At 71.5% G+C, this 57,235-nt stretch carries 50 protein-coding genes and 1 tRNA gene (1 of these 51 cut by a window edge); 15 read left to right on the top strand and 36 right to left on the bottom strand.

Features of this window, described 5'->3' with window-relative positions; all coding sequences use genetic code 11:
* The 3 genes in view from ACFQ7C_RS17660 to ACFQ7C_RS17650 are tightly spaced (at most 41 nt apart) and all read right to left on the bottom strand, a layout consistent with a single transcriptional unit that may run on beyond the window.
* Positions 1-1,150: the 5' portion of a thiamine pyrophosphate-binding protein gene (locus ACFQ7C_RS17660; RefSeq protein WP_378904228.1), read on the bottom strand. It extends 515 nt beyond the left edge of the window; the window shows 1,150 of its 1,665 coding nt (coding positions 1-1,150); it begins with the start codon at positions 1,148-1,150; its stop codon lies off the left edge, out of view.
* Complete coding sequence (locus ACFQ7C_RS17655; RefSeq protein WP_378904225.1) at positions 1,147-2,838, bottom strand: amidohydrolase; 1,692 nt, start codon at positions 2,836-2,838, stop codon at positions 1,147-1,149. The genes ACFQ7C_RS17660 and ACFQ7C_RS17655 overlap by 4 nt, the downstream gene beginning before the upstream one ends.
* A gap of 41 nt (positions 2,839-2,879) precedes the next feature.
* Positions 2,880-4,202 (bottom strand): MFS transporter, encoded by a 1,323-nt coding sequence (locus ACFQ7C_RS17650; RefSeq protein ID WP_378904222.1) that lies wholly within the window; start codon positions 4,200-4,202, stop codon positions 2,880-2,882.
* A gap of 218 nt (positions 4,203-4,420) precedes the next feature.
* Between ACFQ7C_RS17650 and ACFQ7C_RS17645 the strand changes: the two genes are divergently transcribed.
* Positions 4,421-5,347, top strand: a complete 927-nt coding sequence (locus ACFQ7C_RS17645) for an Lrp/AsnC family transcriptional regulator (RefSeq protein WP_378904219.1) — start codon at positions 4,421-4,423, stop codon at positions 5,345-5,347.
* Here the strand turns inward: ACFQ7C_RS17645 and ACFQ7C_RS17640 are convergent.
* The gene (locus tag ACFQ7C_RS17640) at positions 5,337-6,314 is read right to left on the bottom strand and encodes a helix-turn-helix transcriptional regulator (protein WP_378904216.1); all 978 of its coding nucleotides are present in this window, start codon (positions 6,312-6,314) and stop codon (positions 5,337-5,339) included. The two genes, ACFQ7C_RS17645 and ACFQ7C_RS17640, sit on opposite strands and share 11 nt — an antisense overlap.
* Before the next feature lie 102 nt (positions 6,315-6,416).
* On the opposite strand from ACFQ7C_RS17640, the gene ACFQ7C_RS17635 reads away from it, so the two are divergent.
* Complete coding sequence (locus tag ACFQ7C_RS17635) at positions 6,417-7,538, top strand: epoxide hydrolase family protein (protein ID WP_378904213.1); 1,122 nt, start codon at positions 6,417-6,419, stop codon at positions 7,536-7,538.
* On the opposite strand, the gene ACFQ7C_RS17630 is transcribed toward ACFQ7C_RS17635, so the two are convergent.
* From ACFQ7C_RS17630 to ACFQ7C_RS17615, 4 genes are all read right to left on the bottom strand, one after another.
* Complete coding sequence (locus tag ACFQ7C_RS17630) at positions 7,539-8,243, bottom strand: biotin/lipoate A/B protein ligase family protein (protein WP_378904210.1); 705 nt, start codon at positions 8,241-8,243, stop codon at positions 7,539-7,541.
* A gap of 38 nt (positions 8,244-8,281) precedes the next feature.
* Complete coding sequence (locus ACFQ7C_RS17625; protein ID WP_378904207.1) at positions 8,282-9,790, bottom strand: multicopper oxidase family protein; 1,509 nt, start codon at positions 9,788-9,790, stop codon at positions 8,282-8,284.
* Between the two features lie 52 nt (positions 9,791-9,842).
* On the bottom strand, positions 9,843-10,316 hold the full coding sequence (locus ACFQ7C_RS17620) for a hypothetical protein (protein WP_378904204.1): 474 nt from the start codon (positions 10,314-10,316) through the stop codon (positions 9,843-9,845).
* Positions 10,317-10,689: 373 nt separating this feature from the next.
* Positions 10,690-11,910 (bottom strand): globin domain-containing protein, encoded by a 1,221-nt coding sequence (locus tag ACFQ7C_RS17615; protein WP_378904202.1) that lies wholly within the window; start codon positions 11,908-11,910, stop codon positions 10,690-10,692.
* Between the two features lie 133 nt (positions 11,911-12,043).
* On the opposite strand from ACFQ7C_RS17615, the gene ACFQ7C_RS17610 reads away from it, so the two are divergent.
* The 9 genes from ACFQ7C_RS17610 (at position 12,044) to ACFQ7C_RS17570 (ending at position 24,588) form a co-directional block, all read left to right on the top strand.
* On the top strand, positions 12,044-12,655 hold the full coding sequence (locus ACFQ7C_RS17610) for a helix-turn-helix domain-containing protein (protein ID WP_378904200.1): 612 nt from the start codon (positions 12,044-12,046) through the stop codon (positions 12,653-12,655).
* 9 nt (positions 12,656-12,664) lie between these two features.
* On the top strand, positions 12,665-13,993 hold the full coding sequence (locus ACFQ7C_RS17605) for a flavin monoamine oxidase family protein (RefSeq protein WP_378904198.1): 1,329 nt from the start codon (positions 12,665-12,667) through the stop codon (positions 13,991-13,993).
* A gap of 1 nt (position 13,994) precedes the next feature.
* A complete protein-coding gene (locus tag ACFQ7C_RS17600; protein ID WP_378904196.1) occupies positions 13,995-16,601 on the top strand; it encodes a PEP/pyruvate-binding domain-containing protein in 2,607 nt (868 codons plus the stop codon).
* Between the two features lie 127 nt (positions 16,602-16,728).
* A complete protein-coding gene (locus ACFQ7C_RS17595; protein WP_378904193.1) occupies positions 16,729-18,201 on the top strand; it encodes a pyridoxal phosphate-dependent decarboxylase family protein in 1,473 nt (490 codons plus the stop codon).
* Complete coding sequence (locus ACFQ7C_RS17590) at positions 18,198-19,511, top strand: lysine N(6)-hydroxylase/L-ornithine N(5)-oxygenase family protein (protein ID WP_378904190.1); 1,314 nt, start codon at positions 18,198-18,200, stop codon at positions 19,509-19,511. Before ACFQ7C_RS17595 ends, ACFQ7C_RS17590 begins: the two co-directional genes overlap by 4 nt.
* On the top strand, positions 19,508-20,095 hold the full coding sequence (locus tag ACFQ7C_RS17585) for a GNAT family N-acetyltransferase (protein ID WP_378904187.1): 588 nt from the start codon (positions 19,508-19,510) through the stop codon (positions 20,093-20,095). The genes ACFQ7C_RS17590 and ACFQ7C_RS17585 overlap by 4 nt, the downstream gene beginning before the upstream one ends.
* Positions 20,092-21,879 (top strand): IucA/IucC family protein, encoded by a 1,788-nt coding sequence (locus ACFQ7C_RS17580; protein ID WP_378904184.1) that lies wholly within the window; start codon positions 20,092-20,094, stop codon positions 21,877-21,879. The genes ACFQ7C_RS17585 and ACFQ7C_RS17580 overlap by 4 nt, the downstream gene beginning before the upstream one ends.
* A 4-nt stretch (positions 21,880-21,883) precedes the next feature.
* Complete coding sequence (locus ACFQ7C_RS17575; RefSeq protein ID WP_378904181.1) at positions 21,884-23,986, top strand: penicillin acylase family protein; 2,103 nt, start codon at positions 21,884-21,886, stop codon at positions 23,984-23,986.
* Entirely contained in the window at positions 23,983-24,588 is a 606-nt protein-coding gene (locus tag ACFQ7C_RS17570) for a GNAT family N-acetyltransferase (RefSeq protein ID WP_378904178.1), read from the top strand. The genes ACFQ7C_RS17575 and ACFQ7C_RS17570 overlap by 4 nt, the downstream gene beginning before the upstream one ends.
* Before the next feature lie 3 nt (positions 24,589-24,591).
* On the opposite strand, the gene ACFQ7C_RS17565 is transcribed toward ACFQ7C_RS17570, so the two are convergent.
* The 3 genes from ACFQ7C_RS17565 to ACFQ7C_RS17555 are packed head-to-tail and all read right to left on the bottom strand — an operon-like array spanning position 24,592 to position 30,180.
* The gene (locus tag ACFQ7C_RS17565; protein WP_378904175.1) at positions 24,592-27,942 is read right to left on the bottom strand and encodes an ATP-binding protein; all 3,351 of its coding nucleotides are present in this window, start codon (positions 27,940-27,942) and stop codon (positions 24,592-24,594) included.
* On the bottom strand, positions 27,939-28,715 hold the full coding sequence (locus tag ACFQ7C_RS17560; protein ID WP_378904172.1) for a DUF4194 domain-containing protein: 777 nt from the start codon (positions 28,713-28,715) through the stop codon (positions 27,939-27,941). Before ACFQ7C_RS17560 ends, ACFQ7C_RS17565 begins: the two co-directional genes overlap by 4 nt.
* Positions 28,708-30,180 (bottom strand): DUF3375 domain-containing protein, encoded by a 1,473-nt coding sequence (locus ACFQ7C_RS17555; protein WP_378904168.1) that lies wholly within the window; start codon positions 30,178-30,180, stop codon positions 28,708-28,710. The genes ACFQ7C_RS17560 and ACFQ7C_RS17555 overlap by 8 nt, the downstream gene beginning before the upstream one ends.
* Positions 30,181-30,276: 96 nt before the next feature.
* On the opposite strand from ACFQ7C_RS17555, the gene panD reads away from it, so the two are divergent.
* Positions 30,277-30,663: an aspartate 1-decarboxylase gene (gene panD / locus ACFQ7C_RS17550; RefSeq protein ID WP_378904165.1), complete on the top strand. Its 387-nt coding sequence runs from the start codon at positions 30,277-30,279 to the stop codon at positions 30,661-30,663.
* A 2-nt stretch (positions 30,664-30,665) separates the two neighbouring features.
* Here the strand turns inward: panD and ACFQ7C_RS17545 are convergent, their stop codons facing one another.
* From ACFQ7C_RS17545 to ACFQ7C_RS17530, 4 genes are all read right to left on the bottom strand, one after another.
* Positions 30,666-31,523, bottom strand: a complete 858-nt coding sequence (locus ACFQ7C_RS17545) for an ABC transporter permease (RefSeq protein WP_378904162.1) — start codon at positions 31,521-31,523, stop codon at positions 30,666-30,668.
* Entirely contained in the window at positions 31,510-32,493 is a 984-nt protein-coding gene (locus tag ACFQ7C_RS17540) for an ABC transporter ATP-binding protein (protein WP_378904159.1), read from the bottom strand. The genes ACFQ7C_RS17545 and ACFQ7C_RS17540 overlap by 14 nt, the downstream gene beginning before the upstream one ends.
* 10 nt (positions 32,494-32,503) lie before the next feature.
* Positions 32,504-33,652, bottom strand: coding sequence for an outer membrane lipoprotein carrier protein LolA (locus tag ACFQ7C_RS17535; RefSeq protein WP_378904156.1), 1,149 nt, complete (start codon positions 33,650-33,652; stop codon positions 32,504-32,506).
* 147 nt (positions 33,653-33,799) lie between these two features.
* A tRNA-Pro gene (locus tag ACFQ7C_RS17530) sits at positions 33,800-33,873 on the bottom strand.
* Between the two features lie 131 nt (positions 33,874-34,004).
* On the opposite strand from ACFQ7C_RS17530, the gene ACFQ7C_RS17525 reads away from it, so the two are divergent.
* Positions 34,005-34,592 carry a GNAT family N-acetyltransferase gene (locus ACFQ7C_RS17525; RefSeq protein WP_378904153.1) on the top strand — a complete coding sequence of 196 codons (588 nt, stop codon included), beginning with the start codon at positions 34,005-34,007 and terminating at the stop codon, positions 34,590-34,592.
* Between the two features lie 43 nt (positions 34,593-34,635).
* On the opposite strand, the gene ACFQ7C_RS17520 is transcribed toward ACFQ7C_RS17525, so the two are convergent.
* Positions 34,636-35,814, bottom strand: a complete 1,179-nt coding sequence (locus tag ACFQ7C_RS17520) for a low temperature requirement protein A (protein WP_378904150.1) — start codon at positions 35,812-35,814, stop codon at positions 34,636-34,638.
* A 37-nt stretch (positions 35,815-35,851) separates the two neighbouring features.
* Here ACFQ7C_RS17520 and ACFQ7C_RS17515 point away from each other — a divergent pair, with 37 nt between their 5' ends.
* Positions 35,852-36,529: a lysoplasmalogenase gene (locus tag ACFQ7C_RS17515; protein WP_378904147.1), complete on the top strand. Its 678-nt coding sequence runs from the start codon at positions 35,852-35,854 to the stop codon at positions 36,527-36,529.
* Positions 36,526-36,909 (top strand): RNA-binding S4 domain-containing protein, encoded by a 384-nt coding sequence (locus ACFQ7C_RS17510; protein WP_378904144.1) that lies wholly within the window; start codon positions 36,526-36,528, stop codon positions 36,907-36,909. Before ACFQ7C_RS17515 ends, ACFQ7C_RS17510 begins: the two co-directional genes overlap by 4 nt.
* Here the strand turns inward: ACFQ7C_RS17510 and ACFQ7C_RS17505 are convergent.
* The 20 genes from ACFQ7C_RS17505 to ACFQ7C_RS17410 all read right to left on the bottom strand — a co-directional run bounded on the left by ACFQ7C_RS17505 (position 36,821) and on the right by ACFQ7C_RS17410 (position 57,097).
* Positions 36,821-37,216: a hypothetical protein gene (locus ACFQ7C_RS17505; RefSeq protein WP_378904141.1), complete on the bottom strand. Its 396-nt coding sequence runs from the start codon at positions 37,214-37,216 to the stop codon at positions 36,821-36,823. The two genes, ACFQ7C_RS17510 and ACFQ7C_RS17505, sit on opposite strands and share 89 nt — an antisense overlap.
* 107 nt (positions 37,217-37,323) lie before the next feature.
* Positions 37,324-38,946 (bottom strand): LuxR C-terminal-related transcriptional regulator, encoded by a 1,623-nt coding sequence (locus ACFQ7C_RS17500; RefSeq protein ID WP_378904138.1) that lies wholly within the window; start codon positions 38,944-38,946, stop codon positions 37,324-37,326.
* A gap of 121 nt (positions 38,947-39,067) precedes the next feature.
* Entirely contained in the window at positions 39,068-39,970 is a 903-nt protein-coding gene (locus ACFQ7C_RS17495) for an NUDIX domain-containing protein (RefSeq protein WP_378904135.1), read from the bottom strand.
* An 80-nt stretch (positions 39,971-40,050) separates the two neighbouring features.
* Positions 40,051-41,589 carry a ribosome biogenesis GTPase Der gene (gene der, locus ACFQ7C_RS17490; protein WP_378904132.1) on the bottom strand — a complete coding sequence of 513 codons (1,539 nt, stop codon included), beginning with the start codon at positions 41,587-41,589 and terminating at the stop codon, positions 40,051-40,053.
* 1 nt (position 41,590) lies between these two features.
* Positions 41,591-42,310, bottom strand: coding sequence for a (d)CMP kinase (gene cmk / locus ACFQ7C_RS17485; RefSeq protein ID WP_378904129.1), 720 nt, complete (start codon positions 42,308-42,310; stop codon positions 41,591-41,593).
* Positions 42,303-43,409 (bottom strand): prephenate dehydrogenase, encoded by a 1,107-nt coding sequence (locus ACFQ7C_RS17480; protein WP_378904126.1) that lies wholly within the window; start codon positions 43,407-43,409, stop codon positions 42,303-42,305. Before ACFQ7C_RS17480 ends, cmk begins: the two co-directional genes overlap by 8 nt.
* Positions 43,410-44,183 carry a pseudouridine synthase gene (locus tag ACFQ7C_RS17475; RefSeq protein WP_378904123.1) on the bottom strand — a complete coding sequence of 258 codons (774 nt, stop codon included), beginning with the start codon at positions 44,181-44,183 and terminating at the stop codon, positions 43,410-43,412.
* Positions 44,180-44,785, bottom strand: coding sequence for an SMC-Scp complex subunit ScpB (gene scpB, locus ACFQ7C_RS17470; protein WP_378904120.1), 606 nt, complete (start codon positions 44,783-44,785; stop codon positions 44,180-44,182). Before scpB ends, ACFQ7C_RS17475 begins: the two co-directional genes overlap by 4 nt.
* Positions 44,775-45,614 (bottom strand): segregation and condensation protein A, encoded by an 840-nt coding sequence (locus tag ACFQ7C_RS17465; protein WP_378904117.1) that lies wholly within the window; start codon positions 45,612-45,614, stop codon positions 44,775-44,777. The genes scpB and ACFQ7C_RS17465 overlap by 11 nt, the downstream gene beginning before the upstream one ends.
* Positions 45,598-46,482, bottom strand: a complete 885-nt coding sequence (locus tag ACFQ7C_RS17460) for a ParA family protein (RefSeq protein WP_378904114.1) — start codon at positions 46,480-46,482, stop codon at positions 45,598-45,600. Before ACFQ7C_RS17460 ends, ACFQ7C_RS17465 begins: the two co-directional genes overlap by 17 nt.
* A gap of 110 nt (positions 46,483-46,592) precedes the next feature.
* Entirely contained in the window at positions 46,593-47,234 is a 642-nt protein-coding gene (locus tag ACFQ7C_RS17455) for a vitamin K epoxide reductase family protein (protein WP_378904112.1), read from the bottom strand.
* A gap of 96 nt (positions 47,235-47,330) precedes the next feature.
* Positions 47,331-48,284, bottom strand: a complete 954-nt coding sequence (gene xerD, locus ACFQ7C_RS17450; RefSeq protein ID WP_378904110.1) for a site-specific tyrosine recombinase XerD — start codon at positions 48,282-48,284, stop codon at positions 47,331-47,333.
* Positions 48,285-48,350: 66 nt separating this feature from the next.
* The gene (locus tag ACFQ7C_RS17445; RefSeq protein WP_378904107.1) at positions 48,351-48,974 is read right to left on the bottom strand and encodes an NUDIX domain-containing protein; all 624 of its coding nucleotides are present in this window, start codon (positions 48,972-48,974) and stop codon (positions 48,351-48,353) included.
* Between the two features lies 1 nt (position 48,975).
* A complete protein-coding gene (locus tag ACFQ7C_RS17440) occupies positions 48,976-50,673 on the bottom strand; it encodes a CTP synthase (RefSeq protein ID WP_378904338.1) in 1,698 nt (565 codons plus the stop codon).
* Positions 50,674-50,750: 77 nt separating this feature from the next.
* Positions 50,751-52,442, bottom strand: coding sequence for a DNA repair protein RecN (gene recN / locus ACFQ7C_RS17435; RefSeq protein ID WP_378904104.1), 1,692 nt, complete (start codon positions 52,440-52,442; stop codon positions 50,751-50,753).
* Positions 52,439-53,461, bottom strand: coding sequence for an NAD kinase (locus tag ACFQ7C_RS17430; protein ID WP_378904101.1), 1,023 nt, complete (start codon positions 53,459-53,461; stop codon positions 52,439-52,441). The genes recN and ACFQ7C_RS17430 overlap by 4 nt, the downstream gene beginning before the upstream one ends.
* Positions 53,458-54,258: a TlyA family RNA methyltransferase gene (locus ACFQ7C_RS17425; RefSeq protein WP_378904099.1), complete on the bottom strand. Its 801-nt coding sequence runs from the start codon at positions 54,256-54,258 to the stop codon at positions 53,458-53,460. Before ACFQ7C_RS17425 ends, ACFQ7C_RS17430 begins: the two co-directional genes overlap by 4 nt.
* Positions 54,255-54,413, bottom strand: coding sequence for a hypothetical protein (locus ACFQ7C_RS17420; RefSeq protein ID WP_378904096.1), 159 nt, complete (start codon positions 54,411-54,413; stop codon positions 54,255-54,257). Before ACFQ7C_RS17420 ends, ACFQ7C_RS17425 begins: the two co-directional genes overlap by 4 nt.
* 51 nt (positions 54,414-54,464) lie before the next feature.
* Complete coding sequence (locus ACFQ7C_RS17415; RefSeq protein WP_378904093.1) at positions 54,465-55,502, bottom strand: HAD-IIA family hydrolase; 1,038 nt, start codon at positions 55,500-55,502, stop codon at positions 54,465-54,467.
* Positions 55,502-57,097, bottom strand: coding sequence for a primosomal protein (locus ACFQ7C_RS17410; protein WP_378904091.1), 1,596 nt, complete (start codon positions 57,095-57,097; stop codon positions 55,502-55,504). The genes ACFQ7C_RS17415 and ACFQ7C_RS17410 overlap by 1 nt, the downstream gene beginning before the upstream one ends.
* Between the last annotated feature and the right edge of the window lie 138 nt (positions 57,098-57,235).

Below are 57,235 nucleotides of genomic sequence, written 5' to 3'. Positions count from 1 at the left end.
CGCCGGCGACGATCGCATCGTGCGGCAGCGCGGCGGCGATGGTCTCGGCGAGCCCGACGGTCTCGGGAAGGATCCCGGCGGTCTCGGCGGCGATCGCGGCGCGCTCGACCGCGAGATCGCGGGACGGCCGCGGGTCGTCGGGCAGCGCGGCGAGCAGGCCCTCCACGGTCGCCGTGCAGTCCCCCACGATTCCGACGGCGGCGTCGAGGTTCTTGTGCAGCTGCGCGGCAGAGATGTCGACGCGGATCACCGCGCCGCGTGCCTCGAGCCTGGGTGCCCACAGCTCCGCCTCGCCGAGCTTCGAACCCAGCACGAGCAGCACGTCGGCGTCCTCGGCGACCCGCCGAGCGGCTTCGAGGCGCAGGTTCGAGCCGAGCGACAGCGGGTGGTGCTCGTCGACGGTGGCCTTGCCGTTGAGCGTCGTGACGACCGGCGCACCGAGACGCTCCGCGAGCGCCGTGACCGCGCGGCCGGCGCGCGTGGCGCCGCCGCCGGCGACGATGACCGGGCGCGCAGCATCCGTCAGCAGTGCGACGGCTTCGCGGACGGCGCCGGCGTCACCGCGAACCGGCGCGGGAACGGGCCGCGCCGCGCGCGCGGCCGCGGGAACGTCGGCCGGAGCCTCCAGCACGTCCAGCGGGATCTCGATGTGCACCGGGCGTGGGCGCCCGGTGCGGAAGAGCGCGAACGCGTCGTGCACCGCGTCGACGGCATCCGTCGCGCTCGTCACGCGGCGCGACCACTCGGCGATGGCGCCGACCATCGCGGTGGCGTCCTTCGTCTCGTGGAGCGTGCCGACGTCGCGGAACTCGGCCCCGAGTGCCACCCCGGGCGAGATCACCAGGAGCGGTCGCGACTCGCAGAACGCCGTGCCGATGGCGCTCATGGCGTTCTGAAGCCCCGGCCCCGACGTCGTGATCACGACACCCGGCAGCCCGGTCTGCTGCGCCCAGCCGTCGGCGCCGTAGCCCGAGCCCTGCTCGTGGCGGTTGGTGACCGCCCGCATGCCGAGGTCGGCGAGCGGTCGATACAGCTCGAGGTTGTGCGTGCCGGGGATGCCGAACACCGCCGTCACCCCGTAGTTGCGCACGGTCTCGAGCACGGCGCGGCCGGTCGTGTCGGCATACTGCGCCTCGATGTCGGAGCTCATGTCGCCAGCGCCTCCACCCGGACCGCCGCGTACCGGCGCTCGCCCCCGACCCACGTCTCGAGCACCGGGATCTGCGAGATCTCACTCGCGTCGACCGCGAGCGGATCGGCGCCGAGCACCGCGAAGTCGGCGTACTTGCCGGCCTCGAGCGAGCCCAGGTCGTCTTCGCGGCCGAGCGAAACGGCCCCCTCGTACGTGTGGGCGCGCAGCGCCGCGTCCGCCGACACCCGCAGGTCGTCGGGTCCGAGCTTGTGCCCCCGGCGCGTGACCCGCGTCACCGCGGTCTGGATCGCCTCGAGCGGGATCGGCTCGGCCACCGGCGCGTCCGACGAGATCGTGAACGGCACGCCCGCCGCCGCGAACTCGCCGAGCGGGTTGAACCGCTCCCCCGGCGTGCCGATGGCCTGCTCGACGCCCTCGCCCCAGTTGAAGTAGTGCTGGGTCTGGTTGACGGGACGGATGCCGGCTGCCGCCATGCGCCGGATCTGCTCCGGTGTCGGCAGCCCGCAGTGCTCGATGCGGTGGCGGGCGTCGTCGTCGGGGTTCTCGGCGAGCGCCGCCTCGATCGCCGACACGACCATCTCGATCGCCGTCGGCGACTGCGCGTGGGTCGCGGTCTGGAGCCCGGCGGCGTGCGCCTTGCGGATGAGCTCGGTGTACTCGGCCGGCTCGTGGTACAGCTGGCCCGTGCGGCACGGGTCGCCGACGTAGCCGTCGGGGAAGTACGCCGTCCAGCCGCCGAGCGTGCCATCGGCGTAGAGCTTGATGCCCGCGAAGCTCAGGTGCGCGTTGCCGAACTGACCGACGAGCCCCATCTCGAGGGCGTCGTCGAGCAGGTGCGACAGCAGGTACATCGACACCCGCAGCTCCAGGCGCCCGGCCTCGGCGAGCCGCAGGTACATGTCGAACTCGCGGCGCGACACCTGGCAGTCGCCGATCGTCGTCACTCCTCCGGCGAGGAAGCGCTGCGTCGCAGCATCCAACTGCCGCAGATGCTCCTCCGGCTCGTCGGCGAGGTGGAAGTTCGGACCGTGGTGACCGATCTTCACGCCGTGCACGCCCGTCAGCATGTTGCACGCGGCATCCGAGATCTCGCCGGTCAGCTCGCCGTCGGCATCGCGGAAGATCTCGCCACCGTCGGGGTTCGGGGTGTCGCGGTCGACGCCGTTGAGCTCGAACGTGTACGAGTTCACGACCCCGCCGTGCCCCGACGCGTTCATCAGGTACACCTCGCGGTCACGGGCGACCTCGTCGAGCTCGAATCGGGACGGATGCCGCTGCTCGGCGAGGTTGCGGTGCTCGTAGCCGTAGCCCCGCACGGGGCGCCCTGCCGGCAGCTCGGCGGCCGCGGCCTTCAGGAGCGCCACGATCTGGGGGATGCTGCCGGCCTTCTCGGGACCGCAGTCCACCCACGTCATGAGCTGGCCGTACATGAGCGGGTGGGCGTGCGCGTCGACGAACCCGGGGACGATCACCGCGTCCCCGAGGTCGACGACCTCGGGGTAGAGGCGCAGGGAGGCGGCAGCATCCCGGCACTCGTCTGCCGTGCCGATCGCGACGATTCGTCCGCGATCGGTCAGCATCGCGGTGGCGGTGCTGCCGTGCGCGTCGACGGTGCGGATCGCGGCCGCGAGCACCAGGCGCGGCGTCTGCTGCGCGGGGCGGTCGAAGGGGGCGAGCTTTCTCATGGTGTCCTCGGTTCGAGTTCGAGAGCAGGCGTTGCCGCGGCTCAGCGCGTGCGGGCCGTCGTGGTGTCGGTGCGCGGCGTGTACGAGTCCGTGACCGGCGCCTCGTCGGAGTGCTGCGGCGCGAGCCAGGTGCACAGGCCCGCGAGGAGCGCCATGCCGATGAACATGAAGATGACCGACCAGACGCTGCCCGTCCAGGCGATGAGCATGGTCGCGAACCAGGGCGAGAAGCCTGCCCAGATCGCCGCTCCCACGCCGTACGACAGGGCGATCGACGTGTAACGGGCCTGCGGCCGGAACATCTGCGCGAGGATCGCGGCGATCGGCGCGTAGGTGGCGCTCATCGCGATGCGCACGAGCGATGCCAGCAGGAAGATGACCGGCTCGATCTTGCCCGGCAGCACCAGCATGAACGGCACGAACGTCAGCACCGAGGTCACGAGACCGATGTACATGATGTTCTTGCGGCCCCACTTGTCGCCGAGCCATGCCACCGGCAGGGTCACGACGAACTCGACGAACGAGGCGATCGTCATCGCGTCGAGGATGAGCTGGGGGCTCATGCTGATCGGCTCGCCCGTCGCGTAGGCGGTCGCGAACGTGGTCGCGAGGTAGTACCCGCCGGTCGAGATGGGCAGCAGGCCGATGCCGAGGAGGATCGGCTTCCAGTTGACGCGCAGCGCGAACGCGAGCGGCATGCTCTGCTTGCGGCCCTCGACCTTCTGCTCGAAGACCGGTGACTCCTCGACGCGGTAGCGCACCCAGAAGCCGACGCCGACGAGCACGATCGACAGCAGGAACGGGATGCGCCATCCGCCGTTCATGATGAAGTCCTCGCCGAAGCGCGACATGATCGCGAAGATGCCCGAGGCCAGCAGCGCACCGGCGGGGTTGCCGAGCTGCGTGAAGCCGCCGTAGAACGTCTTCTTGCCGGCCGGAGCGTGCTCGACGCTCATCAGCACCGCGCCGCCCCACTCGCCGCCGACCGCGAGGCCCTGGAGCGCCCGCAGCAGGATCAGCAGGATCGGCGCCACGATGCCGATCGCCTCATAGGTGGGGAGGCAGCCCACCAGCACCGTCGAGACGCCCATCAGCAGCAGCGTGATGACGAGGGACACGCGGCGGCCGAGCTTGTCGCCGATGTGGCCGAAGATGATGCCGCCGAGCGGGCGCACCAGGAACGCCACCGCGAACGTCGCGAATGCTGCGGCGGTCTCGGCGAACGGGTCGCCGCTCGGGAAGAAGAGCGGCCCGAACACGAGCGCGGCGGCGGTCGCGTAGACATAGAAGTCGTACCACTCGATGGTGGTCCCCACGAAGGCGGCGATGCCAGCGCGCCGCGCCCTGCTGGTGGTGGAAGTCATGACCGCTCCTTTGCGGATATATCGGGATGCGATGAAGGTTAAGGACGAACGGATGCTGCTGGCAAGGGCAGAACTCCAGCACCAGGCTTGTTCCACTGGTGTTCTGGCGAACCTATTGCACAGAATCACGTGTCGCGTCCTGTGTGCGTGGTTCTAGACTCGGATTCTGCACGGGACGGCGTGCGTTGTCCGGGAAATCGACGAATTCGGGGATCGCTATGGATTTCGACGCCGAGCTCATCCGCGAGCTGCAGGTCGACGGCCGCGCCAGCATCCACACGCTGGCCGGCCGGCTCGGGCAGTCGCGCGCCGCCGTCTCCACGCGCCTGAACGCGATGCTCGCCGACGGCACCGTGCGAGTCGTCGCCGCGGTCGACCCGGTGTTCCTCGGCCAGCACGTGCTCGCGCACGTCTCCATCCGCACGCAGGGCGGTGTCGAGCCGGTCGCGCAGCACCTGCGCGGCCTCAGCGAGACGGTGCTCGTCTCCGCCGTCGGCGGCGCCTACGACCTCGTCACCGAGGTGCGTCTCGGATCGATGCCGGCGCTGCACGACCTGCTCGCGCAGATCCGCGCACTGCCGGGCGTCGCCGACATCAACACGCTCATCTACACCGACGTGGTCAAGGGGTTCTTCGTGTCGGAATACCACGGCGACGTCACCATCGACGCGATCGACACCGCGCTCATCGAGCAGCTGCAGCGCGACGGCCGCAAGAGCTACCGCGCGCTCGGCGAGGCCGTGCGCCTCTCCCCCTCGGCGGTGACGACGCGGGTGCAGCGGCTCGTCGACGGCGGCGTGATCAAGATCAGCGCCGTGGAGGCGCGCGGCCTCGTGCACCGTCAACTGTCGATGGGCGTCGGCCTGAACCTCGCCGATGCCGACGACCGCGTGACCGAGGCGCTGCGCACGTGGCGCGGCGTGGACTTCGCCGCGCGCACCCTCGGCAGATTCGACGTGGTCACGACGCTCGTCGAGCCGTCGGCGGGCGCACTGTACGCGAGCCTCGAGCGGATCCGCGCGATCCCGGGAGTCTCGGGCGTCGAGGCGTGGTTCCACCTCGCGGTGCTCAAAGAGGACTACGCCCGCACCCTGCGGCCCGCCGGCGGCGGCATCCCACAGCCGGTGGGCTCGATCACGGGATGACGGGTCCGCCGCCGGCGGACGCTGCCCTGTCGAACCGTGCGGCCAGCTCGCGCAGCGCCACGCGCAGGTCGGGCGCGTCCACCACATCGAACTCGGCGTCGAGCATGCCGAGATAGAGCGCCAGCATCCGCGGGTCGTCGGAGCCGACGACGATCTCGCACCGGGAATCGCCCTGCTCGATGATCGACAGCCGGACGGGGATCCGCGAGCGAACGTGATCGGCGGACGCGTGCACGACGACCCGCGCGCGGTAGTGCCACGTCGCCGTGGCGACGCCGCGCGCCACGTGCTCGACGATCTGCTCATCGGGCGGCAGCGGCTTCGGCGCGAACCGTGGGCCGACGGGCACGACAAGGTCGATGCGATCGGCGCGGAAGGTGCGCCACGCGTCGCGTGCCGGCTCCCATGCGAACAGATACCAGCGCGAGCTCGCCGCGACGAGCCGGTACGGCTCGACGTCGCGTCGGCTGCGACTTCCGTCGTGAGACACGTAATCGAACCGCACGCGCTCGGTGTTGCGGCACGCGGCAGCGATGGCCACCAGCACGTCGGGCGACACGGTCGCCTGCGGCGACGGCACCGCGAGCGCCGAGACGCGCAGCGACTCGACGCGTTCCCGCAGTCGTGATGGGAGCAGCCGTTGCAGCTTCAGCAGAGCGCGGACGGATGCCTCGGCCGCACCCTCCACCGCGCCGGAGGTCGCCGTTCTCAGCGCGAGGGCGACGGCGACCGCCTCATCGTCGTCGAGGAGCATCGGCGGCATCGTCGCGCTCTCGCCGAGGCGGTAGCCACCCGCGACACCAGGACTCGCCTCGATGGGGTAGCCGAGCCGACGCAGGCGATCCACGTCGTTGCGCACGGTGCGGGTGGTGACGTCGAGCCGCTCCGCCAGCTCCGGGCCGGTCCAGTCTCGCCGCACCTGGAGGAGGGAGAGGAGGCGGAGCAGCCTCGCCGAGGTTTCCAGCATCCGCCGACGATCCCATCGATTGCGGAACGAATCGTTCCGCATCGGACGATAGCTTCGGCACAGTGGACGCGCAAGGCTCCATGACGATTCGAAGGAGAGACGATGGACGGGATCACGCCCTACACGATCGCGATCGGCGACGAGGAGCTCGCAGACCTCCGGCGCCGGCTCGACACGATCCGCTGGTCCGACGAGTCGCCTGCCGACGGCCGGGAACGCGGCATCCGTGCGGCCGAACTGCGGATGCTCGCAGAGCGCTGGCGCGACGAGTTCGACTGGCGCGCGGTCGAGGCGCGACTGAACCGCATCCCGCAGTCGATCACGGAGATCGACGGCCAGCGGATCCACTTCTTCCACGCGCGCACCGCGCAGGAGGACGCCCCCGTGCTGCTCCTCACGCACGGATTCCCGAGCTCCAATGCCGAGTTCGAACGGCTGATCGGGCTGCTCACCACGGCACGTGACGGCCAGGCGTTCCATGTCGTCGCGCCGTCCCTGCCGGGATATGGGTTCTCGACGCCGTTGAGCGGCGCCGGCTGGGCGATGGGCCGCACCGCGCGCGCCTGGGTCGAGCTGATGGACCGTCTCGGCTACGACCGCTACGGCGTGCACGGCGGCGACGTCGGGGCCGGGGTGTCGGGCATGGTCGCGGGACTGGATCCCGAGCACGTCACCGGCGTGCACTTCGTGACGGATCCGATGACGGCCGCCAACACCGCGACCTTCCTCCCCGGTCTCGCGGAGAGCCTCGACCCCGACGACGCGATCGACCGCACCATCCTCGAGCGCATGGCCGCCTTCCGCGACGACGGGTCGGGATACCTCGCGATCCAGAACACGCGCCCGCAGACGATCGGCTACGGTCTGACGGACTCGCCGGTCTTCCTGCTCGCCTGGATCGCCGAGAAGCTGCAGGACTGGACCGACGTCGAGCTCGACCCCGATCAGATCCTGACGCTGGTGTCGATCGCGTGGTTCGCGCGGGCGGGTGCGTCGGCGGCGCATACGCTCTACGACCAGGCTCACTCGCACGACTGGGGCAGCCCCGCGGGCGTGCCGCAGGCGGCGGCCGTGTTCGGCGCCGACCCGACGGTCCGCCGGGTCATGCCCTTCCCCGAGGACGGTCGCTGGACCGAGTTCGAGGGCGGACTGCACTTCCCGGCAATGGAGCTGCCCGAGGTGCTGGCCGACGACCTCCGCGCGTTCTTCGGACCGCTGCGCTGATCACGGGCCGGCGAGCGCGGCGATCAGGGCGCGCTCGACCATCGCGCGCGGCATGCGCGGCACCTCTGTGGCCAGCGTGCCGAACGTCGCCGGGTCCCAGTCGAGTTCGAGCGCGTCGTTCACCGCGATGAGCACGTCGGCGAACCGGTCGACCCCGCTGAGCGGCAGCATCCCGCTCAGCAGTCGTGCTCCCCGCACCGCGCGCTGCGAGGTGCCTATCAGCTTGACGGCGCCGCGCGCATTGATGCTGAACTCGCCGGGGCAGTACTCTCCCGGGACATCGCCGACCCGGGCGTCGACGCCGAGCCCGCGCATCGCCGCGGCGAGCGCGTCGCCGATCTCGCGGAAGAACCTCTCCTGCGCGACCGAGCCCTCGGCTTCACGCGTGATCACGTCGAAGACGATGCAGCTCTCGTCGTACGCGACCGCACGGCCACCCGTGGGCCGGATGGCCGGGGCGAAGCCGTGCTCGGATGCCGCGCGCCGCGCGGTCTCGAACCCCGGCATGCGGCTCTCCCGCCGGCTCATCGCGACGGTCGCCATCGGGCTGTAGAGCCGCACGACGCGCGGCTGCGCGATAGTGCCGTCGGCGACGGCGCGCAGGAGCTCGACGGAGCGCTCGAGGTCGGCCGCAGCATCCGCTCGCTCCTCCTGCCGGATGACAAGCGCCGGGCCGTTGAGCGGGAGCGGTTCGCGCAGGGTCACGGGCCCCACACTCTCACGCGAACGGGCCGGCCGGGCCTTCACTCCGGGTCATTGCCGGTGTCACGTCCGAGGCGGAACGGAGTCGTGACGCCGTTGTAGGCGACGTGGGTCATGAGGCCCTCCGCAGCGTGAGGCAGGTTGTGGCAGTGGTCCATCCAGACGCCGGGGTTGTCGGCGACGAATGCGACCTCGAACGACTCGCCATGCGCGACATCGAGGGAGTCCACCCACCACGGGCTGCCGGACGACGGCACCCCGTCACGGGCGAGGACGAGCAGGTGGTGCCCGTGGAGATGCATCGGATGACCCTCGCCGCTGCTGTTGGAGATCGTCATCACGACGACGTCGCCCTCGTCGACCATGTACATCGGCACCCCGGCACCCATGCCGCCGTTGATCGTCCACCAGTAGCCGGGGCGGCCGTCGAGGAAGCCGGGAAGACGGCCGATGTCGTAGGCGAAGCGGCGATCGGCCGCGGCGGGGTCGAATCCGATCGGGGCCGGCTCGCCGTAGGAGAGCAGATCGAGCTGGTCCCTCGGCGCCGACGTCTGGTCGGCGTGAGCACCGTCCGGACCGATGACGATCGAGGCACCGGGCACCTGCACGCGGACCGCACCGCTCTCGGGGACGCGCACCTCGAGGTCGGCACGACCACCCGCCGTGATCTGCACGCTGTGATCGGCGACGGCGGTGGGGCCCTCGAGATCGTGACCGTCGACGGCGAGCAGACGGAAGGACGAACCGGTCACCCAGGCGCTCGTCGGCGTCGAGTCGGTGTTGATGAGTCGCACACGGACGGTGTCGCCCGGGCCGGCCTCCTGATGCACATCGCCGAGCGCGCCGTCGATCGTCCGCTGCCCTCCTGGATAGGTGTGGATCGCTGCGACGAGGTCGACGGTGCGAGGGTTCGCGCCCACGGCGGCCGCAGCATCCGTCTCCGGTGCGGGATCGAGGATCAGCGCCCCGAAGAGGCCGCCGACGACCTGCGGGTGCGAAGTTTGATGCGCGTGGTACCAGAACGTGCCCACCTGCTCGGCGACGAAGCGGTAGGTGAAGGTCTGCCCGGGCATGACGGCGTCCTGCGTGACGCCGGCCACCCCGTCCATCGCGTTGGGGACGTCGACGCCGTGCCAGTGCGCCGTGACGCCGGCGGGCACGTCCTCGTTGCGCAGCACCACCTCGACGAGCTGCCCCTCGGTCGCCCGGATGGTCGGGCCCGGTGTGCTGCCGTTGAGCGTGAAGCCGTCGAACGGCTCGCCGCCGGGGAGGGTCACGCTCTCCGCCCGTGCGGTGAGCTCGACGCGGACGTCGGCGGGGCGGCCGGGGTCGGCGATGAGGTCGGGAACGCCTGTCTCACCGGCGACCGGAGCGGCCGCGGTGCCGCCGGCGCCGGCGGCGTTCGCATGCGCGTGGGAGTCGGCGTGGGCTTCAGAGCCCGGCCCGCCCCCGAAGTCCGGAACACCCATGTCGAGCGCCGAGTACGCGCCGGGGAGCACGCTGGCCCACCACATCCAGCCGACGAGCCCGACCGCGACCACACCCAGCACAGCGCCGAGCCGGCGGGCGAACCACGCCCACCGGCTCTTCGCGGACGCGGTCCTAGGCGGAAGCACTGGCTGCGGTGGGCGCGGCGACCGCGTCGGCCTGCGTCGCGACGCCGCGCTTGGCGTTCGACCCCGCGAGCAGCGCCGCCGTGAACAGCAGCAGGGCGTTCACGCCGTGGGCGAACCCGAGGAGCGGGATGCCGTGCCCGAACAGCCCCAGAGTCACCTGCAGGATGACGAGCGCGAACACGACAGCGGCGAACGCGACCCCGTGCCGGATCTTCGCGAAGAACGAGATGATCAGCAGGATCAGGGCGAGCGCGGGGATCACGAACATGCCGTTCATCCCGTGGATCATGAAGCCCAGGACCTCCGGGAACGGAGGTGGGCCCTCCTGCGCGGACGCGTCGACGACGCCGCCCTCGGCGATGTACAGACCGAGACCGGCCGAGGCCCACGCGTGTGACGCGGCCTGCAGCGCGACGAGCACGCAGATGGCGAAGGACAGGATGCGGTAGGTGACGCGCATAGTTGCTCCTTGTGTCGGGTTCAACGACACTCCAGAGCGCACGCGAGGTGATCTGATACATCGGCGAAGTGGAGCCGGTGCCCCTCGGTGACCTTCGCGGCCGAGTCAGCGGTGTCGCCAGTGGGGCGGCGGCCCTCCCCAGTACTCGGTCGCGAGGATCTGCAGCCGGCGCGCCAGCGCGGCATCCGTCTCGGCCTCGTCCCCACCGGCCTCCGTCGCCATGGTTCATGGTCCCACCGGGGTCGGAGACGCGGTAGGTCGAACCGGTTGCCGCGCCGGTGCACAGAATCGGAGGTTGTGCGCGACGCGCCGGGTCGCAGCATCCGCTCCCGGCGTGTCGGTGGAAGCCTCCGATTCTGTGCGCGACGCGAAGTCAGGCGGCCGCGTTCTCCGGGTTCTGCGCCCACAGGTCGGGGCCGAAGACCTCATAGTGGATGCGCTCGCTCGGGATGCCTCGGGCCATCAGCGTCGCGCGCGAGATGCGCATGAACGGCAGCGGGCCGCACATGAACACGGTGGCGTCGTCGGGCAGCTCGACGTCGGCGAGGTCCATGAACCCGGCGCGCGCCGGGTGGAGGGTGGGGGCGGTGGCAGCATCCGTCTCGTACCAGTTCTGCGCCTTCGCGTCGTCCATCGCGAGCACCTGGCGGCGCAGCGACGAGTAGAGCGCATGCGTGTCGTGAGCGCGGTCGGCGTGGAACAGACGCACCGTGCGCTGCGGCTGGCGGCGCGAGAGGTCCTCGAGGATCGCGGCGACCGGCGTGATGCCGATGCCGGCCGACACCAGCACCAGCGGCTGCTCGGAGTCGTCGAGCACGACGTCACCGGCGGGCTGCGACACGTCGAGCACCGTTCCGGGCTTCGCGTTCTCGTAGAGCCACGTCGAGACCTGTCCGTCGGGCGTGCCGGCGACACCGCGCACCCGCTTGATCGTCACGCGGAGCGAGTCGCCGCGCGGCCCCGACGAGATCGTGTACTGCCGGGGCTGGCGCGAGCCGTCGGGCAGGTCGACCGCGATCGCGACGTACTGTCCGGTGTGGTGCGACGGAACCTCGCCCGCGACCGGCGCGAGAAGGAGCGAGAAGACGTCGTCGGACTCCTCGAACCGCTCGACGACGCGGTAGCCGCGCCACGGGTGCTCGGGGTCGGTGCCGCCCTGCGCGTAGAGCTTCGCCTCCTCGGCGATGAGCGAGACGCCGAACAGCCAGTAGACCTCGTCCCACGCGGCGCGCACCTCGGGCGTGACCGCGTCGCCGAGCACGGTGCCGACCGCGTCGAGCAGGTGGTGGCCGACGATCGTGTACTGGCGCGCCTGGATGCCGAGCGAGACGTGCTTGTGGGCGATCCGGCGCATCACCGGGGTGAAGTCGGGGGCGTCCGGGTCGATGAGCTGCACCGCGAAGGCGACGACCGATGCGGCGAGCGCCTTCGGCTGCTCCCCGACCGCCTGGTTGGCGCGGTTGAAGACGCGGAGCAGTTCCGGATGGGCGGCGAACATCGCCGGGTAGAAGACCTTCGTGATCTCCTCGGCGTGCTCGGCGACGACTCCCGCGGTGGCGCGGACGATGGCTTCGGACTCCGGTGAGAGCTGCATGTGGTTCCCTTTCTCGCTCCGATCGCGATGCCTTCGAGCCTCCCCGGCCGGCGCCGTGGCCGCTCGGCGTTCCACCGGTTTTAAACGGCCGTCCTCCCCGCGGAGCCGGAGCCGCCCGGGTTAGCGTCGGGGTATGCCCCGCCGCGCGCACGACTTCCGAGGGCTCACCCAGCCCCGCCGCCTGCAGCTGCTGCAGGCCATCCAGCGCGTCCCCGGACGCCGTGCCGGCGAACTCGCGTCGGAGTGCGGCATCCCGCTCAACACCGTCCGCGATCATCTGCGCGTCCTCGAGGACGAAGGGCTCATCCGCAGCGAGACGATCCAGGTCGGGGTTCGCGGGCGTCCGCCGGTCGTGTTCCACCCCGTGCGCGAGTCCGCGTCGAGCGATGCGGCGAGCGCGCGCGTCGACGGCGCGGACAAGCGGGGACGGATGCTGCGTGCCGTGACGCGCACCGAGACCCCGGCGCTCGCCGCCGACGCGGCACGCCAGCTCGACGTGCTGTACGAGCACCTCGACGACGCGGGACTCGAACCCGACGTCGATGAGAAGACGCTGTCGTTCGACCTCGCCCCGTGCCGCTACCACGACATGATCGACGAGGATCGGGCGCTCGTGTGCGGCGTGCACGCGCGGCTGGTGCAGGACGTGCTGCTGCACACGGAGGGCCCGCTGGAGATGCAGCGGCTCGAGCCGTTCGTGACGGCGCACCGGTGCCGGCTGCTGCTCTCGCTCTCGCCGGTATAGCGTCGGAGCGTGGATCACTTCGACACGATCGTCGTCGGTGCGGGGGTCGCGGGCCTGACCGCCGCCCGGCTGCTGACCCGGGCCGGCCGCCGCGTCGTCGTCCTCGAGGCCCGTGACCGCGTGGGCGGCCGCGTCTCGACCGACCGCCACTTCCACGGCCTCGTCACCGACATGGGCGCCTCCTGGATCCATGGCATCACCGGCTCCCCCGTCGCCGCCGCGGCGGAGGCGTTCGGCATGCGCACCGTCGAGTTCACTGTCGGCGGGTACCAGCCCGACAGCCGTCCGATCGCCTACTACGGTCCCGACGGAAGGCGATTGACGGATGCTGCCGCCCGGGCGCACATCGCCGACATCCACGACGTCGACGCCACGCTGCGAGAGGTGGTCGCAGCATCCGCTCCCGACGCGTCGTACCGCGACGTGACCGAGGCCGCGCTCGCCGCCCAGGGCTGGGACGCCGACCGCACGCAGCGCGTTCGCGAGTACCTCGAGCACCGGTCGGAGGAGCAGTACGGCGCGTGGATCGAGGACCTCGCCGCCCACGGGCTGGACGACGACTCCATCGACGGCGACGAGGTCGTCTTCCCCGACGGGTACGACCGCCTGCCGCGGCGGCTCGCGGAGGGACTCGACATCCGTCTCATCCATGTCGTGACCGACGTGCAGTGGTCGCCCGAGGGCGTCCTGATCACGACCGATCACGGCCTGTTCGCGGCCGACACCGCGATCGTCACGGTGCCGGTCGGCGTGCTGCAGTCGGAGGGGTTCGTGATCGAGCCGCCGCTGCCCGAGCCGGTCGCGGGGGCGCTCAGCCGGCTGACGATGAACGCGTTCGAGAAGGTGTTCCTGCGGTTCCCGGCGAAGTTCTGGGACGACGGCGTCTACGCGATCCGCCAGCAGGGGCCCCAGAGCCGCTGGTGGCACTCCTGGTACGACCTCACCGCGCTGGACGGCGCCCCGACTTTGCTGACCTTCGCCGCCGGCCCCGCGGCCGTCGCGACGCGCGACTGGGCCGAGGAGGAGATCGTCGAGTCGGTCCTCGTGCAGCTGCGGCGCCTGTACGGCGACGCCGTCGAACCGCCGACCCATGTGCACGTCACGGACTGGCAGGACGACCCGTGGTCGCACGGCTCCTACGCGTACATGACGGTCGGATCGACGACGGCCGACCACGACGACCTCGCGACACCGATCGGCGGCGTGCTCCACCTCGCGGGCGAGGCGACGTGGACCGACGACCCCGCGACGGTGCCTGCGGCGATGTACTCGGGCCACCGGGCGGCGTCTCGGGTGCTGGGCCGCGACATCCCCATCGAAGAGGCCTGGGCGGACTGAGATGGCCACCGCGACCCGGGAACCGCACCGCGCGCTCGTGGTCGATCTCGCGGAGCTGTCGGCCGACGACATCGCTGCCGTCGGCGGCAAGGCGGCGAACCTCGGCGAGCTGATCCGCGCGGGCTTCGACGTTCCGCCGGGCTTCTGCGTCACGACCGAGGCGTACCGGCGGGCGGTTCGGGGATCTTCGGTCGAATCCGGAGAGATCACGGATGCTGCGGCCGCCCGCGCGGCGGTGCTCGCCGCTGCGCTCCCCGAGGAGGTCGCCGCCGCGGTGCGCGAGGCGTACGGGCGGCTCGAGCCCGGCTCGGGTCCCGTCGCGGTGCGGTCGTCGGCCACCGCGGAGGACCTGCCGGGCGCGAGCTTCGCCGGACAGCAGGACACATACCTCGACGTCGCGGGCATCGACGATGTGCTCGACGCCGTCCACCGGTGCTGGGCGTCGCTCTGGACCGACCGGGCCGTCGCCTACCGCACCGCCCAGGGCATCGACGGCGCCGGGGTCGCGCTGGCGGTGGTCGTGCAGCGGATGGTCGACGCGCGATCCGCAGGTGTGCTGTTCACGGCCGACCCGGTGACGGGCCGTCGCCGGCAGGCGGTGCTGGACGCGGCACGCGGCCTCGGCGAGGCCGTCGTGTCGGGCTCGGTCGACCCGGATCACTTCGTCGTCGACACCGCGACGGGGCGGATCCTCGATCGGCGACGCGGCGGCTCGGCCGAAGAGGCCGCGAGCGTGTCCGACGTCCAGGTGCGCACGCTGGCCGCGCTCGGCGACCGGGTCGAGCGGTCGTTCGGCCGTCCGCAGGACATCGAGTGGGCGATCGGCGCGGACGGGCACGCCTGGCTCACCCAGTCACGGCCGATCACCACGCTGTTCCCCGTGCCGGTGCGCGACGCACCCCTTCCCGCGGCCCACACCCGCGTCTACTTCTGCGTCAGCCTCGCGCAAGGGCTCCATCGGCCGATCACCCCGATGGGTGTCGCCGCCTTCCGGGTGATCGGGTCGGGGTTCCTCGACCTCATCGGCCGCCGACCGGCGCGGATCGTCGACGGGCCCGGGGCGTTCGCGATCGGCGGCGACCGCATCTTCGTCGATGCCACGCCCATCGTGCGATCTGCCGTCGGCCGCGAGATCATGCCGCGGGCGCTCGACGTGATGGAGGCGCGATCGGCCGTCGTGCTGCGGCGGCTGTTCGCTGATCCGCGCTTGTCCGTGCTCCCCCGCTCGCGGCGGCGCTTCGCGCGCGGCTTCCTCCACCTCGCCGTCCGCATCCGGCTGCCGCTCATCGTCGGGCAGGCGATCTTCAGCCCGGCGGCCGCGCAGCGGCGGGTGCGCCGGTTGGCGCGGGAGGTCCGGGCGCGGGACATCCCCGGCGGCGACATCCCGACGCGGGTCGACGGTGTGGTCGATCTGCTGTTCCGCGCGATGCCTCTCGCGCCCCGCAGCCTTCCCGGTGCGGTCGCCGGGTTCGCCATGCTCGGGCTCGCCGGGCGTCTGCTGCGGGGCTCGACACAGCCCGGCGACCTGCAGGCCGTGCTCCGCAGTGTGCCCGACAACGTCACGACCGAGATGGATCTCGAACTCTGGGACGTCGCCGTGAGGGCGCGGCGCGACGCCGAGTCGGCAGTGGCGCTTCGCACCCGCGGTGCCCGGGATCTGGCCGACGCCTACAGCGCCGGCGCCCTGCCCGCCGTGCTGCAGCGCGCGATGGCGAACTTTCTCGCCCGCTACGGGCACCGAGCCGTCGCCGAGATCGACCTCGGCATGCCCCGCTGGGGCGAAGACCCTGCGCATCTGTTCGGCGTGCTGTCGGGGTACCTTCGCCTCGATACGGATGCTGCCACCCCTGCGCAGCACTTCGCAGAGGGTGCGCGCGACGCCGAGGCGATGATCGACACCCTCGTCCGCCGCGCCCGTGAGCGCAGCCGGGTGCGCGCCGCCGCCGTCGGGTTCTGCCTGCGCCGCGCCCGCGCCCTCGTCGGGATGCGCGAGATGCCGAAGTTCCTCATGATCACCGCGATGCGCCGGGCCAGGGCGGAGCTCGTCGACATCGGCGTCGAGCTCGCGGCGGCGGGGCGGATCGCCGATCCCGCAGACGTCTTCTTCCTCGACTTCGAGGAGACGAAGCGGGCCGCTGCGGGAAGCGACCTGCGGGCGACGGTCGGCGAGCGACGCGATCGGTACGACGCCGAACTCCGACGCCGCCACGTGCCGCGCATGCTGCTCTCCGATGGGACGGAACCGGAGGCCGTCGGCACCGGCTCCGCGCCGGATCGGCCCGGCACCCTGCGCGGAACACCCGCATCTGCCGGCAGCGTCACCGCTCCCGCGCGGGTGATCCTCGACCCGGTCGGCGCCCACCTCGAACCGGGTGAGATCCTGATCGCGCCGTCCACGGATCCCGGCTGGACGCCGCTGTTCCTGACGGCGGGCGGCCTCGTGATGGAGATGGGCGGTGCCAACAGCCACGGCGCGGTGGTCGCACGGGAGTACGGCATCCCCGCGGTCGTGGGCGTACCGCGTGCGACGGAGGCGATCACGACGGGGGCCGAGGTCACCGTCGACGGGGCCGCCGGGGTGGTGACGCATCCCTCTCCCGAGGACTGAGGCCGCCTCGACGTATTCTTGGATGCGGTCTATGAATACCTCCGAGACTGTTACGTCCGCACGTTGACACACGCGCCAAGATCGACTTAGTTAGGCTAGGCAACCCTAACTGAAGGAGTCCCCCTCCGTGGTCGACCTGCTCTCGCGCTCCAGCGCCGACACCTACCGCTCCCTCATCGCACAGACCTCGTCTCACGTCGCCGGCCGGTTCCGGACGACGACGCAGCCTTTCTCGGGCGCCTCGCGCACCGAGCTCCAGAAGCTCGTCGACGACGTGCGACTCGACGGCGACGGCGTGGGCTCACCGCAGGCCATCCGCGAGATCGACGAGCTCTTCCTCGAGCACGCGGTGTGGTTCCACCTCCCGGCGTACGCGGCCCACCTCAACTGCCCCGTCGCCCTGCCCGCGGTCGCCGCGGAGACCGTCCTCGCGGCCGTCAACACGTCGGTCGACACCTACGACCAGTCCGCCGTCGGCACGCTCATGGAGCGGCGCCTGATCGCGTGGGCCGCCGAGCGGGTCGGCTTCACCGCCGGCGGCGGCGTCTTCACCTCGGGCGGGACGCAGTCCAACCTCCATGCCCTGCTGCTGGCCCGCGAGGCCGCGCTGGCCACCACTCCCCTGCCGCGTCCGCGCGCGCTCGCCCGGCTCGTGGTCTTCGCGACGGCGTCGAGCCACTTCAGCGTCGGCAAGTCGGCGCTGCTGCTGGGGCTCGCCGATGACGCCGTCATCGAGGTGCCGGGCGACGGCGAGGGACGGATGGATGCCGCGGCCCTGGCCTCCGCGGTGCGCGAGGCCGCAGCATCCGGTCGTGTTCCGATGGCTGTCGTCGCGACCGCCGGCACCACCGACCGTGGTGTGATCGACCCGGTCGCCGCGATCGCGGACGTCTGCGACGAGCACGGCGTGTGGCTGCACGTGGATGCGGCCTACGGATGCGGGCTGCTCGTGTCGCCGCGCCGCCGGCACCTGCTCGCCGGCGTGGAGCGCGCGCGGTCGGTGACCGTCGACTTCCACAAGAGCTTCTTCCAGCCGGTGTCGTCGAGCGCGATCCTCGTGCGCGAGCCGCGCGATCTCGCGGCGGGCGCGTGGCACGCGGACTACCTGAATCCGCTCGAGAACGACGAGCCGAACCAGGTCGACGTGTCGCTGCAGACCACGCGCCGCTTCGACGCGCTCAAACTGTGGGTCACGCTGCGCGCGCTGGGCGCCGACCGGATCGGCGAGATGTTCGACACGGTGATCGACCTCGCCGAGACCGTCGGCGACGAGATCGCCGCCGATCCCGAGCTCGAGCTCGTCGGCCGGACGCAGCTCAGCACCGTGCTGTTCCGCGTGCGACCCGAAGGGGTCGACGACGGCACGCGGGACGGTCTCGTCGCGGGCGTGCGCCGAGTGCTGTTCGAGTCGGGTCGCGCGCTCGTCGCGAAGACGGTCATCGACGGGCGCCCCTGTCTCAAGCTGACCCTGCTCAATCCCGAGACCACGCTCGACGACATCCGTCGGATCCTCGTGATGGTGAAGGATGCCGCCACCACGCTCGCCGGCATCGCGCCGGCGTTCGACGAGGCGCTGGCCGGCGCGGAGGCGTCCGCGTGAGCGCGCGCGTGCATGACATCGTCGGCGTCGGGATCGGCCCGTTCAACCTCGGGCTGGCATGCCTGGCCGAGCCGACCGGACTGGACGCGGTGTTCCTCGACCGCGCCGACGGATTCCGCTGGCACCACGGCATGATGATCGAGGGCGCCACGATCCAGGTGCCGTTCCTCGCCGACCTCGTCACGATGGCCGACCCGACCTCGCCGTTCTCGTTCGTCAACTGGCTGAAGCAGACCGGCCGGCTCTATCCCTTCTACATCCGCGAGAGCTTCTACGCGCTGCGCACCGAATACGACGCGTACTGCCGGTGGGCGGCCGCGCAGCTGCCGAACCTGCGCTGGAACCACGAGGTGATCGCCGTCGAGCACGACCCCGCCGACGACACCTACGTCGTGCGCGCGATGCGCACCGACACCGGCGAGGAGAGCGAGCTGCGCGCACGGCACGTCGTGCTCGGCGTCGGCACCCAGCCGGTGATCCCTCCCGCCCTCCGCGGCCTCGACGGCCCGGTGATCCACAGCTCGGAGTATGTGGACCAGCGTGACGCGCTGCGTGCGTCGGGCTCGATCACGGTGGTGGGCAGCGGGCAGTCGGCTGCCGAGATCTACCGCGACCTGCTCGAGGACGCGCGGGACGGCGGCTACCGCATCGACTGGATCACCCGGTCGCCGCGGTTCTTCCCGATGGAGTACACCAAGCTCACGCTCGAGATGACGTCGCCGGAGTACACCGATCACTTCCACGCGCTGCCGATCGGCATCCGCCAGCACCTCGGGCGCGAGCAGCGGAGCCTGTACAAGGGCATCTCGGCGGACCTCATCGACGACATCTACGACACCCTCTACCGGCTCAGCGCCGACGGCCCCGTGCCGACGACGCTGCTGACCGACACCGAGGTGACCTCCGCCGCGTGGGACGGGGACCGCTACCGGCTGCGGCTCCGCCACGCGCAGCTCGACCGCGAGCACGAGCGCGAGACCGCGTCGCTGGTGCTCGCCACCGGCTACGCGGCCCAGACGCCGCCCTTCCTGGCGCCGATCGCGGACCGCCTCGACCACGACGTGCTCGGCCGGCTCGCGGTGGCCCGCGACTACAGCGTCGACGGCGGGCTCGGCCGCGTGTTCGTCCAGAACGGCGAGGAGCACACGCACGGCCTCACCGCGCCCGACCTGGGCTTCGGCGCATGGCGCAACTCGTCGATCCTCTCCGCGATCACCGGGCGCGAGGTCTACCCGATCGAGCGTCGCATCGCCTTCCAGGACTTCGGCGTGCCCGCAGACGCACCCGCGACGGTCGGGGCGGTGCGATGACGCTCGCGACCTCGATCATCGGGGCCGACCCGGACCGCGACGCCCCGGTGCTGCAGCGCTGGCTCGCCGATCCGCACGCCGCGTTCTGGGGCATGGGCGGGCTCGACGTCGACGACGTGCGCGACTACCTCGCCTCCGTCGTGGCCGACCCGCATCAGGACGGGTGGCTCGGCCTGGTCGACGGCGCACCGACCTTCTTCGCCGAGACGTACGACCCGGCGCAGGTGCTGCTGCGCGGCATCCATGATCCGCTCCCCGGCGATCTCGGCATGCACGTGCTCGTCGCGCCGCCCGGAGACGAGCCGCGCCACGGCCTCACCGACGCCGTCTTCGCCGCCGTCATGGCGTGGTGCTTCGACGAGCTCGGCGCGGAGCGGGTCGTGGTCGAGCCCGATGCCCGCAACGACCGCATCCGCTGCAAGAACCTCCGCGCCGGCTTCACCGAGCTCCGCTACGTCTCGATCGACGAAGGCGACCACACGAAGACCGCGGTGCTCTCCGTCTGCACGCGCGACGACCACGCCCGCTCCGAACTCGCCGCCGTCGCGGCGCCCGAACTCGCACGAACAGGGATCCCCGCATGACCGCCCTCGCCGCCCACCTCTCCCCCTCGCACCTCGCCGATGCCCAGCGCCACCTCGTGGCCAAGGCGATCGCCGAGTTCAGCCATGAGCGGCTGCTCGCCCCCGAGCCGATCACCGGCGGATGGCGCATCGTCGTTCCGGACGCCGACGCCGAGTACCGGTTCGAGGCGGTCCGCACCGAGCTCGAGCACTGGGTCGTCGACGAGGCGAGCCTGCACCGGGTGGTCGAAGGCGCACCCGCCGATCTCGACGCGCAGGCGTTCATCCTCGAATTCCAGCCGGTGCTCGGCTTGTCCGACCAGCTGCTGCCGATCTACCTCGAGGAGATCGCGTCCACCCTCGCGAGTGCGGCGTTCAAGATCTCCCAGGGCGGACCGTCGTCGGGCGAGCTGATCACGGCCGACTTCCAGACCATCGAGTCGGCGATGACCGAGGGGCATCCCGGGTTCGTCGCCAACAACGGACGCATCGGCTTCGGCGTCTCGGCGCACGCCGCCTACTCCCCCGAGGCGGGCCGGCCGTTCCGGCTCGTCTGGCTCGCCGCACGGCGGTCGCGCTCGCATCTGGCGCTCGGCGCGGGCCTGAACGAGGCATCCCTCGTCTCCGGCGAGCTCTCGCCCGCCGAGCATGCGCGCTTCGCGGCGCGACTGGCGGAGCTCGGCGAAGACCCTGCCGACTACCACCTGCTGCCGGTGCACCCGTGGCAGTGGGAGAACCGGATCGCGATCACGTTCGCGCCCGACATCGCCCGCCGCGACCTCGTGCTGATCGGCGAGAGCGACGACGAATACCGCGCGCAGCAGTCGGTGCGCACGATGCTCAACGCGACGCACCCCGACCGCCACTACGTGAAGACCGCGCTGGCGGTGCAGAACATGGGGTTCCTGCGCGGGCTGTCGCCGGCGTACATGCGCGTGACCCCCGCCATCAACGACTGGGTCGCCGACCTCGTCGCCGGCGACGCGACGCTGCGCGAGTCGGGCTTCCGCGTGCTGCGCGAGCGCGCGTCGATCGGGTACACCGGCGACGCCTACCACCGCACGCCGACGCCGTCCGCCCATCGCAAGATGCTCGCCGCGCTCTGGCGCGAGAGCCCGGTGCCGCTGATCGCGCCGGGCGAGCGACTCGCGACGATGGCCTCCCTGCTGCACCGCGATGCGAGCGGACGCTCGTACGCGACGGCTCTCGTGCGGGCATCCGGGATCCCGGCCGACGCCTGGCTGCGCGCGTACCTGCGGGTCTACCTGCGTCCGCTCGTGCACTGCCTGCTCGCGCACGACCTCGCGTTCATGCCTCATGGCGAGAACCTCATCCTCATCCTCGACGAGCACATCCCCACCGGCGTGTTCATGAAGGACATCGGCGAGGAGGTCGCCCTGCTCGCCGATCGGGCGGTGCCCGAGGAGGTGCGCCGCATCGTGTCGCCGGTCGACGACGAAGAGAAGGCGCTCGCGATCTTCACCGACGTGTTCGACGGCGTGCTGCGGCACCTCGCCGGGATCCTGCACACGGACGGCACGCTGCCAGAGAGCGTGTTCTGGCGGATCGCCGCCGAGATCATCGAGGAGCACGAGGCGCAGCATCCGTCTCTCGACTCCCGCGTGGATCTGCGGGCGGACGCGTTCGCGCACTCGTGCCTGAACCGCCTGCAGCTGCGCAACACGCTGCAGATGGTCGACCTGACCGACCAGTCGGCCTCGCTGATGTACGCGGGCACGCTCGGGAACCCCGTCGCGCGTTCGCGCGCCGGGACGGCCCGGACGCGGGAGCCTGTGGGAGTCTGACGGCATGGCGGACGTCTATCGCGACGACCTCGGCATCCCCCATCTCCGCGCGACGGACGTCGGGGACCTGGCCGAGGCCCAGGGAGAGGTGACAGCCCGCGACCGCGGCTGGCAGATCGAGGTCGACCGGCTGCGTGCGGCAGGACGGCTGTCGGAGCTGATCGGCGCGGCCGGCCTGGCGTGGGACGTGTTCGCGCGGCGGGCACGGCTCGACGACACCGCCCGCCGGGCGCTGGAGGGAACGGATGCTGAGACCCGCGCATTCGTCACGCGCTATGCGGAGGGGGTTCGGCGTGGCATGGCGTCGGTCGGCGCGGGTGCGACCGAGTTCCGGGCGCTGGACGACGTCTTCGGCGACACGCGCCCGCTCGAGCCGTGGGCGGACCACGATCCGCTCGGCGTGCTCCATGTCGCGCACGCGCTCTTCTCGACGTTCCCGCTCCTCCTGTGGCGCGAGCACGTCGCGTCGACTCTCGGGGACGAGTGGGTCGACGTGCTCGCCGGGTACGGCGACGGAGGCGACGAGGCGCTGCCGACGTCGGGCAGCAACGCGTGGGCGCTGCACGGATCGCGGACGGCGAGCGGGATGCCGCTGCTCGCGGGTGACCCGCACCGCATGTTCGAGCTGCCGGGCGTGTACCAGCAGGTGCGACTGGCGTGCGACGAGTTCGACGTCGTCGGCCTCGCGTTCCCCGGAGTGCCGGGCGTGCCGCACTTCGGCCACACCGGCGACGCGGCGTGGGGCGTGACGAACGCGATGGCGCACAGCGTCGACGTGTTCCGCGAGCGGCTGCGACGGGTGTCCGGCGGCTACGAGGCGCTCGGGACGGATGGCTGGCGCGGCGTCGACGTCGAGCGCTCGGTGATCGTGGTCCGCGGCGGCGATCCGGTCGAGGTCGAGGCGCTCGAGACCGAACGGGGCACGGTGGTGACCGAGCTCCGCGCCGACGGCGACGAATACGTCGCGTGGAGCGTCCGCATGGCTGCGCGCACGAACGCCGACCTCGGCGCGGGCGCACTCCTCGCCCTGCTGCGGTCCCGCTCCGCCGACGACGTCGTCACCGCGTTCGGGCGCTGGGTCGACCCGGTCAATCGCGTGCTCGCCGCGGATCGCGGCGGCGCCGTGCTCTCGGCGACCGTCGGCGTGACGCCGGATCGCCCCCGCGCCGAGCGCCGGCTGCCGCTGCGCGCCGAGTCGGCGGCGGTCGCGGCGGATCGAGTGAACGCCGCCACGGTCGGGGTGGCGGATACGGCGATCGATGCGAACGAACGGCCGTCGCGGACCGAGATCGGACTCGGGTGGGCGTACTCGTCGTCGCACCGCGCCGAGCGCATCGGCGTGCTTCTCGACGAGCTGCGTCCGCGGTCGGTCGCCGAGTTCGTTCCCGTCTGGGGCGACACCGCGAGCGGGTCCGCCGCCGCGCTGCTCCCGTTCCTGCCGCGCGGGCCGCTGCCCGGTTCCGCCGCCGCGGTACGCGACGCGCTTCTCGAGTGGGACGGACGGATGGAGGCAGCATCCGCCGCCGCCGGCGTTTTCGCCGCATGGCGAGACGCCCTCGTGCGCCGGGTCGCCGCGCACTCCGCGCTGCGGCCGCTGCACACCCCGCACGGGTTCGGCGCGATCTTCGACCCGTGGCTCGGCGTCACCGGCCAGGTCGCCGCGGCGCTGGCGCGGCTGCTCGCACATCCCGCGCTCCGTGACGACGTCGGCGGGCTGGCTGCTGCCGCACTCGACGACGCGGCGGGCGCCGCCGAGTGGGGCGCGACGCACCGCCTGCTCCCCCTGCACGTGCTCGCCGACGTCCCCGGCGCGGCCGATCCCGGCGCGCGCCTCGATGTGCCGCTGTCGGGCGACGGCGACGCGGTGCGCTGCACGGGCTCGACACCCGGTGTCACCGACCGGGCATGGCGCGGATCGGTCGCCCGCTGGGCGTGGGATCTCGCCGACCGTGAGCAGAGCCTCTGGAGCGTGCCGTTCGGCGCCGCAGGCGATCCGGCCTCACCGCATTTCGCCGATCAGCTGACCGGGTGGACCGACGTCGAGCCGCGGCGAGTCGTGACCGACTGGGCCCGCCTCCGCCCCGATGCCCCGACAGGAGTCGCATGACCCCCCTCACCACCTCCCGCCTCGTGAGCGGTCCCGCCGGGGCCGTCGTGCACACGGCCGACGACGCTGCCCTCGGCCGCATCGAGGTCGCGGTGCTCGACCCCGTGGCCGATCTCGACGTGATCCACCGCTGGGTGACCGCGCCCACCGCCCGGTTCTGGGGTCTCGGCGACCTCGCGCCCGCGGAGCTCGGCGAGCTCTACGCGTACGTGGACGGGCTCTCGACCCATCACGCCTTCCTGATCCGGCGCGACGGACTGCCGATCGTGCTGCTGCAGACGTACGAGCCCGAGAACGACCCGCTCGGCGAGGTGTACGACGCGCGGCCCGGCGACGTCGGGATCCACTTCCTCCTCGGCGACCGCGGCGCACCCGCGCCGGGCTTCACCACCCGCGTCGGGCACGCGCTCGCCCGGTTCCTGTTCTCGCAGCCCGCCGTGGATCGCATCGTGATCGAGCCCGACGTCGGCAACGACCGCGCCGTCGCGCGCGCCCGCCTCTTCGGGTTCGCCCTCGGCCCGCAGGTCGAGCTGCCCGGCAAGTCGGGGCAGCTCGCGTACCTCACGCGTGCGGCGTGGGAGTCGAGCGGCGCGGGAGCGTAGGTCTCAGGCCCGGAGTCCGACCTTGGGCTTCGCCCAGGAACGCCCGCGGGTGTCTTTGAGGATGTCGTACTCGACGTCGACGTGCGGCTCGATCGCGCTGTACTTGTCGTTCGGCGCACCGATCACCAGCTGGAAGCCGAGGCCCCGCCACGCCCCGATCGCGCGCTTCGTGAAGTGGGCGTCGGCCTTGATGAGCGCCTCGTCCATGAACACCGGGGCGTAACGCGGGCGCGCAGCGCCCGCGTCGCCGAGCTGGTACCGCAGGGCCGCGCCGACGATGAACGCGATGAGCTCCTGCGACTCGCCGCCGGACTTCTCGCCGATGTGGTCGTAGAGCGCGACGTGCTGCTTCGTCGCCGCGTCGACGCGCTCCGCGCTCACCCGCACGTGGTTGCGCACGTCGATCAGATCGCCGAAATCGGGCGCGGTGCGGCGCATGTGGCCGATCAGCCGCGACATGCGGCGGTAGACCTGCTCGCGCTCCTCGTCGGTCGACGCCGCCTCGATGAGCGCGCGCACGTCGCGAAGCTCACGGCGGAACCGTCGACGGGCTTCGGACTGGTTCTCGCGCGTCGTGATCTGCAGGCGGTGGTCGTCGTCGTAGAACGGCAGGTCCTGCATGATCTCGTTGATCGGCTCGATGCGATCGCGGATCTCGCGGATCGACCGGCTCAGCGTCGAGTCGAGGTTGGTGAGGTCGTTGCCCGACAGCTTCAGGAGGCTGTCGCGCCACTCGGCCTCGAGCTCGTGCAGTCCGCTCGTCTCGAGCGCCGCCAGGATGCGCTCGAAATCGTCGATCGACTCGTCCGGGTCCGGCAGCAGGTTCGGGTTCGGCCAGCGCTCGAGGAAGCCCACCATGATGCGCCGCACGCTGTCGCGCTGCTGCTCCAGCGCGTCGGCCGCCGCGCGCCGGTCCTCGGCGAGGCGCTGCGCGGCGGTCGTGAGCGCGGCGACGAAAGCGGCCAGGGCGTCCGACGCGCTCTCCGGCCGCGCGCTCTTCGCCAGGCTGAAGCGGTCGTCGAGGAACGCGCTCTGGTCGGGGCGCAGCATCCGTCCCGCGTCCTCGGCCGCGTCGACCACCGTCTGATCCGAGTCGACGTCGTCGATGACGTCGCTCCACTGCGACTCGATCTGCTCCCGTTCGACGGTGGTGCGCGCGATCTCTTCGCGGAGGCGCGCCGCCTTGCCCTTGGCAGCGGCGATCTGCCCCTGCACGCGGGCGATCTCGGGATTGGATGCCGTCACGTCGTCCTGAACGGCGAGCCATCGGTCGCGCTCGGCCATGACGGAGGCGACGTCCACCTGCTCCCAGGTGAGATCGCCGACCTTGGCGTACACCGCCATGCGCTCGTCGACGGCATCCAGGGCCGCGTCCGCCCGCTTGCGGGTCTCGGTCGCGCCTGCGAGCCGCGCGCGGGCTTCGTCGAGCTGCCGCGCGAGGTCGGCGAGGCGTCGGTCGTTGGAGAAGCCGAGCACGTTCTCACGCCCGTGGCCGCCGTGCGCGCCGCGGCTGCCCTGCGAGATCTGGCCGGCGAGCGTCAGGGCCATTCGATGGCGCGACAGGCCGGTGGCGGAGTCGACGCACACGAAGCCGAAGCGGTCGTCGAGGCGCTCCTGCAGCCAGCCCGTGAACGGCGTGCTCTGGTAGTCGAGACGCCCCGGCAGAGTGGTCGTGTCGTGCAGGTCGACCTCGTCCAGTCCGGTGTGCACGCCCTCGTAGCGCAGCCGCACGGGAGTGCGCACCGAGTCGATCGCGGTACGGAACCGGCCGAGATGCTCCACATCGATGAGGAGCGTCGTCGCGAAGCCGCCCAGTGCGAGGTTGAACGCCTCCCGCCACGGCTCGAACTCCGTGCGCACCTCGATCAGCTCGCCGACGAACGGCAGGTCCTCGACATCGATCCCGGCCGCGTGTGCCACGAGCTCGCGCGATTCGTGCAGCGCCCGCGGGATGTTGCCCTTCAGGCCGGTCGCGCGTCGTGCCTCCGCCTCCAGTTCCGCGATCTCGCGTGCGACGGACTTCTCCGCCGAGATCGCCTCGGCGTACTCGGCCCGGGCGCCGCCCTTCGCGTCGCGGTCGGCGAGCCTCGCACGAGCACGATCCACGAGCGCGGTGAACTCCGCGTGCGTGGCCGCCTCCTCGCCGATCGCGCGCAGATCCGCCTCGAGCGCCGCGCGCCGGCTCTGCGTCGCGGTCAGGCGTCGCTCCACCTCGCGCAGCTCCCGCTGCGCGGTCTCGAGGCGATCCCCGCCCGACAGCCGCAGCACCTCGACGAGGCCGTCGCGCTCCGCCTCGGCCGCGTCGGCCAGCGCGCGGTTCTCGCGCAAAGAGCTGTCGGCCGCGTTCTTGCGGTCGCGCAGCTCGGTCTCGACCTCGCGCAACAGGCCCAGCCGCCGGTCCGCGCGCCACAGCGTCGCGAGCGACGAAGGGTCGGAGAACTCGCCGACCTCGTCGATGAGCTGCACGCGGTCGGCCGCCGCCGCGATCTTTTCCCGCAGCTCGCGGATCGGCTCGAGGGCGCCTACCTGCTGACGCGCGGTCAGCATCCGCGTGCGCGTGCTCTCGAGCCCGTCGAAGTGGGCGACGACGGCGTCGGCCGTGGTCATCGTCTCGGGCTCCTCGAGCACCAGGCGCTTGTACAGGTCGTCGACCGTGGTGATCTGCTGGCCGGCCTGGATGCGGGCGAGCAGGCTCATCGCCTTGGCCCCCGCACCGGCTGCGCCGATCCCGAGCACCGCGTGCAGCCTCGCCGAGAACTCGCGATCGGTTCCCACCGGGTCGAGGCCGGCGTTCTTGACGGCGAGGTCGGAGAGGCGCAGCGCGGCCGCCTGCTGCAGGGAGCTCAGGTCGAACGCGCGGTCGGTCGTCGCGCGCACCCTCACGGTGTCTTCGAGCACGCGCGCGCCGGCGGGGATGTACCACGCGCGGACCGCGGTGAAGCGGGACCCGTCGTGGTCGATCCAGGTCATCGCCACGGCGGTCCACGTGTCTTCGCCGTCGCCGCGGAGCACGCGCATCTTCGTGCCGTCCTCGGTGCGCGACTCGTCCAGCTTGCCGCGCCCGTACGACAGGATGTTGCGTTGCTCGTCACCGCGCGGACGCCCCGTGACGCCGCCGTTCGACGCACCGTTGAACGGGGTCGTGTGGGGCATCATCAGCGCGATGTACGCGTCCATCAGCGTGGACTTGCCAGACCCCGACCCGCCGCACAGCAGGGTCGCCTCGGGCGAGAAGCGCACGCGGTGCGCGCCGTCGTAGCCGCCCCAGTTGACGAGCTGCAGGTCCTCGGCGAGCCACTGCTGCCCACGGGATGCCGCCGGGATGAGCCCGAACAGCGTGTCGAGCATCGTCACAGCGCGGTCTCCTCGAGTTCTTCTTCGTCTTCTTCGGCATCGTCGAACACATCCACCGAGGCGACGGATGCTGCGCCCTCAGCGCCCGCCGGATCCGACTGCGTGCGCAGCCAATCGCGCAGCTCGCGCAGCTTCTCGGCGCTCAGCACGATCTCGACGAGCGGGCTGATGCGGAACCGGCCCGTGGTCTCTTCATCGACGATGCCGTCGCGCGCCAGCCGGTCCATCGCCTTGCGGATCGACCGCTGGCGGCGAGCCGTGTCGCCGTCGGCGTCGACGAAGTAGCTCATCACCGTCTGCTCGACGTCCTCGATGTCGACGCGCGCCGCCGGCTCCCCCGCCGCCGACTCGCGCTGATAGACGGTGCGCAGGTGCACCAGCACGAGCGTCTCGGAGCGCGTGTACGCGGCATCCCGGAGCAGGATCGGCATCTCGAGCTCGTCGGAGCGCACCTGCTGCTTGTACGCGACGCCGCGATCGTGGTCGACCACGAGCCGCACGAACAGGTCGTTGAGGCGCGACTCGATGAGCTGCTGGTTGTCGAGCAGCACGGTCCACTCGTCGCGGTTGCGGTCGGCGAGCAGGAACCGCCGCTGCAGGACGTGGACGAAGACGCGCCGCACCGCCGGGTCGAGCACCCCGCGGTCGCCGGGGAAGAGCTCGTCGAGGTCGTCCTCCATCGCGGCCGGAGCGATGAACCCCTCGCTCGCGGCGGCGTCGCCGGCGTCGAGATCGCGGGTATCGAGATCGCTCTGCGTGGCGGTCTCAGTCATCGTCGGGCTCCTTCGCGGTGCGGGCGGTGACGGCTCCGAACGCGAACCGTCGCGTCGTGCCGTCGGGGCGGAGGGCTTCGACGACGGAGACCTCGTCGCCCTCGGTCATGCCGTTGCGGTGGGCGATCTCGAGGAGGCCCACGAGGTCCACCGGGCGTCGCGCGGCGTCGTCCGCCCCCTCGAACGCGTCGCCCAGATCGAACTCGTCGCCGAGACCGGCGACGTACGCCTCGAGCTCGGCATACCGGGGTCCACCCCACGCGCGGGTGTCGGCATCCGTGAATTCCGCGTCCTCGTCCGAGGCGGTGAGCGGAGCGGGTGCGCCGGGTGGACGGATGTCGCTCACCGACTGCCGCAGATGACCGATGTCGGCCATCGGCAGGCTGCGCAGCGGGTCGACCGCGGCGTCGAACGACGAGCTGCGGGTCCAGGCCTGGAGCCCCGACATGACGTCGCGCAGCAGATCGTCGACCTGCCTGTCGCGGATCGGGTCGTGGGTGCGGACCTGTCCGGTGATGACGCGCGAGGCGCGACGCTGAGCGGTGAGCACCTCCTCGACGCCGAGCTCGACCCTGCGGCCGATCGCGTCCAGCTCCTTGCGCTGCTCGGCGTCCATGAGGCGTGTGAACGGCTGCGCGAGCAGCGTGTGCAGCTGCTCGGTGAGGCTGTCGATGCGCTCCGGATCGCCGATCAGCCGCAGGGCGCCGGCGAACGCCCGGCCCTCGGCGGTGGATTGCATGACGTGCTGCCCGCGCTGCAGGTACTCGCGCAGCACCTCGCCGGTCGGGCGCACGTCACGACGCAGGTCGGCGACGACATCGCGCTGCATCGCCTTGATGGACTCGGCGACGCGGGTGAAGTCCGCCGGCAGCTCGCGCGCGAGGTGCAGGACGTTCTCGGCCTCTTCGAGGAGCTGCTCGTCGTCGATGGGCTCGGACTGCCCGAGCTCGAGGCGCGCGATCTCGGCGTCGAGGGCGTCGCGCTCCTGGATGAGCCGGGCCATCCGTACGGCGGGATCCGTCTCGGCGTGGTCGGAGAGCCGCTCGACCGCTTCGAGCAGCGTGCGGACGCGCGAGTTCGACACGCGAGTCCGGCCGCCGGCTGTCCGTCCGGTGATCTCGAGCGCGCCGACCGCGTGGGCGGTCAGCCGATACACCTCGGTGTCGCCGTCGATCTGCGGAACGAGCCATCCCACCCGCACCCAGTAGCGGCAGATCTCGCGGGCGGTGCCGACGGGGAGGGTGCGATCGCCCTCGTCGTACCCCGCAGCGCGGAGCTCGTCGAGGATCTCGGCGACCTCGGCGTGCGCGTCGGAGATCTCGACCGACGGGCGGTCGACGGTGAACACGATCGACAGAGCCGCGACCACGAAGGGCGCGTAGCGACCATGCAGGAGATCGAGGGTGGGGGTTCGGAACGCCGCGAGTGAGCGCAGATATGCCGCCTCGGCACGAGTGTTCCCCATCGATCCCAGCCTACCCGGGGCGCAGTCGGCGCCGCGATTCGGGCCGCCGGAGTGGGTCGTATTATTGGACTCGATCCACGAACCCACGGAGTTCCCTTGCGTCGCACCCTGCTCAAGTCGAAGATCCACCGCGCCACCGTCACCGGCAGCGACCTGAACTACGTCGGCTCGATCACGATCGACGCCGACCTGCTGGACCTCGCCGACATCGTCGAGCACGAGCAGGTGCATGTCGTCGACGTCAACAACGGCGCCCGCTTCGAGACCTACACGATCGCCGGCGAGCGCGGCACCGGCGTGATGCAGATCAACGGCGCCGCCGCGCGTCTCGTGCACACCGGCGACGTCGTCATCGTGATGTCGTACGCCCAGTACGAGCGTGAAGAGGTGCTCGAGCACCAGCCCGTCGTGGTCAATATCGACGAGTCGACGACCGGTGCGCGGGCGAACAGCGCGTTGCGCGTGCTCACGGCCGCGGGCTGACCTTACGAGAGCACGTCCTTCGTGGTGAACCGAGCGATCGCGGCGGCGCCGAAGACCAGGATGTAGCCGCCCTGCAGCAACGCGTTCCTCGCGAACGAGTCCCAGACGATCGGCGAACGGAGAAGGTCGCCGAAGTCCAGCCACATGTCCGTGAAGAGCCAGGGGTGCACCGCGTCCAGCTGCGGGATCGCCCCGACGATCTGCGCGGCGACGGCCAGGATCGCAGTTGCCGCCATGGCCCCGACGGGGACCGTGGTGAGCGTGGAGAGGAACAGTCCGATCGCCGCCAGGCCGAAGAGCGACACCGATGCGTAGGCGGCGACGGGAAGCAGCCTCAGCAGCCCCTCGCCGAACGACACCTGGGCGCCCGACAGCAGCGTGACGGGGCCGAGCGGGAAGAGGATCGATCCCACGAGCGCACCCACCACGACCACGGTGAGGGTGGCGGCGACGCAGAACGCCGCCGCTGCCAGGTATTTGACCAGAAGGAGTCGCACTCGGCCCGCGGGAGCGGTCAGCAGGTAGCGGAGGGTGCCGTGACCGGCCTCACCGGCGATCGCATCACCGGCGACGACGCTCACGGTGAGCGGCAGGAAGAGCGGCACCGCGACGGTCAGCGCCGCGAAGGCGACGAAGAGCCCGTTGTCGGTGATCTGGTCGAGAAAGGCGGGGCCGCGCCCGGGACGGGACCCGCCGACGAGTCGGACCGCGACGCCGAGCAGGACGGGAATGAGCGCGAGCGCGGTCAGCATGGCCCACGTGCGCCATCGCCCGAACTGGGTGGCCAGCTCATTGCCGAGCAGCGGGCGGGTGCCGGACCCCGCGCGCGAGATCGGTGCCGCGACCTCAGGCGACGACATCGAAACCCTCCCCGGTCAACGCCACGAACCGCTGCTCGAGGCTGTCGCTGACCACTTCGAACCCGCGTACGCGCACGTCCGCAGCGACCAGCGCCGCAACGATGGTCTCCGGCGCGGCACCGTCCGGCATCGCCCCGGTCACCAGATCGAGATCGGATGCCGCGTCCCTCGCGTCGATCTCGAACCCGAGCGAGGCGAGCACGGCACGCGCGGCCGCGGAGTCGGGAGTGCGGATCTGCACGCGCGCGCGTGCCCCCGCACGGCGGAATTCTTCAAGGGTCCCCTGTGCCACGAGGCGGCCGCCGCTCATGACGCCGATGTGGCTGCAGAGCTGTTCGACCTCGGCGAGCAGATGGCTCGAGACGAAGACCGTCGTGCCGTCGGCTGCGAACGAGCGGATGAGCGCGCGCACCTCACGGGTGCCCTGCGGGTCGAGCCCGTTGGTCGGTTCGTCGAGCACGAGGAGCTCTCGCGGCATCAGCAGCGCGTTGGCGAGACCGAGTCGCTGCTTCATCCCCAGCGAGTAGGCGTGCGCCTTCTTCCTCGCGGCATGCGTGAGGCCGACGCGCTCGAGCGCGGCGCCGACCCGCGACTCCCGCGTGCGACGCGACGAGTGCCGGTCCGCCGCGTCGAACCGGTGCAGGTTCTGCTCTCCGGTGAGGAACGGGAGGAACGCCGGCCCTTCCACGAGTGCTCCCACGCGTGGCAGCACCGTGTCGAGGGCGCGTGGCATCGGCGAACCGAGCACTCGGGCCTGGCCGTCGGTCGCGCGCAGCAGCCCGAGCAGCATCCGGATCGTGGTGGTCTTGCCCGAGCCGTTCGGCCCGACGAATCCATACACCGCACCCCGTGGCACGGCGAGGTCGACCGCGTCGACGGCGGTCTGCGCGCCGAAGCGCTTGGTGAGACCCGAGGTCTCTATCGAGAGCTCCGTCTCCGCGGTCGGTTTCACCGGAGTCGGCGTGGTCACCGGCGTTCCGTCAGCGACCGGTCTGCGCGGCTTCGACCAGGCGCGATGCCGGCACCGCCCCGACGAGCACCCGGCCGTCGTCGGTGAAGAGCACGCTCATCAGCGCCGTCTGCACCGCCCTCCCGCCGTCGACCGCGGTGGTGATGCTCTCGAGCATCGCGAGCTGCTCAGCGTCGAGCCCCGCGAACGCGCCCTGCTCGCCGGTCTCGGCTGCGCCGGGCAGTTCAGCCACAGCCGACCAGCCCTCCCCGATGATCACCGCGGCGGCGGCATCCGTCTTCTTCCCATCGTGATCGTGCTGACCACCGGGCAGCGCGACATCCTTCTCGGTGACCGCCATGTCGGTGCCGGGCTCGAAAGCGAACACGGCGGAGTCGGGCGCCGAGAAGTCGACCTGCGTGAAGGCGACCTCGAAGGCGGGCGCACTCGCGCCACGGGCGGTCACGGATGCCGCCAGCGCGACGCCGTTCTCACCGTCGATGGCGACGCGCACGTCGCCGACCAGCGTATCCGGGGTGCGCGGCTCGAGGATGAGCTCATACACGTCGCGCCCGGCGACGCGCGAATCCGTGCCGACCGTGACATCGGTGGTCTCATCGAGCCGGGCCAGCGCCTGGTCGAGCACCTCGTCAGGGGTGGGAAGCGTGTCGTCCGGGTCGCTTCGATCCTTCGGGGCGCCGGCGGGGAGATTCAGCTTCGTCGCCGTCTGGGTCTCGCTGTCGACGTACCAGATCTCCTCTGCGGCCCCGTCGACATACACGTTGCGTTCCCCGAGCTGGTCGAGCACCTGCAGGCGGGCGCTCTCTCCGTCGAGGTACACCTTGGCCGTATGCGAGCCGGTGGCCAAGGAGATGAGGTCGTCGAGATCGGCCGGCGACGACCCGTCGTCAGGTCCGCCCTCGGACCCATCCCTCGATCCGGTCAGGGTGCCCAGGTCGGGCAGCCCGAGCTCGGAGGTCTGCTCGATCGTGCCGCTGAGCGCATCGACTTCGCTCGCACCCGCGAACTCGATCAGCTCCTTCACGCTCTTGTCGGGCAGGTCGACGGCGCCGCTCGCCGCGATCGGCACCACGATCGCAGCCGCGGCCACGAGCGGCACGACGATCGCCGAGGTCCACCACACAGATCGCCGGTCGAGCACGCGGCGGGGACTGCCCATGCGCCCAGGCTACGCCGCTCGCGGTACTTCGTCGCAGGGGTCACGGTCAACACTCAGGGTGCTCCGCCATGACCATCGCGAGGACCGCGACCACACATCACAACCGAAAAGGTCCCGGAAAACCCTTGAGTTTCCGGGACCTTGCTGTCGGGATGACAGGATTTGAACCTGCGACCCCCTGACCCCCAGTCAGGTGCGCTACCAAGCTGCGCCACATCCCGATGCCCCCGCTTGCGCGCGGACAACTCCCCCATCCTACCCGCTCCACAGAGGGCTCGCGAACCGACGTGCGCCCGGGCGTGGCATCCGTCGATCGCTTGCCGGTGTCGGTGGTGCGCATTAGCGTCGCGACATGGCGAACATCACCATCGAACCGGCCAGGGCAGATCGTTTCGACGACGCACAGCACGCGTTGAGCGGCGGTGGCGACGGGCGCGGCTGCCAGTGTCAGTGGTGGATGATCACGAACGCCGAGTGGCAGAAGACGACCCTCGAGCAGCGCGAGGGCTTGCTGCGCGACGAGCTGGATGCCGGGCCTCCCCCGGCCTTCATCGCCTACGTCGACGGCGAAGCGGCCGGCTGGGTGCGCGTCGGGCCGCGCACGAAGCAGGTGCGCCTTGGGCGCACGCGCAACTTCACCGGTGCCTCCGAAGAACCGTGGGACGACGAATCAGTGTGGTCGGTGAGCTGCTTCGTCGTGCGCAAAGAGCATCGCAACCAGGGTCTCAACGCGAAGCTGCTCGACGCGGCGATCGACTACGCGCGCATGAACGGAGCCCGCGTGATCGAGGCGTACCCCCTCGACCCCGACGCCGGAAAGAAGATCCCCTCGAACGAGCTGTTCCACGGCGTGCTGTCGACGTTCGAGGAGGCCGGGTTCCGCGAGGTGGCTCGGCCGAAGCCGCACCTCGCGATCGTCTCGCTCGATCTCGCGAGCTGACCCGCGTCCCGGGCGACTCCCGGGGGCGCAGCATCCGTTCGCGTCAATGCACCGGTGCCGGCTGCCGTCGCACCCGGTCGACCTCGAGCACCACGACGACCCCCACCAGGAGTGCGGCGGCGACGACGTACTCCCCCGACGGCAGCAGACCGGCCAGCGCAATCACCACGGCGCCCGTGAGCACAGCCGCCGAGGCCCAACGCGACAGCGACGAACGCAGCAGCACGACCCACGACGCAGCCACCACGATCGCGATCGGCAGTGTCAGGGCGAGCCCGGCGATCTCGGGCGAGATCTCGGTGTGCCCGGTGATCTCGTCGATCTCGACCTCGACGCCGGCCGACACGGCGCCGACCGCCGCGAAGATGACGTAGTGCAGGTAGCCGAAGCGGAAGGCGGACTTCCTGCCCTCGAGCCGATGCTGCTGCTCGCGGGCGAAGTACACCCACCAGATCCCCGCGGTCACCACGATCCCCGAGATCGCGAGCGTCACGAGCTCCGAGACGTGCTCTCCTTCGGCGAGCGCGTCGATGATCGCGTTCGCCGAGGCCAGGAGGCTCTCGCCGAGGAGCAGCAGCGTGAACAGTCCGTAGCGCTCGGCGATGTGGTGCGGGTGCCACGCCGTGCGCCCGGACGCCTCGCCCCACACCGGCACCAGCAGCTCGAGCGCGACGAGCACGAAGAACGTCCAGAACTGCGCCGTCTCATCGAGCAGGTAGATGCGCGCCACCCACAGCACCTGCACCACGGTCACGCCGAGGGCCATGCGCAGCGCCGTGCGGCGCGATTCGGGATCGGATGCCGCGGCCCGCAGCCACTGCGCCACCATGGCCAATCGCATGATGACGTAGCCCCACGTGACCACGAGGAAGTCGAAGTCGACCATGGCGTCGTGCACGCCCGCCGCGAGGACCAGCACCCCGCCCATCTGCACGATGGTGAGCACGCGATACAGCCAGTCGTCGGTGTCGTATGCCGAGGCGAACCACGTGAAGTTCATCCACGCCCACCAGATCGCGAAGAACACCATGAGGTACGCGAGCACGCCCTGGCCCACGTGGTCCTCGCTGATGAGGTGGTGGAGGTTCTGCGACGCCTGCGACACGGCCACGACGAACACCAGGTCGAACAGCAGCTCCAGTGGGGTCGCCACGCGGTGCGGCGCGCCCGTATCGCGTGCGGACATCCGGACGAGGCCCATCCGAGCCAGCACATCGGTCATGCGACGATTATGGTTGCCCTGCGTATCGAGGAGGATCATGCGTCGGCTCTGGATCGGGTTCGTGCCGTACATCGCGGTGTCGATCGTGCACATCACGGCGCTCGCCGTCGGCTCGGATGCGGTCGCCGCACCCACGAAGCTCGCCCTCATGCCGCTGCTCGGGCTGGCCGTCGTGTGGGGCGCGTGGGGATCCCGGTGGTCGCCCGCGCACACCCTCCTCGTGGCCGCGATCGTCCTCTCGTGGCTCGGCGACGGCGCCGGCACGTTCGTGCCGTGGCTGCCGACGGTGCCGATGATGCTGCTCTTCTTCGGCCTCGCGCACCTCTGCTACATCTGGCTGTTCTGGCGGATGCTGGCCGTGCGTCGCGTGCCGCTCTGGGCGGCGGTGTACGCCGTGTGGTGGGTGGTGCTCCTCGCGGTGCTGTGGCCGCACCTCGGCGCGCTGTCGATCGCCGTCGCCGTCTACGGTCTGGTGCTCGGCGGCACGGCGGTGGCAGCATCCCGTTGTCATCCGCTCGTCGTGTGGGGCGGGGTGTTCTTCCTCGCCTCGGACTCGGTGCTCGCGTTCCGGCTCTTCACCCCCGACGCGATGCCCGACTGGACGAGCCCGCTCGTCATGCTCACGTACTGCCTCGGCCAGGGTCTCATCGCGGTGGGCGTGCTGGTGAGCGTGCGTGCGCGTCGAGAGATGCAGACCCCGGTGGTGATGGCATGACGGATGCCTCGACCCCGGGAAAGTCCGTCCGCGTCGACGCCTGGCTCTGGGCCGTGCGGATCTACAAGACGCGGTCGGCCGCGACGACGGCCTGCCGCGCCGGGCACGTCCGTGTGGGCGGCGAGCGCGCGAAGGCGGCGCAGGCGGTGAAGCCCGGCGACGAGGTGCGGGTCCGCATCGACGGGTTCGACCGCATGCTCGTCGTTCGTCAGCCGATCTCGAAGCGGGTCGGCGCACCGCTGGTCGCGACCGCCATGGAGGACCGCACTCCCCCGCGCGACCCCACACCGATCATGGCGCAGCGCGATCGGGGCGCAGGCCGCCCGACGAAGCGCGAACGTCGCGAGATCGACCGGCTTCGCGGGCGCGACGAGCACTGATCGCGACGGCTTCCGGGCGCGGGCTGTCGGGCGCCGCACGCCGGATCCCCGCGCGCCGTTGTGCCAGGCACAGCACGAGCATGATGGCGCAGGAGATCAGGTAGAACGTGTGGAGAGCCCAGACCGGGCCGAGGGGAAGCGTGAACACGTAGAGCGAGTAGACGACGTTCGCCGCGTTGATCATCACGATGCTCGGCAGGCTGTAGGACGAGACGTCGCGCGTGCGCAGCGCCTTGCCGAGCATCGGCAGGTTGCTGACCGCGAACACGACGGTCGAGACCGTGCCGGCGATCAGCGGGATGTCCATGGCCACACGGTAGGCGTCGGCGTCTGTGCGCCGCGTCGGGCGAAGCGCGCATCTTCTCCCGCCCGGGCGCATGGGTCATTCTGTGCAGACGGAGCGCCGGTCGACGATCAGACGAGGCCGTTCTCGTAGGCGTAGGCCGTCGCCGCGGCGCGGCTCGTGATGCCGAGCTTCCCGAAGATGTTGGCGAGGTGACGCGCGACCGTCTTCTCGCTCAGGGAGAGCTTGGCGCCGATCCCGCGGTTGGTGAGGCCGGTGGACACGAGCCGAAGCACCTCCACCTCGCGAGGGGTGAGCACGCCGGTGCGGCGATCGCCCGCCAACGCCGCGAGGTCCGCCACGGCAGGCTCCGCGCCGAGGGCGAGGAACACCGTGCGGGCCGCATCGAACTCCTGCTGCGCCCGCTCCGAGTCGCCCGCCGCTCGGAGGGCGCGGCCCGCGAGCACGCGGCTCCGGGCGACTTCGTACGGCGCTCCGACGAGACCCCACGCACCGACGGCGGCGTGGGCCGCCTCGAGCGCGTCCGCCACGCGCCCCTCAGCGAGCAGCACCCGCGCGTCCGCAGCGGTGACGGTGGCTTCGAGCATCGTCGTGGAGGCCCGCCTGCTCGCGTCGCGCAGCTCCTCGACGGCACGACGAGCGGCTTCGTGATCTCCCGCAACGACCTCGATCTCGACGAGCGCAGGGAGCAGGAACCTGCGGGTGATCGGGTCGGCACCCGCGGCGCTCCGGCGGATCTCGTCCTGCGCCCGCCGCGTCCGGCCGAGGGCGAGATGGAGCAGCGACAGGCCCGGCTGCGGTTCCCATCCGGATTCGCCCGCGCGGCGGTAGGACTCCTCGGCGGAGTGGAACGCCCCGCGCAGGCGCGAGAGCTCCGCGAACTGGTAGGGCGCACCCCAGATCGCTCGGTAGTCTCCCGCCCGGAACCGCGAGAGCGCGAGTTCCACGGCCGTGGACGCCTCGGACCACGCCCCGCGGATCAGGAGGAGTCCGGCTTCGATCGCGCGACGCTGTCCGCTGAACGCGATGAGCTGGGGCTGTCCCTCGCACCACTGCCCGAGCACCTCCGTCCACGCGGTCGCGCGCTCGCGGTCGAAGGCGAGGACGGCGTCGGAGATGGCGCCGCAGCTGATGACGCCGGCCGGCACCGGAGCGACGTCGCCGGCCGCGACCGCGTCCATCGCCTGATCGAGACGGCCGAAGCCCTCGGCGACGGCATCCGACTCGATCAAGGACTTGCCCAAGCCCAGTCGCGCGAACGTCGCGAGTTCGCGGTCGCCCTCGCGCTGCGCGATCGCGAGGATCTCCTCGAACGCATGAACCGCCTCGGCGGCGTTTCCGCTGCCGAGCTGGCCGACGGCAGGGGCCATCCGCACGAACCCGGCCAGCGCGCCGGGCTCCGCCATGGCCCCCACGATCCGCATCGCACGGGATGCCCACAGCACGCTGTTGGTGAAGTCCCCCTGTTCGATCAGGTCGAGCGCGAGCCACCCGGCCGAACGCGCGGCGCCCGCATTGTCGTCCGCGGCGAGGTGCGCCGAGTAGGCGCGCGAAAGCGCGTCGACGCATGCCTGCGCTTCGCCGCGGAGGAGGGCTGCAGTCGACAGCAGTTCCAGATCGGACGCCTCCAGACCGTCACGCGCGTCCACGCGGGCGAGCAGCTCCCAGGCGTCCGCCCAGCGCCGGTCGGCCGCTGCGGCGCGACCGGCGTCGAGATCGCTGGAGGAGATCATGCCGCTCCCACCCCGGTCGCGCGCCACCTCGGTCGTCGCGGGCGCCCGTCGAATGCTGCGGGAAAGGTACCGCCGTTCCGGAGGGCTTCGCAAGGCGGTGCGATCGGTGGTCCCGCCGCCGTCAGTCCTCGAGCAGGTCGAGCAGCCAGCGCGCGCCGCGGACGGCGGCTCCGGCATCCGCCACGCGCTCGGAGAGCCCGCGATCGCTCGTGACCACCGTCACCGCACGGCCCGCGGCGACGGCTCGCTCCGTCGCGGCGACGATGGCGTCGTCACCGGATGCCTCGGCACGCACCACCCCGACCCCCGGGGCATCCTCCACCCCGCGCGCCTGCCCCTCGACGACAGCGGTCCACTCCGGGTACCAGGTCTGCTCGGGCAGGTCCAGCGCGGACGCCGGCACGCCGTGCCTGTCGAGCTCGGCGATCCGGGCAATGAGCCGGGAAGCCGCACCGGGGCGGTCGCGCCACCAGCCGTCGGGCACCGAACCCATGACGTTCGCGATGTCGACGACGACCGCGGGCCGGACGCCGAGCAGGCCCCGCAGTCGCTCCCACGAGGCCGCGAAGCCGGGGTGCAGCGGGTATCCGGTGATCTCGTCGACGCGCACCCAGGCGAGCTCGCGGCTCTCGGGATCGCTGATGGTGGGCTCGAACGGCACCACCACGTCGCCCACGACGGTGGTGTAGCTCCAGTAGCCGAGGTCGAAGACGCTCAGCACTCGCGGACGCACCGCGGCGTCCGGCACGCCGGCCTCCTCGGCGGCCTCGCGCAGCGCGCCGTCGCACGCGGACTCGCCCTCGTGACGCGCACCGCCGGGCAGCGCCCAGGTGTCGCCGAAGTGGCTCCACGACACACGGTGCTGGAGCAGCACGCCCCGCTCGGCGTCGACAGCGAGGAGTCCTGCCGCCCCGAACCGGCCCCAGTACCGCTCCCCGGTCGGCGCCACGACCCACGCGTCCCCGGGGTCGCGGGGTCCGTGCGGACGCCGGGGCTCACCGAAGGCGGGAGGCTCGATCGTCACCCTGCCAGCCTGTCACACCCCGCGCCGCGCACGGTCGGCGTGTCTCTGCGTGACCGGGGCGCAGCATCCGTCCCCTCGCGTCAGCGCTGTCGACGCTCGCGCACGCGCATGTTGATGACGATCGGCGAGCCCTCGAAGCCGTAGAGTTCGCGCAGTCGGCGCTGGATGAACCGGCGGTAGCCGGGGTCGAGGAAGCCGGTCGTGAACAGCACGAAGGTCGGCGGGCGCGTGGACGCCTGGGTGCCGAACAGGATGCGCGGCTGCTTGCCCCCGCGCAGCGGGTGCGGGTGCTCGGCGATGAGCTCGGTGAGGAACGCGTTGAACTTGCCCGTCGGGATGCGCTGGTCCCACGACGTGAGAGCCGTCTCGAGCGCCGGCACGAGCTTGTCGAGGTGGCGGCCGGTGCGGGCGGAGATGTTGACGCGGGGCGCCCACGCCACGTGGGCGAGGTCCTGCTCGATCTCGCGCTCGAGGTAGCGGCGGCGATCCTGGCCGTCCATGTCGTCGTCGTTGAGGCGGTCCCACTTGTTGTAGGCGATGACGAGCGCCCGGCCGGACTCGAGCACGAGGTCGATGATGTTGAGGTCCTGCACGCTGATCGGCTGGGTCACGTCGATCACGACGATCGCGACCTCGGCCTTCTCGAGCGCGGCCGACGTGCGCAGCGACGCGTAGAAGTCGGCACCCTGCTGCAGGTGCACGCGCCGGCGGATGCCGGCGGTGTCGACGAACCGCCACAGCTTGCCGCCGAGCTCGACGATCTCGTCGACGGGGTCGCGGGTGGTGCCGGCGAGCTCGTTGACGACCACACGCTCCTCGCCCGCCGCCTTGTTGAGCAGCGACGACTTGCCGACGTTCGGCCGCCCGAGGATCGCGACGCGGCGCGGACCGCCGACCTCGGCCTTGGCGACCGCCGACACGTCGGGCAGCACCTTCACGACCTCGTCGAGGAGGTCGGCGACGCCGCGGCCGTGGATGGCCGACACCGGCCACGGCTGGTCGAGGCCGAGGTTCCACAGGGCGGCGGCCTCGGGCTCCTGGCGGGCATCGTCGATCTTGTTGGCGACGAGGAAGACGGGCTTGTTCGCCTTGCGGAGCAGGCGCACCACGTGCTCGTCGGTGGCGGTCGCGCCGACCATCGCGTCGACGACGAACAGCACGACGTCCGACAGGTCGATCGCGACCTCGGCCTGCGCGGCGACCGAGCGGTCGATGCCGCGGGCGTCGGGCTCCCAGCCGCCGGTGTCGACGAGCGTGAAGCGTCGGTCCATCCACTCGGCCTTGTAGGTGACGCGGTCGCGCGTGACACCCGGGGTGTCCTCGACGACGGCCTCGCGGCGGCCGAGGATGCGGTTCACGAGCGCGGACTTGCCGACGTTCGGGCGGCCCACGATCGCGACGACGGGCAGTGCCGGCAGGAACTCGATGCCGTCCTCGCCGCGGACGATGCCCTCGAGCAGCGCGGCGTCCTCCTCGTCGAGGTCGTAGTCGTCGAGCCCGACGCGCAGGGCGACGGCCCGCTGCTCGGCGAGATCGTCGTCGAGGTCCGCGAGGTTCTCGGCGAGGTTGTCGTCCGCGGCTTCGAACTCGTCGAACTCGTTGTGGTTGTCGGCGGCCATCTCAGGCTCCTGTCTGCAGTGGGTCGACCGCCGGCGCGCTGAGCGCGGCCTGGATCACGCCGAGCACGGCGTCCACGGTCTGGTCGAAATCGAGGTCGGTCGAGTCGACGACCTCGACGCCGGGAGCGGCGGTGAGGAAGTCGACCACGGCCGAGTCGGAGGCGTCACGCTGGTGGAGAGCGGCGGCGACGGCCGCGGCATCCTGCGTCGTCAGTTCGGCGCTGCGACGCGCGGCGCGCACCTCCGGCGCGGCGGTGAGCAGGACGCGCACCGGGGCGTCGGGGGCGACGACGGTCGTGATGTCGCGGCCCTCGACGACGACGCCCGGCCGCCCGGAGTCCGCCACGAGCGACCGGAACAGCGCGTTCACCGACTGCCTGACCGCGGGCACGCGCGCGACGCCGCTCACGGCGTCCGACACGCGCGGCTCCCGGATCGCGTCGGTCACGTCGTCCTGACCGACCCGTACCCAGTACGCGTCGGGGTCCAGCGAGATCGCGTAGTCGAAATCTCCGGACACGTCGAGAACGGATGCTGCGTCCGACGTGTCGATGCCGCGCGCGAGGGCGTGCCACGCCAGGGCGCGATAGGCGGCGCCGGTGTCGAGGTAGCCGTATCCGAGGCGCCGGGCGACCTGCTTCGAGACGCTGGACTTGCCGCTGCCGGCCGGGCCGTCGATCGCGACGACGACGACCGCGGTGTCGGCGGAGGGGTCAGTCATTGGTGGTGCTCGCAATCTTCCAGCCGCGCGACTCGAGGCCGTCGATCGCCCGGCGCACGGCGCTGGGGACGACGCTGATCTCGGCGAGGCCGAACTGGGCGCCGGGCGAATGCTCCAGGCGCAGGTCTTCCACGTTCACGTCGAGGTCGCCGAGCTCGCCGAACAGGCGCCCGAGCTGGCCGGGAGTGTCGTCGACCATGACGACGACCTGCTCGAAGCGGCGGTTCTGGCCGTGCTTGCCGGGCAGGCGCTCGACGCCGTCATTGCCTCGGCGGATCGTGTCGGCGACGGCACGGCGAGCGCCCGGTGCGTCGGGTTCGCGCAGCGCGTCGGCGACCGAGTTGAGGTCGGCGGCGATCTGATCGAGCACGTCGACGACGGGTGCGGCGTTCGCACCGAGGATCTGGACCCACAGCTCAGGGGCGGACGCCGCGATGCGGGTCGTGTCGCGCACGCCCTGGCCGGCCAGCCGCAGCGATCCGTCGGGCGCGTCGACGAAGCGGCCGGCGAGCAGGCTCGCGACCAGCTGGGGAACGTGCGAGACGAGCGCGACACCGCGGTCGTGGTCTTCGGGCGTCATCTCGATCGGCGTCGCGCCGAGGTCGAGCGCGAGGGCTTCGACGAGGGCGAGGTCGGCCGACGGCGTCTCCTCATCGCGGCACACCACCCAGGGACGGCCGACGAAGATGTCGGCGCGGGCGGCGATCGCTCCCCCGCGCTCGCGGCCCGCGAGCGGGTGCGACCCGATGTAGTGCGTGAGGTCGACGCCGCGTTCGCGCAGCGTGCGCAGCGGCTCGAGCTTGACGCTCGCGACATCCGTCACCACGGCGCCCGGGTGGTGCTCGAGTTCGCGCTGGATGACGTCGGCCGTGACGTCCGGCGGGACCGCGACGACGACCAGCGACGGTTCGTCGTCGTCGGCGGCACGGCGACCGGCACCGTAGTCGACGGCGAGACGCAGCTGCGAGGGCGACGTGTCGTCGAGAGCGACATCGATGCCGCGCGCGCTGAGGGCGTGGCCGATGCTCGCGCCGAGGAGGCCGGCACCGACGATGCGCACCGTGCCCTGCACGCGCGGAGCGAGGGAGGTCGCTGTCACTTAGTCCTCCTGTTGACCTGCGGCTTGGCGCGAAAGAGTCAGCAGAGCGCCCCGCTCCACTTTAGTCAACTCGCGGGCGCGCCCGGCTGGCAGCGTTCCCAGGTGCAGCGGCCCGAACTGCCGGCGCACGAGCTCGACGACGGGATGCCCCACCTCGGCCATCATGCGGCGCACGATGCGGTTCCGTCCGGAGTGGAGCGTGAGCTCGACGAGCGAGCCGCCGCCCTCGGCCGACGAGGAGAGGAGCCGCGCCTTGTCGGCGGCGATCGGACCGTCCTCCAGTTCGACTCCGCGCAGGAGTCGCTGGATCGTCTGCGGCGTCACCCGGCCGTCGACCTTGGCGATGTACACCTTGGTGACGCCGAACGACGGGTGGGCGAGCACGTGCGCGAGCTCGCCGTCGTTGGTGAGCACGAGCAGGCCGCTGGTCTCAGCATCCAATCGCCCCACGTTGTACAGGCGCTCCGGCCACTCCTTCGTGAAGCGACGCAGATCAGGGCGGCCGCGGTCGTCCTTCATCGAGCTCACGACGCCGGTCGGCTTGTTGAGCATGACGTAGCGCTTTGACTGGTCGAGCTGCACCGCCGTGCCGTCGACGTCTACGAGGTCGTTCTCGGGATCGATGCGCGAGCCGAGCTCGGTGACGATCTTGCCGTTCACCCGCACGCGTCCTTCGACGATGAGCTGCTCGGCCACACGCCGCGAGGCGACGCCCGCGTTCGCGAGCACCTTCTGCAGGCGAACGCCCTCGGTGGACTCCGCTCCCCCGGTCATCGTCGGATCCCTTCGTCCATGCTGTCTCCGACTTCATCGGCACCGTCCAGCAGCGGCGAGATGTGCGGCAGCTCGTCCAGCGAGTTGATGCCGAGGTGCACCAGCAGTGCGTCGGTGGTGCCGTAGTTGACGGCGCCGGTCTCGGCGTCCGCGAACAGCTCGGTGATGAGCCCGCGCGCGAGCAGCGTGCGCACGACGGAGTCGACGTTCACGGCGCGGATCGACGCGACCTGCCCGCGGGTCACGGGCTGCTTGTACGCGATCACCGCGAGGGTCTCGAGCGCCGCCTGCGAGAGCCGCGACGGCGCCTGGCCGCCGACGTACTCGCTGACGAGGTCGTCGAGCTCCTCGCGGACGTAGAGCCGCCATCCGCCGCCGACCTCGCGCAGCTCGAACCCTCGAACGGGTCCGGCGGACCTTCCGTCGTAGTCGTCCACGAGGGCCTCGATGGCCTGGCGCACCGCAGGCACCGGCGCACCGACCGCGGCCGCGAGGCTCACGAGGCTCTGCGGCTCTTCGACGATCAGGAGGATCGCCTCCAGACGCCGGGCGACATCGCTCACGGTGACGACGGGTGCATCAGGGGTCGCGTCAGTGGTCATAGTCGGCTCCCAAGGTGGCGAGGTTCTCGTCGCTCCAGCGCAGCGCGCTCCAGCGGAGGGTCAGCTCGCCGAGCGGTTCGAGCTGTTCGAAAGACAGGGCGGCGTGGCGGTACAGCTCCAGCACCGAGAGGAATCGGGCGACCACCACGCCGGGCTGGCCGACGCCCGCGATGAGCTCGCGGAACGTCAGGGATCCGGCATCCCGCAGCAGCGTCACCACGATCGCGGCCTGCTCGCGGATGCTCACCAGCGGCGCGTGGAGGTGGTCGAACCCGATGCGCGGGATCTCCTTCGGCGTCATCGCCAGCACCGCGAGCGCGGCGAAATCCTCGGCGCTCAGCGACCACACGAGCTCCGGCACGGCATTGCGGTACTTCTCGTCGAGGCGCACCGAGCGCGTGTGGCGCACGGCTTCGCGGCGCAGGGCCCGTTCGAACCACGCCGACACCTCCTTGAAGGCGCGGTACTGCAGCAGCCGGGCGAACAGCAGATCGCGCGCCTCGAGCAGCGCGACCGACTCGGCGTCGACGAGCTCGCCCTGCGGCAGGAGTCCGGCGACCTTCATGTCGAGCAGGGTCGCGGCGACGACGAGGAACTCGGATGCCTCGTCCAGCTCTTCGCCCGGACCCAGATCCCGCAGGTAGGCGATGAACTCGTTGGTCACGAGCGACAGCGACACCTCGGTGATGTCGAGCTCGTGCTTCGAGATGAGCGTCAGGAGGAGGTCGAACGGCCCGTCGAAGTTCGACAGCGCGACCCGGAAACCCTCCCCGGTCGCCGGGCCCGCCCCGGACGCTGAGCCTGTCGAAGCGTCAGGCGACAGCGCCACGGGCGACCAGCTCCCGCGCCAGCCGCAGGTAGGCCTGCGCAGCGGCGTGCTCCGGCGCGAATTCGGTGATCGGCATGCCCGAGACGGAGGCATCCGGGAACTTGACGGTGCGACCGATCACGGTCTCGAGCACGTCGTCGCCGAAGGCATCGACCACGCGCTCGAGCACCTCGCGCGAGTGGAGGGTGCGCGCGTCGTACATCGTCGCGAGCACGCCGTCGAGCGTGATGGTGGGGTTGAGGCGGTCGCGCACCTTGTCGATGGTCTCGATGAGCATCGCGACGCCGCGCAGCGCGAAGAACTCGCACTCGAGCGGGATGACCACGCCGTGGCTCGCGGTGAGCGCGTTGACCGTCAGAAGGCCCAGCGAGGGCTGGCAGTCGATGAGGATGACGTCGTAATCGCCGGTGAGCTTGCGCAGCGCACGTGAGAGGGTCTGCTCGCGCGCGACCTCGTTGACGAGGTGCACCTCGGCGGCCGACAGGTCGATGTTCGCCGGGATGACGTCCAGATTGTCGACGCGGGAGTGCACGATGACCTCGTGCGGGTCCCGCTTGCCGTCGAGCAGCAGGTCGTAGATCGTCGGGATGTCGTGCGTCTGGATGCCGAGACCCGCCGAGAGCGCGCCCTGCGGGTCGAAGTCGACCGCGAGCACCTTCCGGCCGTAGCCGGCCAGCGCGGCCGCGAGGTTGATGGTGGTCGTCGTCTTGCCGACGCCGCCCTTCTGGTTGCACAGCGCGATGATGCGGGCGGGGCCGTGGCCGTCGAGCTTCGGCGGGGTGGGGAAGCCCTGATAGGGACGACCGGTGGGTCCGATCGGAGTGTCCCCCGTGGCGGCCTTCGTCGCCGCCTCTGCCTTGCCCGCCACCAATGCTCCTGCCTCCGTGCGTCGTGTCCCCCGATTCTAGTCACGCCGCGCGCGGTACCGCCTGCGGCGCGGCCGTCTGCGCCGCGGAACGGCGCGGGTGCGCCGGTCCGTCAGAGCGATCCGAGCACGTCGAGCCGCACCTGCGCGGTGATCGCGATGACGGCGTAGTCCAGCACGGTGATGAGCGGAGCCCACGTCAGGAGGGCGGCGCCGAGTCGCGGCATCCGTCCCCACACTCCATCGCGCAGGGTCCACCCCAGGGTGAACCAGAACAGCGGGATCGTCACGAGCCACACGATCATGCACCACGGACACAGCGAGCCGTACTCGAAGACGCTGCGCCACGCGAGGACGTGCACGAACACCATCGCGCCGAGCACGAACACCGAGTAGACGCGCCAGTACCACCGGCGCAGCCCGTCGGGAGCGGCCAGGGCGCTCACTCCGGCGTAGATCGGCCCGAGGAACAGCACGACCCCGAGGATCGAGTTGCTGAAGCCGAGCAGGTTGCCGCCGGGCGACAGCAGGTTCGGGCCGCACGTGACGATCGGACTCACCTGGCACGAGATGAGCGGCGCGGTGCCCGCGAGCTGCCCGATGTACTCGAGGTACAGCAGGAACGAGACGACCCAGCCGGCGAGCCCGGCGACGATCCAGAAGGCTGCCAGCGCGACGGGCGGACGGGCTGTGGGGCGGGCGGATGCTGCGGCCCCAGGTGACGCGGATGCCACGGGCGCGGGCATGTCGATCATGCGCCCATTGTCCACTGCCCGATGACAGGGCCGCATGCCGTTCCGCCGTGCAAAATCGCCGTTCAGGCGCGGATTCCTTTGAACGGCGAAGCGACGTCAGCGGGCCCTGGGATGCGAGGTGGCGTAGACGTCCCGGAGGTCGTCGACCGACACGTACGTGTAGATCTGCGTCGTCGCCACCGAGGCGTGGCCGAGCAGCTCCTGGACCACGCGCACGTCGGCGCCGCCCTGCAGCAGATGGGTCGCGAACGAGTGCCGCAGGGTGTGAGGCGACACGTGCGCGGTGAGGTGGGCGCGCTCGGCCGCCGACTGGATGATCAGCCAGGCGCTCTGCCGCGACAGTGGTGCTCCGCGCGCGCCGAGGAAGAGCCTCGGCGTCGACCGGCCACGGTGCGAGAGTTCGGGCCGCGCGCGGGTGAGGTAGGCGTCGACGGCGGCGCGCGCGTACGAGCCGACCGGGACGATGCGCTCCTTCGAGCCCTTGCCGTGCACCCGCAGCACGTCGCCGTGCGCGGCGTCGTCGACGTCGAGCTGCACGATCTCCGACACCCGAGCGCCGGTCGCGTACAACAGCTCGAGCAGCGCGCGATCGCGCATGCCGAGCAGATCGCCCGGCGCCGCTCCACCGTTGCCGGACTCGCCGCCGGCCTCGGTCGCGGGCGCCGGGCCCGAGGCATCCAGCAGGCTCTCGACCTGGTCGATCGTGAGCGCCTTCGGGAGCCGCCGCGGCTGCTTCGGCGGGCGCAGGTTCGACGACGGATCGGCCGGCTCGATCCCCTCGCGGGCGAGGAACCGGTGGAGCCCCCGCACCGACGACTGCAGTCGCGCGAGCGACGACGCCGCCATCGGCGGCTGCGCCGCCGCACGATCCGCGATGAAGCTGGCGAGCGTCACCGAGGTGACCGCGGCGGTGTCGTCGATGCCCTGTTCCCGCAGCCACTCGGCGTAGCCGGCGAGGTCGCGCCGGTACGCCGCGACGGTGTTCTCCGACAGGCCGCGCTCGATCGCGACATGGCGCAGGTACGAGTCCACCGCTCGAGCGATCTGCATGTCAGGCACCTCCTGTCACGAGGGTCTCACGTCCGGCGAGGGAGTCGGCGAAGGCCGGGGGGGTCGTCAGGCCCCGGAGGACCCGGCCGCCGCGCGGAGCCGCTCGGCCGCGGCCAGCAGGCCCACCGCGAGGATGCCGTTGCGCAGCCGCCCCGCGAGGATCCCGGCGACCGCGTCGGCGAGCGGCAGCCACTCGAGGCGGATGTCGGCCTCCTCGTCCTCCCGCGCGTGCACCTCGTTCGCGGGCGTGAGTCCCCGCGCGAGGAACAGGTGGACGACCTCGTCGTTGCCGCCCGGCGTGGTGAAGATGCTCACGAGCGGCTCCCACGACGAGGCGACCAGGTCGACCTCTTCGGCGAGCTCGCGCCGGGCGGTCTCGAGCGGCGTCTCGCCGTCGATGTCGAGCAGGCCGGCCGGGATCTCCCAGTCGCGGTGGCGGATCGGGTGCCGGTACTGCTGGATCAGCAGCACCCGGTCCTCGTCGTCGACCGCCACCACCGCGGCCGCGCCCGGATGTTCGACGTACTGGCGCACCATCTGCCCGCCGCCGTACGCGACGGTGTCGCTGCGCACGTCCCAGACCCGGCCTTCGTAGACCAGGTCGCTGTCGAGCACGGTGGCATCGACAGGCTCGTCGGCGAGGAGTTCTTCCGAGGGCGCGCCAGGGTGCAGCATCCGTTCGTCCGTCACGTCAGTCGTTCTCGACCTCGAAGAGCTCGCTCGAGCGGTGCCGCTCGAGCGCCGCACCGACGAGGCCGCGGAACAGCGGATTGGCGTTCGTCGGACGCGAGCGCAGCTCGGGGTGCGCCTGCGTCGCGATGTAGTACGGGTGCACGTCGCGCGGCAGCTCGACGTACTCGACGAGGTTCAGGTCGGGGTTGATGCCCGAGAACAGCAGGCCGGCCTCCGCGATCTGGTCGCGGTAGCGGTTGTTCACCTCGTAGCGATGACGGTGGCGCTCAGACGCGCGATCCGCACCGTACACCTCGGCCGCGATCGAGCCCTCCGCGAGGTCGGCCGGGTACAGGCCGAGACGCATCGTGCCGCCGAGGTCGCCGTGGTCGAGGATGTCGACCTGCTCCTCCATGGTCGCGATGACGGGATGCTGCGTATCGGGGTCGAACTCGCTCGACGAGGCATCCTCGATCCCGGCGACGTGACGCGCGTACTCGATGACGATGCACTGCAGGCCGAGGCAGATGCCGAGCGTCGGGATGCCCTGCTCGCGCGCGAACTTCAGCGCGCCGATCTTGCCCTCGATGCCGCGGATGCCGAAGCCGCCGGGGATCACGATGCCGTCCAGCGGACCGAGCGCCTTGGCTGCGCCCTCCGGGGTCTCGCACTCGTCCGAGGGGATCCAGCGGATGTTGACGTGCGTCTCCTGCGCGAACCCGCCGGCCTTGAGCGCCTCGGTGACCGAGAGGTATGCGTCGGGGAGGTCGATGTACTTGCCGACCAGGCCGATCGTGACCTCGTGCTTCGGGTTGTGCACCGCGTTCAGGACGCGCTGCCAGCGCGACCAGTCGACATCGGCGGCCTTCGACAGGCCGAGGGCGCGCACGATGTACTCGTCGAGCCCCTGCTCGTTGAGCATCGACGGGATGTCGTAGATGCTCGGCACGTCGACTGCGTTCACGACCGCGCCCTCATCGACGTCGCACATGAGCGCGATCTTGCGCTTGTTCGACTCGGTGACGGGGCGGTCGCTGCGCAGCACCAGCGCGTCGGGCTGGATGCCGATGGAGCGGAGCGCAGCGACCGAGTGCTGCGTGGGCTTGGTCTTCTGCTCCCCCGACGCGCCCATGAAGGGCACGAGCGAGACGTGCACGAAGAACACGTTGTTCCGGCCGAGCTCGTGGCGGATCTGGCGGGCCGACTCGATGAACGGCTGCGACTCGATGTCGCCGACCGTGCCGCCGATCTCGGTGATGATCACGTCGGGCTTCGGCGTCTCGTCGGCCTGCAGGCGCATGCGGCGCTTGATCTCGTCGGTGATGTGCGGGATCACCTGCACGGTGTCGCCGAGGTACTCGCCCCGGCGCTCCTTCGCGATGACCTGCGAGTAGATCTGGCCCGTGGTGACGTTGGCCGCCTGGCTCAGCTCGATGTCGAGGAAGCGCTCGTAGTGGCCGATGTCGAGGTCGGTCTCGGCGCCGTCGTCGGTCACGAAGACCTCGCCGTGCTGGAACGGGTTCATCGTGCCCGGGTCGACGTTCAGGTACGGGTCGAGCTTCTGCATCACGACGCGCAGACCACGAGCGGTGAGGAGGTTTCCGAGGCTGGCCGCGGTGAGACCCTTGCCCAACGAGGAAACGACACCACCGGTCACGAAGATGTGCTTGGTGGTGTCGTTCGAAGTGTCGCCGCGGGAAGAATCAGAAGTCTGCATCACGGGCTTTTATCCTATCAGGCAGTGTTCGGATGAGCTTCGCAGAAGCTGGGGACACGCGGAGCCGGCCGGACGTCTCAGTCGACTTCGGTGCGGAGGCTGAGCAACTCGCGTGCGTGCGTGAGCGCGGCGTCCGAGTCGGGCATACCTGACAGCAGGCGCGCCATCTCGGCCTCGCGGTCGGCGCCGTCGAGACGGCGGACATCGGATGCCGTGACCGAGCCGTCGTTCGCCTTCACGACGGTCAGGTGGTTGGCGGCGAACGCCGCGACCTGCGCGAGGTGCGTGACCGCGATCACCTGCGACGACTCCGACAGGCGCGCGAGCCGGCGGCCGACCTCGATGGCCGCGGCGCCGCCGATGCCGGCATCGACCTCGTCGAACACGAAGGTCGGCACGGGGTCGACGGCCGCGATCACGACCTCGATCGCGAGCATGACGCGGCTGAGCTCGCCGCCACTCGCGCCGCGCGACACGGCCCGCGGCTCGGCGCCGGGGTGCGGGGCGAGCAGGATCGCGACGTCGTCGCGCCCCGACGCGGACTCGGTGCCGGCGGTGACGGCGACCTCGAGGCGCGCGTCGGGCATCGCGAGCGCCCGCAGCTCGGTGGTGACCGCGGCGCCCAGCCGCGCGGCTGCTTCGGTGCGCGCCGCGGTGAGCACGGCGGCGGTCTCGTCGAGGACGGATGCCGCCGCATCCCGCTCCGCCGTCAGCCGGTCGATACGATCCGAGTCGTCGTCGAGTTCCGCCAGCCGCGACGATCCGGTGTCGAGCAGCTCGATCGCGGCATCGAGGGTGCCGTGAGCGCGGACCAGAGCGGCGAGCACCGCGCGACGCTCCTCGACCGCAGCGAGCTCGTGGGGCCCGGACTCATCGAGGTCCGCGAGGTAGCCCGCGAGCGCCGCGGCGATGTCGGCGACGCGATAGCCGACGTCGGCCAGTTGCCCGGCGAGTTCGGCGAGCACCGGGTCGTGCACGCGCTCGAGGGCGCGACGGGCCTCGGCGAGCAGCGCTCCGGCGTCGGGCTCGTCGCCCTCGCCCGAGAGTCCGTCGTGGGCGGTCGCGGCGGCGACGCGCAGCTCCTCGGCGTTCGCCAGGCGTTCGGCGCGGGTGGCCAGCTCAGCATCTTCGCCGGACTCGGGGGCCGCCTGCTCGATCTCGGCGAGCTGCGCACGGAGGTCTTCGGCCTCGCGCGCCCGCGCGTCGCGATCGTCGGTCAGCTGCGACAACTCGCGGTCGATCGCACGCCAGTGTTCGAACGCGCGCCGGTAGGCGTCTCGCGCGGTGTGGACGGTCTCGCCGCCGAAGCGGTCGAGTGCGTCTCGCTGAGCCGCCGCGGAGCGCAGCCGCAGCTGGTCGGACTGCCCGTGCACCACGACGAGTTCGTCGGCGAGATCGGCGAGGACCCCGGCCGGTGCTGCCCGGCCGCCGACGGACGCGCGCCCGCGGCCTTCGCTCGAGATCGAGCGCCCGATGTACAGCTCGGCTCGTCCTCCGCCGATCGGCTCGACGTCGCCGCCGGCCTCGCGCACGCGTGCGGCGACGGGTCCGTCTTCGGGGACGATCCAGACGCCGTCCACGGTCGCCTGGGCGGCGCCCGCGCGCACGGCACCGGAGTCGGCGCGCTGACCGAGCAGCAGCCCGAGTCCCGTCACCACCATGGTCTTGCCGGCGCCGGTCTCACCGGTGATCGCCGTGAAGCCCGCTCCGATCGGCAGCGTCGCCTCCGCGATCACGCCGAGATCGCGCAGGCGCATCTCCTCGATCACGGGGCGACCTCGCTGCCGACCACATCGATGTCGACATCGGCGGCGGTCGCAGCATCCGTCGTCCGCGTCGCCTGCGTGGGCATGACGCCGGTGATCGCGGCCGGACCGCGCCAGCCCTCGACGGGGAGGCGGAACTTGCGCACGAGGCGGTCGGTGAACTGGGCGGGGTGCAGGCGCGCGAGGCGGACCGGACGATCTGACCGCCGCACCACCACGCGCGCGCCCGGCGGCAGGTCGTGCGAGCGGCGTCCGTCGCACCACAGGATGCCGGTGCCGTTGGTGCGCTCGAGCACCTCGATGGCGACCGAGTGCTCGGGCCCGACGACGAGGGGCTTGGCGAACAGCGCGTGGGCCGACAGCGGCACCACGGCGATCGCCTCGACGGTCGGCCAGATCACGGGTCCGCCGGCGGAGAAGTTGTAGGCCGTCGATCCCGTGGGCGTCGAGACGACCATGCCGTCGCAGCCGAACGTCGACAGCGGCCGCCCGTCGATCTCGACGACGACCTCGAGCAGGCGCTCGCGGCTCGCCTTCTCGACGGTGGCCTCGTTGAGCGCCCACGTCTCGTAGATCACGGAGTCCCCGGTGTCTTTCACGCGCACCTGCAGCGCCATGCGGTCTTCGACCTCGTACTCACGGGCGATGACGCGGCGGACGGCCTCGTCCATGTCGTCGCGCTCGATCTCGGCGAGGAAGCCGACGTGCCCCATGTTGATGCCGAGGACCGGCGCACTCCCGTCGCGGACCAGCTCCGCCGCGCGCAGAATCGTGCCGTCGCCGCCGAGCACGATCGCGAGCTCGATGTCGGCGACCGGCACGTCGCTGCCGAGCACCGCGACATCGGCGAGCGAGGGCCCCGCCTGCACCAGGTCTTCGCCGTCGTCGAGGGCCAGCACCGGGCGGGCGCCGGCGGCGCGCAGGGCGGCGACGACGCGCTCCGCGGCGGCGACGGTGTCGGCGCGATGGGCGTGCGCCACCACCAGGATGCTGCGCTCGGCCTGTGTGTCGGCGTCGTTCATCGGCTCCCCGCCAGTCGGTTCACGGTGCTCAACCATTCTGTCGGATTGCTCCCCCGCCCCGGCGCGAGGTGCGCGATGAACTCGGAATTGCCGTGCGTGCCCGCGATCGGGGAGGAGACGACGCCGCACGTGCCGAGGCCCGCGTCCCAGGCAGCCCACAGCACGCGCGCGACCGCGTCGGCGCGCAGCACGGGGTTGGTCACGAGGCCCCCCTTGACCGCGGTGCGCCCGACCTCGAACTGCGGCTTGACCAGCAGTACGAGATCGGCATCGGATGCTGCGACAGCACGCGCTGCCGGAAGCACATGCGTGAGAGAGATGAACGACAGGTCGCCCGTGATCACCCCGGGCGCGTCGGCGATGCCGCTCGCCGCGGCGAGGGTCTCGGGGGTCATGTAGCGGACGTTGAATCCCTCGACCGACACGACACCCTGGTCGTCGGAGACGGGTGCTGCGAGCTGCCCGTGACCGACATCCACCGCGATCACCGGCTCGGCGCCGCGCTCGCGCAGCACCTGGGTGAAGCCGCCGGTGGACGCGCCCATGTCGAGCGCGAGGCGTCCGCGGACGTCGACCTCGAAGGCGTCGAGCCCCGCGATGAGCTTGTGCGCGGCCCGGCTGACGTAGTGGTCGGACGCCGCCACCTTGATCACGGAGGCGTCGCCGACGGGAGTCGACGCCTTGACCACCGGACGCCCGTCGACCGTGACCAGTCCGTCGGCGATGAGCGTCGCGGCATGGGTGCGGGAGCGCGCGAGGCCCCGGGCTGCGAGAGCGGCGTCGAGGCGGCTCGTCATGACGGGGTGCCGGGGGTCGCCTCGAGGCGACGGGCGAGCGTGTCGTGCAGGGTGTCGTATGCCTCGGCGCGCGTCGCGAGCGGCTGCGCCTCGATCACCTCGAGGGTCGACAGCAGGTCGCCGTGCTGGTCGTCATGCTCGTCGGCTCGATCCATGCCCCCAGACTACGGGGGCGGCACGACACTCCCGCCTCGCCGCGGCGAGGATCAGGGGCGGTGGAACGGATCCGCGTACAGGCGCTCGGGCACGCGGAAGCCGAAGATGGCCCGCCCCGTGGACCAGATCGCGGCAGCCCCCGCGCGCACGAGGTCGATCGGCTGATCGCCCTCGCTGACGATGCGGACGTCGGGGCCGTCGATCGCCACCCGCGCCCCGCGGACCGTCGCGACGCCGTCCTTCACCTGGACCTCGGGGTACGGCTCGTGGAGCTCGCGCAGGTCGCCGAGGATGTACGTCGGCCGCGAGTTCTCAGGGGCCGCCAGCACGTGCTTCGGCCGGTCCACTCCCGTGAGCACCAGTGCCGAGGGGATGCCGGCACGGTTGGCGCCGAGGATGTCGGTGTCGAGACGGTCGCCCAGGAACAACGGATGCTGCGCCTCGAACCGCGCCACGGCCTCCTCGAAGATCGGCACCTCGGGCTTGCCCGCCACCGTCGCCAGCCTGCCGACGGCCGTGTGGACGGCGGAGACCAGAGTGCCGTTGCCCGGCGCGATGCCGCGGGACTGCGGGATCGTCCAGTCGGTGTTCGTCGCCACCCACGGGATGCCGCCGTCCTCCTCAGGCGTCTTCAGCGCGAAGGCCGCCTCGGCCAGCTGCGTCCATCCCACCTCGGGCGCGAACCCCTGCACGACCGCCGACGGCGCGTCGTCGGCGCTGCGCGTCACGACGAATCCGGCCTTCTCGACCTCGACGACGAGCCCGTCGCCGCCGACGACGAGCACCGTCGAGCCCGGTGCGATCCTGCCGGCGAGCAGCCGCATCGCGGCCTGCGGGCTGGTGACGACGTCACGCGGGGTCGTTGCGAGCCCGAGCTCGGTCAGATGCGCCGCGACCGAGGCATCCGTCCGCGCGGCGTTGTTGGTGATGTACGCGAGCGAACGGCCGTCGCGGGCGCGGTTGAGACTCTCGACCGCGTGCGGCAGCGCGCCGGCACCCGCGTAGACGACCCCGTCGAGGTCGGCCAGCACGACGTCGACGCCGTCGAGCGGGGCGGGCGTGGCAGCCCGCCGCCCGAACAGCGCCATCAGCGGTCGGCCTCGTCGTCGCCCGGAGCGTCGACGCCGGCCTCCACCAGGATCTCGGCGACCTCGTCCTCGACGGAGATGCCCTCCGGCTCGGTGGCGGCGGGTTCGGGCTCGTCGACGCCCTCGGGAGTCTCGGCCTCGTCGAGGGTGTCGTCCGAGCTCTCCTCGTCTTCCTCGTCTTCGTCGTCGAGGTCGATCTCGATGACCTCCTCGACGAAGACCGTCTCGAGATCGTCGAGACCGGATGCCGCGTCGATCGCCTCGCCGGCGATCACGGCGCGTCGCTGCCATTGCGCGGCCTCATCCGTGCGTCCGAGCTCCTCGAGCACCGCGGCACGGGCGGCGAACAGAGCCGGGCTCCACTCGAACGCGCGATCGGGATCCAGCTCGGGGATGTCGAGTTCCTGGAGCGCCCGTTCGGGCTCGCCGAGGTCGAGGCGGGCGCCCGACATCGCGATCGCCAGTTCGACGCGCACGGGCGTCTCGAGGGTCGAGCGATCGACGGAACGACCGACCTCCAGCGCGCGATCGGCGCGCCCGACGCCTCGCTCGCTGTCGACCATCAGCGCGATCTGGTCGTCGCGTCCCGAGATGCGACGGTACGTGCGCAGCTCGCGCAGCGCGAGGGCGAAGTCGCCCGTCGCATAGGCGGTGATGGCCAGAGTCTCGCGGACGACCGCGATGCGGCCGGCGCGACGGGAGGCCGATAGCGCGTGCTGGTGCGCCAGGGCCGGGTCCTCGTCGATCAGCTGCGACGCCATCACGAGGTGGCGCGCGACCTCCTCGGCGTTCTCCTTGCTCAGGGTCTTCAGCTCGTTGCGGGCAGCCGGCGGCAGATCGCGTCCCGTGACGTCCTCGGGAATGACCGGGTCGTCGTGCCGTGCGCGGACGGGACGGATCTCGCCCTCGCGGACAGCACGGTCGGGACGGTTCGCTCCCCCGCGCGTCGGCCGGGCAGAGCGCTCGGACGGCTTGTGGTCACCGCGCTTGTCGTACGGCTTTTGGTCACCGTCACGCTTCGCGTAGGGCTTGTGGTCGCCGTCGCGCTTCGCGTACGGACGATCACCGTCACGCTTCGCATACGGCTTGTGGTCGCCGTCGCGCTTCGCGTAGGGACGGTCGCCGTCGCGCTTCGCATAGGGACGGTCGCCCTCGCGCTTCGCATAGGGACGGTCGCCCTCGCGCTTCGCATAGGGACGGTCGTCGTCACGCTTCGCGTACGGCTTGTGGTCGCCGTCACGCTTCGCGTACGGCTTGTGGTCGCCGTCGCGCTTCGCGTACGGCTTGCGGTCGCCGTCGCGCTTCGCGTAGGGACGGTCGCCGTCGCGCTTCGCGTAGGGACGGTCGCCGTCGCGCTTCGCATAGGGACGGTCGCCGTCGCGCTTCGCGTAGGGGCGGTCGCCGTCGCGCTTCGCGTATGGCTTGTAATCACCGTCGCGCTTCGCGTACGGGCGCTCGCCGTCACGCTTCGCGTACGGCTTGCGGTCGCCGTCACGCTTCGCGTACGGCTTGCGGTCGCCGCCTGCAGACGACGGCTTGCCGCTGGTTCGTTCACGCGGCGCGCGTCGTTCGTCGCGCGGCTCCTGCTCTGCCATTCTTCGATCCTCCAGGATCAGTTCTACGTCGGCAATCCACCCTGTTAACGCGGAATGGCCACCCCGTGTGGGGTGGCCATTCCGTGAATGGGTGTCCGGCGGTGTCCTACTCTCCCACAGGGTCCCCCCTGCAGTACC

The organism is Microbacterium sp. NPDC056569 (assembly GCF_042793475.1).
In the GTDB taxonomy this organism is placed as follows: Bacteria; Actinomycetota; Actinomycetes; order Actinomycetales; family Microbacteriaceae; genus Microbacterium.
This window is presented reverse-complemented; position numbering and strand designations above follow the sequence as displayed.

Coding starts and splice junctions, on each gene's coding strand:
- ACFQ7C_RS17655 (WP_378904225.1), bottom strand. CDS start 2,838: ATGAGAAAGCTCGCCCCCTTCGACCGCCCCGCGCAGCAGACGCCGCGC.
- ACFQ7C_RS17650 (WP_378904222.1), bottom strand. CDS start 4,202: ATGACTTCCACCACCAGCAGGGCGCGGCGCGCTGGCATCGCCGCCTTC.
- ACFQ7C_RS17645 (WP_378904219.1), top strand. CDS start 4,421: ATGGATTTCGACGCCGAGCTCATCCGCGAGCTGCAGGTCGACGGCCGC.
- ACFQ7C_RS17640 (WP_378904216.1), bottom strand. CDS start 6,314: ATGCTGGAAACCTCGGCGAGGCTGCTCCGCCTCCTCTCCCTCCTCCAG.
- ACFQ7C_RS17635 (WP_378904213.1), top strand. CDS start 6,417: ATGGACGGGATCACGCCCTACACGATCGCGATCGGCGACGAGGAGCTC.
- ACFQ7C_RS17620 (WP_378904204.1), bottom strand. CDS start 10,316: ATGCGCGTCACCTACCGCATCCTGTCCTTCGCCATCTGCGTGCTCGTC.
- ACFQ7C_RS17615 (WP_378904202.1), bottom strand. CDS start 11,910: ATGCAGCTCTCACCGGAGTCCGAAGCCATCGTCCGCGCCACCGCGGGA.
- ACFQ7C_RS17610 (WP_378904200.1), top strand. CDS start 12,044: ATGCCCCGCCGCGCGCACGACTTCCGAGGGCTCACCCAGCCCCGCCGC.
- ACFQ7C_RS17600 (WP_378904196.1), top strand. CDS start 13,995: ATGGCCACCGCGACCCGGGAACCGCACCGCGCGCTCGTGGTCGATCTC.
- ACFQ7C_RS17585 (WP_378904187.1), top strand. CDS start 19,508: ATGACGCTCGCGACCTCGATCATCGGGGCCGACCCGGACCGCGACGCC.
- ACFQ7C_RS17580 (WP_378904184.1), top strand. CDS start 20,092: ATGACCGCCCTCGCCGCCCACCTCTCCCCCTCGCACCTCGCCGATGCC.
- ACFQ7C_RS17575 (WP_378904181.1), top strand. CDS start 21,884: ATGGCGGACGTCTATCGCGACGACCTCGGCATCCCCCATCTCCGCGCG.
- ACFQ7C_RS17570 (WP_378904178.1), top strand. CDS start 23,983: ATGACCCCCCTCACCACCTCCCGCCTCGTGAGCGGTCCCGCCGGGGCC.
- ACFQ7C_RS17560 (WP_378904172.1), bottom strand. CDS start 28,715: ATGACTGAGACCGCCACGCAGAGCGATCTCGATACCCGCGATCTCGAC.
- ACFQ7C_RS17555 (WP_378904168.1), bottom strand. CDS start 30,180: ATGGGGAACACTCGTGCCGAGGCGGCATATCTGCGCTCACTCGCGGCG.
- ACFQ7C_RS17545 (WP_378904162.1), bottom strand. CDS start 31,523: ATGTCGTCGCCTGAGGTCGCGGCACCGATCTCGCGCGCGGGGTCCGGC.
- ACFQ7C_RS17535 (WP_378904156.1), bottom strand. CDS start 33,652: ATGGGCAGTCCCCGCCGCGTGCTCGACCGGCGATCTGTGTGGTGGACC.
- ACFQ7C_RS17525 (WP_378904153.1), top strand. CDS start 34,005: ATGGCGAACATCACCATCGAACCGGCCAGGGCAGATCGTTTCGACGAC.
- ACFQ7C_RS17520 (WP_378904150.1), bottom strand. CDS start 35,814: ATGACCGATGTGCTGGCTCGGATGGGCCTCGTCCGGATGTCCGCACGC.
- ACFQ7C_RS17515 (WP_378904147.1), top strand. CDS start 35,852: ATGCGTCGGCTCTGGATCGGGTTCGTGCCGTACATCGCGGTGTCGATC.
- ACFQ7C_RS17510 (WP_378904144.1), top strand. CDS start 36,526: ATGACGGATGCCTCGACCCCGGGAAAGTCCGTCCGCGTCGACGCCTGG.
- ACFQ7C_RS17505 (WP_378904141.1), bottom strand. CDS start 37,216: ATGGACATCCCGCTGATCGCCGGCACGGTCTCGACCGTCGTGTTCGCG.
- ACFQ7C_RS17500 (WP_378904138.1), bottom strand. CDS start 38,946: ATGATCTCCTCCAGCGATCTCGACGCCGGTCGCGCCGCAGCGGCCGAC.
- der (WP_378904132.1), bottom strand. CDS start 41,589: ATGGCCGCCGACAACCACAACGAGTTCGACGAGTTCGAAGCCGCGGAC.
- cmk (WP_378904129.1), bottom strand. CDS start 42,310: ATGACTGACCCCTCCGCCGACACCGCGGTCGTCGTCGTCGCGATCGAC.
- ACFQ7C_RS17475 (WP_378904123.1), bottom strand. CDS start 44,183: ATGACCGGGGGAGCGGAGTCCACCGAGGGCGTTCGCCTGCAGAAGGTG.
- scpB (WP_378904120.1), bottom strand. CDS start 44,785: ATGACCACTGACGCGACCCCTGATGCACCCGTCGTCACCGTGAGCGAT.
- ACFQ7C_RS17455 (WP_378904112.1), bottom strand. CDS start 47,234: ATGATCGACATGCCCGCGCCCGTGGCATCCGCGTCACCTGGGGCCGCA.
- xerD (WP_378904110.1), bottom strand. CDS start 48,284: ATGCAGATCGCTCGAGCGGTGGACTCGTACCTGCGCCATGTCGCGATC.
- ACFQ7C_RS17440 (WP_378904338.1), bottom strand. CDS start 50,673: ATGCAGACTTCTGATTCTTCCCGCGGCGACACTTCGAACGACACCACC.
- ACFQ7C_RS17430 (WP_378904101.1), bottom strand. CDS start 53,461: ATGAACGACGCCGACACACAGGCCGAGCGCAGCATCCTGGTGGTGGCG.
- ACFQ7C_RS17425 (WP_378904099.1), bottom strand. CDS start 54,258: ATGACGAGCCGCCTCGACGCCGCTCTCGCAGCCCGGGGCCTCGCGCGC.
- ACFQ7C_RS17420 (WP_378904096.1), bottom strand. CDS start 54,413: ATGGATCGAGCCGACGAGCATGACGACCAGCACGGCGACCTGCTGTCG.
- ACFQ7C_RS17415 (WP_378904093.1), bottom strand. CDS start 55,502: ATGGCGCTGTTCGGGCGGCGGGCTGCCACGCCCGCCCCGCTCGACGGC.
- ACFQ7C_RS17410 (WP_378904091.1), bottom strand. CDS start 57,097: ATGGCAGAGCAGGAGCCGCGCGACGAACGACGCGCGCCGCGTGAACGA.